Annotated in this window: 61 protein-coding genes and 1 tRNA gene (1 of these 62 only partly in view); 39 read left to right on the forward strand and 23 right to left on the reverse strand. The window is 72.8% G+C overall.

Features of this window, described 5'->3' with window-relative positions; genetic code table 11:
• Nucleotides 1-186: 186 nt before the first annotated feature.
• A complete protein-coding gene (locus tag ACFPK1_RS28005) occupies nucleotides 187-789 on the reverse strand; it encodes a TetR/AcrR family transcriptional regulator (protein WP_378024237.1) in 603 nt (200 codons plus the stop codon).
• Between the two features lie 93 nt (nucleotides 790-882).
• Between ACFPK1_RS28005 and ACFPK1_RS28010 the strand changes: the two genes are divergently transcribed.
• Entirely contained in the window at nucleotides 883-2,433 is a 1,551-nt protein-coding gene (locus tag ACFPK1_RS28010) for an acyl-CoA synthetase (RefSeq protein ID WP_378024238.1), read from the forward strand.
• A gap of 1 nt (nucleotide 2,434) precedes the next feature.
• Here ACFPK1_RS28010 and ACFPK1_RS28015 read toward each other — a convergent pair whose 3' ends face one another.
• Entirely contained in the window at nucleotides 2,435-2,599 is a 165-nt protein-coding gene (locus tag ACFPK1_RS28015; protein WP_378024239.1) for a hypothetical protein, read from the reverse strand.
• A 182-nt stretch (nucleotides 2,600-2,781) separates the two neighbouring features.
• Here ACFPK1_RS28015 and ACFPK1_RS28020 point away from each other — a divergent pair, with 182 nt between their 5' ends.
• Entirely contained in the window at nucleotides 2,782-3,642 is an 861-nt protein-coding gene (locus ACFPK1_RS28020; RefSeq protein WP_378024240.1) for an alpha/beta fold hydrolase, read from the forward strand.
• A 133-nt stretch (nucleotides 3,643-3,775) separates the two neighbouring features.
• On the opposite strand, the gene ACFPK1_RS28025 is transcribed toward ACFPK1_RS28020, so the two are convergent.
• The 5 genes from ACFPK1_RS28025 to ACFPK1_RS28045 form a co-directional block, all read right to left on the reverse strand.
• Nucleotides 3,776-4,147, reverse strand: a complete 372-nt coding sequence (locus ACFPK1_RS28025; RefSeq protein ID WP_378024241.1) for a hypothetical protein — start codon at nucleotides 4,145-4,147, stop codon at nucleotides 3,776-3,778.
• Between the two features lie 371 nt (nucleotides 4,148-4,518).
• Nucleotides 4,519-5,262 carry an ANTAR domain-containing protein gene (locus tag ACFPK1_RS28030; RefSeq protein WP_378024242.1) on the reverse strand — a complete coding sequence of 248 codons (744 nt, stop codon included), beginning with the start codon at nucleotides 5,260-5,262 and terminating at the stop codon, nucleotides 4,519-4,521.
• 338 nt (nucleotides 5,263-5,600) lie between these two features.
• Complete coding sequence (locus ACFPK1_RS28035) at nucleotides 5,601-5,801, reverse strand: ANTAR domain-containing protein (RefSeq protein WP_378024243.1); 201 nt, start codon at nucleotides 5,799-5,801, stop codon at nucleotides 5,601-5,603.
• A gap of 190 nt (nucleotides 5,802-5,991) precedes the next feature.
• Complete coding sequence (locus tag ACFPK1_RS28040; RefSeq protein ID WP_378024244.1) at nucleotides 5,992-7,023, reverse strand: NAD-dependent epimerase/dehydratase family protein; 1,032 nt, start codon at nucleotides 7,021-7,023, stop codon at nucleotides 5,992-5,994.
• Nucleotides 7,024-7,189: 166 nt separating this feature from the next.
• Nucleotides 7,190-7,705: a hypothetical protein gene (locus ACFPK1_RS28045; RefSeq protein WP_378024245.1), complete on the reverse strand. Its 516-nt coding sequence runs from the start codon at nucleotides 7,703-7,705 to the stop codon at nucleotides 7,190-7,192.
• A gap of 170 nt (nucleotides 7,706-7,875) precedes the next feature.
• Here ACFPK1_RS28045 and ACFPK1_RS28050 point away from each other — a divergent pair, with 170 nt between their 5' ends.
• The 3 genes from ACFPK1_RS28050 to ACFPK1_RS28060 are packed head-to-tail and all read left to right on the forward strand — an operon-like array spanning nucleotide 7,876 to nucleotide 8,952.
• Nucleotides 7,876-8,052: a hypothetical protein gene (locus ACFPK1_RS28050; RefSeq protein WP_378024246.1), complete on the forward strand. Its 177-nt coding sequence runs from the start codon at nucleotides 7,876-7,878 to the stop codon at nucleotides 8,050-8,052.
• Nucleotides 8,042-8,524, forward strand: a complete 483-nt coding sequence (locus tag ACFPK1_RS28055; RefSeq protein WP_378024247.1) for a Chromate resistance protein ChrB — start codon at nucleotides 8,042-8,044, stop codon at nucleotides 8,522-8,524. The genes ACFPK1_RS28050 and ACFPK1_RS28055 overlap by 11 nt, the downstream gene beginning before the upstream one ends.
• The gene (locus tag ACFPK1_RS28060) at nucleotides 8,521-8,952 is read left to right on the forward strand and encodes a chromate resistance protein ChrB domain-containing protein (RefSeq protein ID WP_378024248.1); all 432 of its coding nucleotides are present in this window, start codon (nucleotides 8,521-8,523) and stop codon (nucleotides 8,950-8,952) included. The genes ACFPK1_RS28055 and ACFPK1_RS28060 overlap by 4 nt, the downstream gene beginning before the upstream one ends.
• Nucleotides 8,953-9,027: 75 nt before the next feature.
• Here the strand turns inward: ACFPK1_RS28060 and ACFPK1_RS28065 are convergent, their stop codons facing one another.
• The gene (locus tag ACFPK1_RS28065) at nucleotides 9,028-9,576 is read right to left on the reverse strand and encodes an ArsI/CadI family heavy metal resistance metalloenzyme (protein WP_378024249.1); all 549 of its coding nucleotides are present in this window, start codon (nucleotides 9,574-9,576) and stop codon (nucleotides 9,028-9,030) included.
• Nucleotides 9,577-9,666: 90 nt separating this feature from the next.
• Here ACFPK1_RS28065 and ACFPK1_RS28070 point away from each other — a divergent pair, with 90 nt between their 5' ends.
• From ACFPK1_RS28070 to ACFPK1_RS28090, 5 genes are all read left to right on the forward strand, one after another.
• Nucleotides 9,667-10,095 carry an ArsR/SmtB family transcription factor gene (locus ACFPK1_RS28070; RefSeq protein ID WP_378024250.1) on the forward strand — a complete coding sequence of 143 codons (429 nt, stop codon included), beginning with the start codon at nucleotides 9,667-9,669 and terminating at the stop codon, nucleotides 10,093-10,095.
• Between the two features lie 2 nt (nucleotides 10,096-10,097).
• Nucleotides 10,098-11,210 (forward strand): ACR3 family arsenite efflux transporter, encoded by a 1,113-nt coding sequence (gene arsB, locus ACFPK1_RS28075; RefSeq protein ID WP_378024343.1) that lies wholly within the window; start codon nucleotides 10,098-10,100, stop codon nucleotides 11,208-11,210.
• Nucleotides 11,203-11,616 (forward strand): arsenate reductase/protein-tyrosine-phosphatase family protein, encoded by a 414-nt coding sequence (locus ACFPK1_RS28080; RefSeq protein ID WP_378024251.1) that lies wholly within the window; start codon nucleotides 11,203-11,205, stop codon nucleotides 11,614-11,616. The genes arsB and ACFPK1_RS28080 overlap by 8 nt, the downstream gene beginning before the upstream one ends.
• Before the next feature lie 3 nt (nucleotides 11,617-11,619).
• The gene (locus tag ACFPK1_RS28085; protein WP_378024252.1) at nucleotides 11,620-12,780 is read left to right on the forward strand and encodes an MFS transporter; all 1,161 of its coding nucleotides are present in this window, start codon (nucleotides 11,620-11,622) and stop codon (nucleotides 12,778-12,780) included.
• A gap of 286 nt (nucleotides 12,781-13,066) precedes the next feature.
• Nucleotides 13,067-13,498 carry a hypothetical protein gene (locus ACFPK1_RS28090; RefSeq protein WP_378024253.1) on the forward strand — a complete coding sequence of 144 codons (432 nt, stop codon included), beginning with the start codon at nucleotides 13,067-13,069 and terminating at the stop codon, nucleotides 13,496-13,498.
• A gap of 395 nt (nucleotides 13,499-13,893) precedes the next feature.
• Here the strand turns inward: ACFPK1_RS28090 and ACFPK1_RS28095 are convergent, their stop codons facing one another.
• Complete coding sequence (locus tag ACFPK1_RS28095; protein ID WP_378024254.1) at nucleotides 13,894-15,432, reverse strand: long-chain-fatty-acid--CoA ligase; 1,539 nt, start codon at nucleotides 15,430-15,432, stop codon at nucleotides 13,894-13,896.
• A gap of 210 nt (nucleotides 15,433-15,642) precedes the next feature.
• Between ACFPK1_RS28095 and ACFPK1_RS28100 the strand changes: the two genes are divergently transcribed.
• A complete protein-coding gene (locus ACFPK1_RS28100; RefSeq protein ID WP_378024255.1) occupies nucleotides 15,643-16,785 on the forward strand; it encodes an acyl-CoA dehydrogenase family protein in 1,143 nt (380 codons plus the stop codon).
• 5 nt (nucleotides 16,786-16,790) lie between these two features.
• Nucleotides 16,791-17,831: an LLM class F420-dependent oxidoreductase gene (locus ACFPK1_RS28105; RefSeq protein ID WP_378024344.1), complete on the forward strand. Its 1,041-nt coding sequence runs from the start codon at nucleotides 16,791-16,793 to the stop codon at nucleotides 17,829-17,831.
• On the opposite strand, the gene ACFPK1_RS28110 is transcribed toward ACFPK1_RS28105, so the two are convergent.
• From ACFPK1_RS28110 to ACFPK1_RS28125, 4 genes are all read right to left on the reverse strand, one after another.
• Entirely contained in the window at nucleotides 17,828-18,490 is a 663-nt protein-coding gene (locus ACFPK1_RS28110) for a TetR/AcrR family transcriptional regulator (protein ID WP_378024256.1), read from the reverse strand. The genes ACFPK1_RS28105 and ACFPK1_RS28110 overlap by 4 nt on opposite strands.
• A gap of 67 nt (nucleotides 18,491-18,557) precedes the next feature.
• A complete protein-coding gene (locus ACFPK1_RS28115; protein WP_378024257.1) occupies nucleotides 18,558-19,157 on the reverse strand; it encodes a TetR/AcrR family transcriptional regulator in 600 nt (199 codons plus the stop codon).
• Nucleotides 19,154-19,852 carry an acetoacetate decarboxylase family protein gene (locus ACFPK1_RS28120; protein ID WP_378024258.1) on the reverse strand — a complete coding sequence of 233 codons (699 nt, stop codon included), beginning with the start codon at nucleotides 19,850-19,852 and terminating at the stop codon, nucleotides 19,154-19,156. Before ACFPK1_RS28120 ends, ACFPK1_RS28115 begins: the two co-directional genes overlap by 4 nt.
• Complete coding sequence (locus ACFPK1_RS28125; RefSeq protein ID WP_378024259.1) at nucleotides 19,849-21,627, reverse strand: FAD-dependent oxidoreductase; 1,779 nt, start codon at nucleotides 21,625-21,627, stop codon at nucleotides 19,849-19,851. Before ACFPK1_RS28125 ends, ACFPK1_RS28120 begins: the two co-directional genes overlap by 4 nt.
• Nucleotides 21,628-21,782: 155 nt before the next feature.
• Here ACFPK1_RS28125 and ACFPK1_RS28130 point away from each other — a divergent pair, with 155 nt between their 5' ends.
• The 5 genes from ACFPK1_RS28130 to ACFPK1_RS28150 all read left to right on the forward strand — a co-directional run bounded on the left by ACFPK1_RS28130 (nucleotide 21,783) and on the right by ACFPK1_RS28150 (nucleotide 28,560).
• Nucleotides 21,783-22,991 (forward strand): acetyl-CoA C-acetyltransferase, encoded by a 1,209-nt coding sequence (locus ACFPK1_RS28130; RefSeq protein WP_378024260.1) that lies wholly within the window; start codon nucleotides 21,783-21,785, stop codon nucleotides 22,989-22,991.
• Nucleotides 22,992-23,047: 56 nt separating this feature from the next.
• Nucleotides 23,048-25,204, forward strand: a complete 2,157-nt coding sequence (locus ACFPK1_RS28135; RefSeq protein ID WP_378024345.1) for a 3-hydroxyacyl-CoA dehydrogenase NAD-binding domain-containing protein — start codon at nucleotides 23,048-23,050, stop codon at nucleotides 25,202-25,204.
• Between the two features lie 447 nt (nucleotides 25,205-25,651).
• A complete protein-coding gene (locus ACFPK1_RS28140; protein ID WP_378024261.1) occupies nucleotides 25,652-26,803 on the forward strand; it encodes a CaiB/BaiF CoA transferase family protein in 1,152 nt (383 codons plus the stop codon).
• A gap of 43 nt (nucleotides 26,804-26,846) precedes the next feature.
• Nucleotides 26,847-28,196, forward strand: coding sequence for a serine aminopeptidase domain-containing protein (locus ACFPK1_RS28145; RefSeq protein WP_378024262.1), 1,350 nt, complete (start codon nucleotides 26,847-26,849; stop codon nucleotides 28,194-28,196).
• 34 nt (nucleotides 28,197-28,230) lie between these two features.
• Nucleotides 28,231-28,560, forward strand: coding sequence for a helix-turn-helix domain-containing protein (locus ACFPK1_RS28150; protein ID WP_378024263.1), 330 nt, complete (start codon nucleotides 28,231-28,233; stop codon nucleotides 28,558-28,560).
• A gap of 7 nt (nucleotides 28,561-28,567) precedes the next feature.
• On the opposite strand, the gene ACFPK1_RS28155 is transcribed toward ACFPK1_RS28150, so the two are convergent.
• Nucleotides 28,568-28,744: a hypothetical protein gene (locus tag ACFPK1_RS28155; RefSeq protein ID WP_378024264.1), complete on the reverse strand. Its 177-nt coding sequence runs from the start codon at nucleotides 28,742-28,744 to the stop codon at nucleotides 28,568-28,570.
• Between the two features lie 281 nt (nucleotides 28,745-29,025).
• Between ACFPK1_RS28155 and ACFPK1_RS28160 the strand changes: the two genes are divergently transcribed.
• Nucleotides 29,026-30,021 carry an aldo/keto reductase family protein gene (locus tag ACFPK1_RS28160; protein WP_378024265.1) on the forward strand — a complete coding sequence of 332 codons (996 nt, stop codon included), beginning with the start codon at nucleotides 29,026-29,028 and terminating at the stop codon, nucleotides 30,019-30,021.
• Nucleotides 30,022-30,029: 8 nt separating this feature from the next.
• On the opposite strand, the gene ACFPK1_RS28165 is transcribed toward ACFPK1_RS28160, so the two are convergent.
• A complete protein-coding gene (locus tag ACFPK1_RS28165) occupies nucleotides 30,030-30,785 on the reverse strand; it encodes an SDR family NAD(P)-dependent oxidoreductase (RefSeq protein ID WP_378024266.1) in 756 nt (251 codons plus the stop codon).
• 77 nt (nucleotides 30,786-30,862) lie between these two features.
• Between ACFPK1_RS28165 and ACFPK1_RS28170 the strand changes: the two genes are divergently transcribed.
• The 3 genes from ACFPK1_RS28170 to ACFPK1_RS28180 all read left to right on the forward strand — a co-directional run bounded on the left by ACFPK1_RS28170 (nucleotide 30,863) and on the right by ACFPK1_RS28180 (nucleotide 32,992).
• Nucleotides 30,863-31,186 (forward strand): P-II family nitrogen regulator, encoded by a 324-nt coding sequence (locus ACFPK1_RS28170; protein WP_378024267.1) that lies wholly within the window; start codon nucleotides 30,863-30,865, stop codon nucleotides 31,184-31,186.
• A gap of 160 nt (nucleotides 31,187-31,346) precedes the next feature.
• Entirely contained in the window at nucleotides 31,347-32,327 is a 981-nt protein-coding gene (locus tag ACFPK1_RS28175) for an anti-sigma factor RsbA family regulatory protein (protein WP_378024268.1), read from the forward strand.
• A gap of 32 nt (nucleotides 32,328-32,359) precedes the next feature.
• Nucleotides 32,360-32,992, forward strand: coding sequence for a maleylpyruvate isomerase family mycothiol-dependent enzyme (locus tag ACFPK1_RS28180; RefSeq protein WP_378024269.1), 633 nt, complete (start codon nucleotides 32,360-32,362; stop codon nucleotides 32,990-32,992).
• On the opposite strand, the gene ACFPK1_RS28185 is transcribed toward ACFPK1_RS28180, so the two are convergent.
• Nucleotides 32,943-33,461 carry a GNAT family acetyltransferase gene (locus ACFPK1_RS28185; RefSeq protein WP_378024270.1) on the reverse strand — a complete coding sequence of 173 codons (519 nt, stop codon included), beginning with the start codon at nucleotides 33,459-33,461 and terminating at the stop codon, nucleotides 32,943-32,945. The two genes, ACFPK1_RS28180 and ACFPK1_RS28185, sit on opposite strands and share 50 nt — an antisense overlap.
• 77 nt (nucleotides 33,462-33,538) lie before the next feature.
• On the opposite strand from ACFPK1_RS28185, the gene ACFPK1_RS28190 reads away from it, so the two are divergent.
• From ACFPK1_RS28190 to ACFPK1_RS28245, 12 genes are all read left to right on the forward strand, one after another.
• On the forward strand, nucleotides 33,539-33,943 hold the full coding sequence (locus tag ACFPK1_RS28190; protein ID WP_378024271.1) for a VOC family protein: 405 nt from the start codon (nucleotides 33,539-33,541) through the stop codon (nucleotides 33,941-33,943).
• A 517-nt stretch (nucleotides 33,944-34,460) separates the two neighbouring features.
• A complete protein-coding gene (locus ACFPK1_RS28195; protein ID WP_378024272.1) occupies nucleotides 34,461-35,117 on the forward strand; it encodes a PH domain-containing protein in 657 nt (218 codons plus the stop codon).
• 805 nt (nucleotides 35,118-35,922) lie between these two features.
• Nucleotides 35,923-36,861, forward strand: coding sequence for an MvdC/MvdD family ATP grasp protein (locus tag ACFPK1_RS28200; RefSeq protein ID WP_378024273.1), 939 nt, complete (start codon nucleotides 35,923-35,925; stop codon nucleotides 36,859-36,861).
• Nucleotides 36,862-37,783: 922 nt separating this feature from the next.
• Nucleotides 37,784-38,092 (forward strand): putative quinol monooxygenase, encoded by a 309-nt coding sequence (locus ACFPK1_RS28205; protein WP_378024274.1) that lies wholly within the window; start codon nucleotides 37,784-37,786, stop codon nucleotides 38,090-38,092.
• Complete coding sequence (locus tag ACFPK1_RS28210; protein WP_378024275.1) at nucleotides 38,089-39,285, forward strand: helix-turn-helix domain-containing protein; 1,197 nt, start codon at nucleotides 38,089-38,091, stop codon at nucleotides 39,283-39,285. Before ACFPK1_RS28205 ends, ACFPK1_RS28210 begins: the two co-directional genes overlap by 4 nt.
• 105 nt (nucleotides 39,286-39,390) lie before the next feature.
• Nucleotides 39,391-39,903: a hypothetical protein gene (locus ACFPK1_RS28215; protein WP_274229968.1), complete on the forward strand. Its 513-nt coding sequence runs from the start codon at nucleotides 39,391-39,393 to the stop codon at nucleotides 39,901-39,903.
• Nucleotides 39,903-40,160 (forward strand): hypothetical protein, encoded by a 258-nt coding sequence (locus tag ACFPK1_RS28220; RefSeq protein WP_378024276.1) that lies wholly within the window; start codon nucleotides 39,903-39,905, stop codon nucleotides 40,158-40,160. The genes ACFPK1_RS28215 and ACFPK1_RS28220 overlap by 1 nt, the downstream gene beginning before the upstream one ends.
• 273 nt (nucleotides 40,161-40,433) lie before the next feature.
• The gene (locus ACFPK1_RS28225; protein WP_378024277.1) at nucleotides 40,434-40,727 is read left to right on the forward strand and encodes a WhiB family transcriptional regulator; all 294 of its coding nucleotides are present in this window, start codon (nucleotides 40,434-40,436) and stop codon (nucleotides 40,725-40,727) included.
• Between the two features lie 218 nt (nucleotides 40,728-40,945).
• Nucleotides 40,946-42,496 (forward strand): FtsK/SpoIIIE domain-containing protein, encoded by a 1,551-nt coding sequence (locus ACFPK1_RS28230; RefSeq protein ID WP_378024278.1) that lies wholly within the window; start codon nucleotides 40,946-40,948, stop codon nucleotides 42,494-42,496.
• A 182-nt stretch (nucleotides 42,497-42,678) separates the two neighbouring features.
• The gene (locus tag ACFPK1_RS28235) at nucleotides 42,679-44,304 is read left to right on the forward strand and encodes a replication initiator (RefSeq protein ID WP_378024279.1); all 1,626 of its coding nucleotides are present in this window, start codon (nucleotides 42,679-42,681) and stop codon (nucleotides 44,302-44,304) included.
• Nucleotides 44,301-44,510 (forward strand): helix-turn-helix transcriptional regulator, encoded by a 210-nt coding sequence (locus ACFPK1_RS28240; RefSeq protein ID WP_378024280.1) that lies wholly within the window; start codon nucleotides 44,301-44,303, stop codon nucleotides 44,508-44,510. The genes ACFPK1_RS28235 and ACFPK1_RS28240 overlap by 4 nt, the downstream gene beginning before the upstream one ends.
• Nucleotides 44,510-45,892, forward strand: coding sequence for a tyrosine-type recombinase/integrase (locus tag ACFPK1_RS28245; RefSeq protein ID WP_378024281.1), 1,383 nt, complete (start codon nucleotides 44,510-44,512; stop codon nucleotides 45,890-45,892). Before ACFPK1_RS28240 ends, ACFPK1_RS28245 begins: the two co-directional genes overlap by 1 nt.
• A 218-nt stretch (nucleotides 45,893-46,110) precedes the next feature.
• Here the strand turns inward: ACFPK1_RS28245 and ACFPK1_RS28250 are convergent, their stop codons facing one another.
• Nucleotides 46,111-46,269, reverse strand: coding sequence for a hypothetical protein (locus ACFPK1_RS28250; protein ID WP_378024282.1), 159 nt, complete (start codon nucleotides 46,267-46,269; stop codon nucleotides 46,111-46,113).
• A 419-nt stretch (nucleotides 46,270-46,688) separates the two neighbouring features.
• Here ACFPK1_RS28250 and ACFPK1_RS28255 point away from each other — a divergent pair, with 419 nt between their 5' ends.
• The gene (locus tag ACFPK1_RS28255) at nucleotides 46,689-46,820 is read left to right on the forward strand and encodes a hypothetical protein (protein ID WP_378024283.1); all 132 of its coding nucleotides are present in this window, start codon (nucleotides 46,689-46,691) and stop codon (nucleotides 46,818-46,820) included.
• 123 nt (nucleotides 46,821-46,943) lie between these two features.
• Here the strand turns inward: ACFPK1_RS28255 and ACFPK1_RS28260 are convergent.
• A tRNA-Tyr gene (locus ACFPK1_RS28260) sits at nucleotides 46,944-47,027 on the reverse strand.
• A 108-nt stretch (nucleotides 47,028-47,135) separates the two neighbouring features.
• Between ACFPK1_RS28260 and ACFPK1_RS28265 the strand changes: the two genes are divergently transcribed.
• On the forward strand, nucleotides 47,136-47,627 hold the full coding sequence (locus ACFPK1_RS28265) for a YajQ family cyclic di-GMP-binding protein (RefSeq protein WP_378024284.1): 492 nt from the start codon (nucleotides 47,136-47,138) through the stop codon (nucleotides 47,625-47,627).
• Between the two features lie 7 nt (nucleotides 47,628-47,634).
• The gene (locus tag ACFPK1_RS28270; RefSeq protein ID WP_378024285.1) at nucleotides 47,635-48,141 is read left to right on the forward strand and encodes a GNAT family N-acetyltransferase; all 507 of its coding nucleotides are present in this window, start codon (nucleotides 47,635-47,637) and stop codon (nucleotides 48,139-48,141) included.
• Between the two features lies 1 nt (nucleotide 48,142).
• Here ACFPK1_RS28270 and ACFPK1_RS28275 read toward each other — a convergent pair whose 3' ends face one another.
• Nucleotides 48,143-48,868 (reverse strand): excalibur calcium-binding domain-containing protein, encoded by a 726-nt coding sequence (locus ACFPK1_RS28275; protein WP_378024286.1) that lies wholly within the window; start codon nucleotides 48,866-48,868, stop codon nucleotides 48,143-48,145.
• A gap of 237 nt (nucleotides 48,869-49,105) precedes the next feature.
• On the opposite strand from ACFPK1_RS28275, the gene ACFPK1_RS28280 reads away from it, so the two are divergent.
• Nucleotides 49,106-49,318 (forward strand): hypothetical protein, encoded by a 213-nt coding sequence (locus ACFPK1_RS28280; RefSeq protein WP_378024287.1) that lies wholly within the window; start codon nucleotides 49,106-49,108, stop codon nucleotides 49,316-49,318.
• Between the two features lie 41 nt (nucleotides 49,319-49,359).
• A complete protein-coding gene (locus ACFPK1_RS28285; protein WP_378024288.1) occupies nucleotides 49,360-50,718 on the forward strand; it encodes an NAD(P)/FAD-dependent oxidoreductase in 1,359 nt (452 codons plus the stop codon).
• A 140-nt stretch (nucleotides 50,719-50,858) separates the two neighbouring features.
• On the opposite strand, the gene ACFPK1_RS28290 is transcribed toward ACFPK1_RS28285, so the two are convergent.
• From ACFPK1_RS28290 to ACFPK1_RS28305, 4 genes are all read right to left on the reverse strand, one after another.
• Entirely contained in the window at nucleotides 50,859-51,314 is a 456-nt protein-coding gene (locus ACFPK1_RS28290) for a GNAT family N-acetyltransferase (RefSeq protein ID WP_378024289.1), read from the reverse strand.
• Nucleotides 51,307-51,690 (reverse strand): VOC family protein, encoded by a 384-nt coding sequence (locus tag ACFPK1_RS28295; RefSeq protein WP_378024290.1) that lies wholly within the window; start codon nucleotides 51,688-51,690, stop codon nucleotides 51,307-51,309. The genes ACFPK1_RS28290 and ACFPK1_RS28295 overlap by 8 nt, the downstream gene beginning before the upstream one ends.
• Nucleotides 51,691-51,789: 99 nt before the next feature.
• Nucleotides 51,790-52,623, reverse strand: a complete 834-nt coding sequence (gene htpX / locus ACFPK1_RS28300; protein ID WP_378024291.1) for a zinc metalloprotease HtpX — start codon at nucleotides 52,621-52,623, stop codon at nucleotides 51,790-51,792.
• Between the two features lie 68 nt (nucleotides 52,624-52,691).
• Entirely contained in the window at nucleotides 52,692-53,276 is a 585-nt protein-coding gene (locus tag ACFPK1_RS28305) for a PaaI family thioesterase (RefSeq protein ID WP_378024292.1), read from the reverse strand.
• Nucleotides 53,277-53,328: 52 nt separating this feature from the next.
• Between ACFPK1_RS28305 and ACFPK1_RS28310 the strand changes: the two genes are divergently transcribed.
• Nucleotides 53,329-54,105, forward strand: the 5' portion of a protein-coding gene (locus ACFPK1_RS28310) for an enoyl-CoA hydratase-related protein (RefSeq protein ID WP_378024293.1). Its footprint extends 18 nt past the window's final position; only the first 777 of its 795 coding nucleotides appear in the window; it begins with the start codon at nucleotides 53,329-53,331; the stop codon falls past the right edge of the window.

Here is a 54,105-nt window from a genome sequence, read left to right on the forward strand (position 1 = left end):
TCGGCAACCGCCTCGTGGGCATACTGCACGGCTGCCTCAAGACCCGAACTCCCTACGACGAGACCACCGCATGGGCCCACCGTCAGGCATCTGCAGCTTGACCCTGGAGCCCATGGGATGCCTGAGGCTCGGGGAGTCTCAGCCTGGCGGCCACGCTGACGTTCAACGAGAGGAAAGCCCCCACGATCAACGGTCCTCGCGCGCGTCCACGCGCCACGGATCGACGGCCCGCTCCGAGGACTCCCAGGCGGCGTCGGCGTATCTCTGCACGGCCACCTCGAACTCGTCGAGCAGCGCCGAGAGCTCCACGTCGACGACGCCCGCGATCTGCTGGTGCCCCGCGAGCACCGCGATGCCCAGCGCGGCGAGGCGCTCGCGGGCCCGGGCGTCGGTGACGACGGGGGCGAGCACGTCGGCGAGCGCGTGCACCCGGCCCCGGTCGACCGCGCGCTGGGCCGCCTCGACCGTCGGGTCGACGGTGGCCCACGCACGGATCGCCGTCTCGGCCTCGTGCGGGATCGTCAGCGCGAGGTGCTTCATCAGCGTCACGCGCTCGACGGGGTCGTCGCCGGCGTTGACCAGCTCGACGATCCGGCCGACCTCCTCGCGCTCCCAGTGCTCGAGCAGCGCGGCGACGAAGCCCTCCCAGCTGCCGAAGTGGTGGTAGAAGGACCCGCTGGTGACGCCCACGGCCGCGCACAGCCTGCCGATGCGCAGGCCGTTGCGGCCCTCGCGCGCGAGAAGGCGCAGCGCCTGGTCGAAGTAGGCCTGCCGGGTCGCGGTCGGCATCGGCGTCGTCCTCCCGCGGAGGTCGGTTCCGCTCGAACAGAACATAATCTACTCTACGGCGGCCGATCCGACGTGATCTCCGAGGAGACGACGATGTATCCCGGGACGTTCGCCGCCACCCATCCCGACCGCCCCGCGGTGATCATGGCCGAGACCGGGGAGGGCCTGACCTACCGCGAGCTCGAGGACGGCTCGGTGCGCCTGGCGCGCACCCTGCACGAGCACGGCCTGCGCCGCGGCGACGTCGTCGCCCTGCTCTCGGACAACCACCCGCGGGTCTTCGAGGTCTACTGGGCCGCCCAGCGCGCCGGCCTGCTCGTCACGGCGGTCAACCACCACCTCTCCGCCGACGAGGCCGCCTACATCGTCGCCGACTGCGGCGCCCGCGCCCTCGTCGTCTCGGCCGCCAAGGCCGACCTGGCCACCGCGATCGCCGACGCCACCCCGGACGTCACCCTGCGCCTCGCCTTCGGCGGGCCGGTCGAGGGCCACCGCGACTACGACGAGGTCGTCGGCGCGCAGAGCGCCGAGCCGATGGCCGACCAGCCGCGCGGCGGCGACATGCTCTACAGCTCCGGCACCACCGGTCGACCCAAGGGGATCAAGCCGAACCTGCCCGAGCGCCAGATCGACGAGCCGGGCGACCTCTACATCGCGGTGTTCAAGCCGATGTACGGCTTCGGCGAGGACACCGTCTACCTCTCGCCGGCGCCGGTGTACCACGCCGCGCCGCTGCGCTTCGGCGCGACGATCCAGTCGACCGGCGGCACCGTCGTGATGATGCACCGCTTCGATCCGGAGCAGGCCCTGGCCGCGATCGAGCGCTACCGCGTGACCCACAGCCAGTGGGTGCCGACGATGTTCGTGCGGATGCTCAAGCTGCCCGAGGAGACGAAGGCCCGATACGACGTCTCCAGGCTGCGCGTCGCGATCCACGCCGCGGCGCCGTGCCCGGTCGAGGTGAAGCGGGCCATGATCGACTGGTGGGGCCCGGTGCTCCACGAGTACTACAGCTCGAGCGAGGCCAACGGGATCACGTTCATCAACTCCCAGCAGTGGCTCGAGCGCCCCGGCTCGGTGGGGCTCGCAGGGCTGGGCACGATCCACATCTGCGACGACGAGGGCCGCGAGCTCGCCCCGGGCGAGGTCGGCACCGTCTACTTCGAGCGCGACACCGTGCCGTTCCGCTACCACAACGACCCCGAGAAGACCCGGGGCAGCCAGCACCCCGGGCACGAGACGTGGACGACCACCGGCGACCTCGGTTACCTCGACGGCGACGGCTTCCTCTACCTCACCGACCGCAAGAGTTTCATGATCATTTCGGGCGGGGTGAACATCTACCCGCAGGAGATCGAGGACGTCCTCACCCTGCACGACGCGGTGTACGACGTCGCGGTCATCGGGGTGCCCGACGACGAGATGGGCGAGTCGGTGTTCGCCGTCGTGGCGCCGGCGCCGGGCCACGAGCCGTCGGACGCGCTGGCCGAGGAGCTGCTCGAGCACGTCCGCGGGCGCATCGCGCGGTACAAGACGCCCCGCCGCCTCGTGTTCACCGACGACCTGCCCCGCACGCCGACCGGCAAGCTCGTCAAGCACCGGCTCCGCGAGCGCTACGCGGCCGGGGAGTTCGCGGTCGTCTAGGTCAGAACAGCGACCGGAAGAACTGGGCGATCGAGGACAGCGCGTCCCCGATGATCGCCAGGATCGACCGGACGACGTCGGCCGCGCCCTCGGGCGAGGAGATGACGAAGAAGAGCAGCACGGCCACGACGACGAAGATCAGGAACCGCTTCAACCCTTTGGACATGCGCTCGCGCCGCTCCCGTCGTCCCGGCCCCCGCGCCGCGTCCGTGGGTGGACGCGGTGCGCACCGACCGTAACGCCACCCTCCCCTGCGGGGTGGCCACTTCGACGGAGTGTCGCGCTCCCGGCCGGATTCGGTACGCAACAAGATCGACGCAACGGGCGGCGGCGCGGCACGATCGGGCCGTGGACTCCTACACCCGAGGCGCGCTGCGCTTCGACGTCTCCGAGTACGGCGGCTCCGGTTCGGGGCCGGGCCACGGCGAGCCCGTGCTGCTGCTGCACGGCTTCCCGCAGACGGCCGCGAGCTGGGAGCCCGTCGCCCGCCGTCTCGCCGACGCGGGGTACCGGGTGCTCGCGCCCGACCAGCGCGGCTACTCCCCCGGCGCGCGGCCGCAGGGCCGGCGGGCCTACCGCGTCGAGGAGCTGGTCGACGACGTCGTCGCCCTCGCCGACGCGGCGGGCGCCGAGACCGTGCACGTGGTCGGCCACGACTGGGGCGCGGTCGTCGCCTGGGCCCTCGCCGCGCTGCACCCCGAGCGGGTCCGCACGCTGACCGCGGTCTCCGTGCCCCACCCGGCCGCGTTCGTCCGGGCGATGGCGACGAGCCGGCAGGGCGCGCTGTCCTGGTACATGTACTTCTTCCAGCTCCCGGGGGCCCCGGAGCGGCTGCTCGGCCGTCCGGGCGGGCTCGCGGCGGCTCTGCGCCGGGCCGGGCAGGGCCGCGAGCGGGCACGGCGCGACGAGGCGGCCCTGGCGGCCAAGGGCGGACTGCGGTCCGCGCTGACCGGGGCGGTCAACTGGTACCGGGCGATGCCGTTCTGGGAGCACAAGGGCCTGCAGCTGACGGTCGGCGTCCCGACGCTGCTGGTGTGGAGCGACGGCGACGTCGCCATCTCGCGGGCGGCCGTCGACGGGACGCCGCGGTGGGTGACCGGGCCCTACCGGCTGGAGGTGCTGAGCGGGGTGAGCCACTGGATCCCGGACGAGACGCCGGAACGGCTCGCGGACCTCGTGCTCGAGCAGCTGGCCACGACCGCCGCCTGAAGTTTGGGGGTTCCGGGAGCGCGGGGGGATGCGCTCCCGGAACCATGGTCGGCCGAGGGGGGCGCGGCCGACACAAGTCATGTTACGGGCGAGTTGTGGTGCCCGCGTTGCGATTCACGCCATAACGCGATGTCTATCCCGCAACCGCCACCGGTGTGATACCCCCGGGCGGTTCGTCGGCGATGACCCGGGGGATCGGCCGGTCACCGCCGTCACGAGGGGGGTGTCCGCCCCGCCCGTGCCGCAGCAGCGAGTTGCGGTGCGCCACGATGGCGGTCGCCAGCGCCTGCGCGTGCGATTCGGCGCCGGACGCCTGTTCGCCGGAGACGTGCTCCACCGCATGACCGAGGGTCTCCGCCAGCCGGGCGAGCTCGTCGAGCACGTCCGCGGACCAGGTGAAATGGTCGACGCCGTCCGGCCGGAGCGTGCGTCCTTCGGCGTCGAGACGCCGGAGGGCTTCCATCGCCTGCCGGGCGAGCGCGACGCCTGTGTTCTCAACCGTCACGGGAACGTTGTACCCGCCCGCCCGGCGGGTGACGCCATCGGTCGCACACGATCGAATGCGCTGGCCCGATCGGGTCCACCCTCGAGAGGAGGACCGGGATGTGGGTCAGGCCCCGCTCCTGGCTGCTCCCCAGCGCCAGGAGCGGGGCCGACCTCCGGATGGCCGACCATCGAGCCCCCGAAGCCCGACGCGGCCTGTCGACACCAGCGTGCCCCAGCCCTGAGCAGGGAAAACAGGGCAGCTCCACTTGGATCGGTTCAGGACCCCGAATCCGGGCGCGGTCCGGTTCAGGTCGCGGGGAGGTGGGCAACCTCCCGGGCTTTGACGCCGGAGGCCGTCGCACGGCGTCCGGCGGCCGTGGCTACCGGACGCTAGGCGCTGCGCAGGAGCCCACGCGCCTGGCCCTCGCCGCCGGTCGCGGCCCGCTCCTCGTCGACCCACCGGGCCACGTCGACGAGCTTCATGTTGGTCTCCTGGGACGCCTCGCGGAGCATCGCGAAGGCCCCGTTCTGGTCGAGGTCGAACCGCTCCATGAGGACGCCCTTGGCGCGGCCGATGACGTCGCGGCTGTCGAGGGCCTTCTGCAGCTGCTCGGCGTTCTCGGCCGCGAGCAGGAGCATGCCGGCGGTGAGCCCGAGGACGCCGGCCGCGCGCCGGGCGTACGCGTCGAAGGTGTCGGGCCCGGTGCCGTAGAGGTTGAGCGCGGCGCGCGGGCCGCCGTCGACCTCGAGCAGGACCGAGATCATCGATCGGTGGCCGGCGTCGACGGCGTGCGCGGCGAACGTCGGCCAGCGTTCGGCGTCCTCACCGGCGAGGTCGTCGGCCGTCGCGATGCCGTCCTCCGGGCACGCGTTCAGCACCACCGAGGCCGGGCCCTCGTCCAGCTCGCGCTGCAGGGTGTCGAGCTTGCCGACCACGGCGATGTCCGTGGCCCGCACGAAGTCGAGGTAGCGGTCGTCGGCCACCGTGAGCCCGGCGGCGCAGGCGCCCGGGACGGTGGCGACGGCGCTGTAGATGACGCGCTCGAGGGCCTCGAGGTGGTCGCGGACGCCCGCACGGTCGTTGAGCTCGCGGGTGGTGCGGCGCAGGTGCGCGATCAGGGGGTCTGCGGTCATGCCGACCGCCTCCGTCCGCTGGGAAGCCGTGGCCACGCGATCCGGCACCGCATGCCCACGCACCGTCGGGCGGCGCTCGAGGACGCACCTGGAGGACGATCCCGTGGAGGTCGCGGTCCCAGCAGGCCGCGCCTCACCGAGCGATCAGGACTGTCGACGAGCGACTTGTACACCCGACGACGTGGTCCCCACGGTCCTCGGTGATGACTGCGGGGTCAAGTCGGGCGACCCACCGTGAGCGACCCCCGGGGTCGGCGAGGAGAGCCGGGCGGCCGCCTGCACTGCTGAACCGGCCGACCGGCGCCCGGGCGTTCGTCGCCACCGCCCACGCGGTTCGCCTAGACGGCGGGTGGCGTGTCCGCCGCGTCCTTGAGCAGCCACGCGACGACGTCGGTGAGCCCGACGCCGGTCCGCAGCGACCAGTCGATGAGGAACTCGGTGGCGGCGTCCTCGGAGCAGTCGTAGCGCGCCATGAGGATGGTGGTGGCACTGGCGATCGCGTCGGGCGGGAGTGCTCGCCCCTCGGCGGTGTCGGACACGGGCGACCTCCCGGCGACCCGGGACGCACCGCCGCCGGGACCGCTGTTCGCGCTGCTCATCACCCGGCCGTCTGGTCGACCGCCGTCCCGGGCTCGGGACAGTGAGTTCGTTCGCTGTCTCGAGCAGCGTGACAGAGCCCGGACGGCGTCGCCGGACGGGCCACCCCGCCGGCGGCCGTCCCCGATCACCTCACGGGACCGCCCGGCCGCCGTGCCCCGACGGGACCGCCCCGCTCCCCCCGGGTTCCGGCGGCGGACCGCTGCGCCGGTCGCGGTGCCAGGCCAGCGTGCGGGTGAGCCCGGCGCGCAGCGGGGTGGTCGCACGCCATCCCAGGTAGTAGCTCGCCGGTGCCGGGTCGGCGACGTGGGCGACGTCGTGGCGGCGGTCGCCGGCCTCGCCGAAGCCCAGGGGCCCGGTGTAGCCGGCGATGTCGGCGAGGGCGCGCACCACCTCGGCGATGGTGGCCGTGCGGCCCGAGCCGATGTCGAGGACGCGGCCGGCGGCGTCGGGTCCGGTCGCGGCGCGGACGAAGGCGTCGCACACGTCCTCGACGTAGACCCAGTCGACCGGGCGGGTGCCGCTGCTCAGCGCCGGCGTCGTGCCGTCGAGCAGGCAGGAGCACACGTAGGGCACCAGCTTGCGCTCGTCGGGCTGGTCGGGGCCGTAGACCATGGCGACGCGCAGCACCGTGACCGGCAGGTCCCACTGGGTGTGGAACAGCCGCGCGTAGCCGGTGGCGGCGCCCTTGGCCGCGGCGTAGGGCGAGACCGGGGCCTGGTCGCCGCGGGGCTCCTCGATCGAGCCGGCGAGCACCACCCGGCAGCCGGGCACGCCGTGGGCCGCGGTCATGACGGCGACCGCGGCGCGGGTGTTGGCGTCGAGCATGGGCAGCGCGAGCGCGCTCTCTCGGTGGCCCCGCACGAGGCTGGCCAGGTGGAAGATCGCGGCGGGGCGGACCTGCTGGACGACCTCGCTGAACCCGCCGGCCTCGACCATGTCGCCGCGGTGCCACGTCAGCCCCGGCGTCGTGACGAGGTGCGACCCGGTGGAGCGGGAGAGAGCGTGCACCTCGGCGCCGAGGTCGAGCAGGCGCCGGCAGAGGTGTCGGCCGACGAAGCCGGTGGCGCCGGTGACGAGGACCGGCCGTCCGCGCAAGCGGCTGAGCTGGTCGTCGTCACCCTGCGGAGTGGGCGACGGGATGGACAGGGAAGGGGCGACCACGGGGGTCACCGATCGGCGTGGGAGAGGTGTGGCCATGGTCGGTGCGCCTCAGGGGGGAGCGTGGCCCGTCACGGGCCCGGTGGACGAGGTCAGCGCAGGCGGGTGCACCGGGACCTGTCCGCGCCGTGCGGCGGACGGCGGCCCGAGACGTGCTCGGGTCGCGAGGTCAGGCGGTGAGCCCGACCGGGTACGGGGGACCGCGCCGGGGCCGGCACCGCGTCAGGCCGTCACCGACGGCCGGCGCCCGGGCCTGCTCGGGGCCCGCCGGGACCGACGCCGGCCTGTTCGTCTCGGCCACGGGGAGGCGGGCGACGCCGGCCGCGACGGCGAGCACGGTCGAGGCCACGAACGCCACGATCGGCTCGCTGCCGGCCACGACCACCACCAGCAGCGCCACCGCGAGCTGGAGGGCGATCCCGGAGAGCTCGTCGGGGACCACGTGGTCGTGCGGGAGCATCTCGGCGGTCGCCCGGGTCACCTTGCCCATGCCGTGGGCGACGGGCTGCACGATCATGGCGATGTTGACCAGGAAGAACATCCCGCGCAGCCGGCCGCGCAGCAGCCATCGCAGGGCTCCGACGGCGGCAGCGACCAGGACCAGGCTCAGGGTGTTCTCCGGTCGCTCCTCGGCGAGGAGGTCGAACGCGCCGGCGACCGCGACGACCGCGAGCGAGGAGGTCACGAGCGCCAGGGACCGCACCCGATGCCGGCGTGCTGCTGCGCTGCGTGCGCACCCGGCCGTCACGCACGCGACGATATCAGCCCGTTCGTGTGATCTGTCACGGACCGTGACGACGGGGAACGTCGAGGCGAAGGCTGGCGCCACCGCGATTGCTGTGCAACCGTGGTTACATGCTCCTCCGGAGTCGACCCGCGCTCGGGCTCCTCGTCCTGGGCCTGCTGCTGCTCGTGGCGCCGCTCGCCGTCCAGGCCTTCGCGGTGGTGACCCTGCTCGGGGCCCTCGCCGCCTGGCGGCTCAGCGACCGGCTGGCCCGCCGCCTGCCCGAGGAGGACGGGCGTGGGTGGTGACGGCGCCGGGACGTGGGTGCTGCTGACCTACCGCATCCCGCGCGAGCCCTCGACGGCGCGGGTGGCCGTGTGGCGCAAGCTCAAGCGCCTGGGGGTCGCGCAGCTCGCCGACGGCGTGGTCGCCCTGCCCGCCGACGCCCGCACCCGCGAGCACCTGGAGTGGCTCGCCGACGAGGTCGTCGAGCACGGCGGGAGCGCCACCGTGTGGGAGGCCGTCCCGGGCGACCGCAGGGCCGAGCGCGAGCTGGCCGAGGGCATGAGCCGGGCGAGAGCGGCCGAGTACCGCGCGGTGGCGGAGCGGGCACGCGCCGCGTCCCGCGACGGCGGCGGGCCCACCGCGCTCCGGCGGTTGCGCAGCGAGCTGCGCACGATCGGCCGCCGCGACCACTTCCCGCCCCCGGAACGGGCGGAGGCGCGCCGCGCGGTCGACGCCCTCGCCACCGCCCACGACACCGAGGAGGCGGCCCCGTGAGGTGGGCGACCCGCGCACACATGCACATCGACCGGGTGGCCTGCGCGTGGCTCATCCGCCGCGCGGTCGACCCCGACGCCGAGTTCGTGTTCGTCACCGACCCCGCCGACGTGCCCGCCGACGCCACCGCCTTCGACATGCGCGGGTTCGAGCTCTCCCACCACGGCGGCGACTGCAGCTTCGAGACGATCCTCCGCCGCCACGAGATCACCGACCCCGTGCTCTGGCGCATCGCCGAGATCGTCCACGAGGCCGACCTCGACGACGAACGCTTCGACGCCCCCGAGGCCCCCGGCGTCGACGTCGTCGTCCGCGCGCTGGGCATGGTCTGCGACGACCCCACCCTGCTCGGCCACACCGACCCGCTGTTCGACGGCCTCTACGAGTACTACCGCCGCGCCACCCTGCTGGGCCACGAACCGGCCTGACCACGTCCGCGGCGGGTCGCGGCCACCGGCGTCACCCCGGTGCCGACGATCGGTCCGGCCGTGGCCCGGCGCCGGTCAGGCGACGCACCCGCAACCGGCGGCGGTCTTGGCCTCGGTGACGGTCACGCCGGGCTCGGTGGCCTGCTCGTCGTGCGAGCAGCAGGCGGTGACCCCGCAGCAGGCGGTCCGGCCGGTGGCGGCACCGGCGGCCGCGTCGTCGGGCATCGTGCTGATGATCCCGTCGGTGCCGTAGACCGGGGAGTCCTCCTTGACGGTGTAGACCTCCCACGGCTCGTGCCCGGGCCCTTGCACCCACACCTTGTCCTGGCGGGCGTAGCAGCAGGTGGTGTCGTCCTCGACCTGGGTGAACAGCCCCAGCTCCGAGAGGCGCGCGGTGGCCTCGTGGACCTCGTCGGTCGACTCGACCTCGACCCCGAGGTGATCCATCACCGTGGGACGGTCGGGCTCGCCTTCGAGCAGCACGAGCTTCAGCGGCGGCTCGGCCACGGCGAAGTTGGCGTAGCCGGTCCGGCGCTTGGCCGGCTCCACGCCGAAGAGACGGCTGTAGAAGCGGATCGAGCCCTCCAGGTCGGAGACCCGCAGGGCGAGCTGCACTCGGGACATGGTGGTCCTCCTTCGACTCCTCCGACGTCTGTTTTGACGTCCGTCGAATCAGACGTTGCACCCTGGTTAGACGAATGTCAAGGTAGACGTATGTCGAAGCAGGATGGGGCGCAGGAGCGGGTGCTGGCCCAGCTCGCCGCGGTCGTGGGGTGCTGCGAGCCGCTGGCCCGTGAGCCGCTGACCGCCGATCAGTCGGTCGAGCTGGCGCGGGTGTTCAAGGCGATGGGTGACCCGGTGCGGCTGCGGCTGCTCTCGCTGATCGCCTCCCACGCCGGCGGCGAGGCCTGCGTCTGCGATCTGACCGACGTGTTCGACCTGTCCGGCCCGACGATCAGCCATCACCTCAAGGTGCTGCGCGAGGCCGGGCTGATCACGGGCGAGCGCCGCGGCACCTGGGTGTACTACCGGGTGCGCCCCGACCTGCTCGCCCAGGTCTCCGCGGTCCTCGTGCCCGCCGCCCCCGACGGCCCCGCCGCGATGCCCGCCAGCCGCGAGGCGCTGCCGGTGGTCGAGGCGTGAGCATCCCTGAGGCCACCGACACCGCGACCGATCAGACCGAGGCCGGTGTCGTCGCGAAGCTCTCCACCCTCGACCGGTGGCTCCCGGTCTGGATTCTCGCCGCGATGGCCGTCGGCCTGCTGGCCGGGCGCCTGGTCCCCGGGCTCGGCGAAGCCCTCGGCGCGGTCGCCATCGACGGCGTCTCGCTGCCGATCGCGCTCGGGCTGCTGGTGATGATGTATCCCGTGCTGGCGAAGGTCCGCTACGACCGCCTCGACACCGTCACCGGCGACCGGCGGCTGCTGGTGTCGTCGCTGGTGCTGAACTGGTTGATCGGGCCGGCACTGATGTTCGCGCTGGCCTGGCTGCTGCTGCCGGACCTGCCCGAGTACCGCACCGGGCTGATCGTGGTCGGGCTCGCCCGCTGCATCGCCATGGTCGTCATCTGGAACGACCTCGCCTGCGGCGACCGCGAAGCCGCCGCGGTCCTGGTCGCCCTCAACTCGGTGTTCCAGGTGATCGCCTTCGGCGCCCTCGGGTGGTTCTACCTCGCGGTCCTGCCCGGCTGGCTCGGCCTGCCCACCACCGGCCTCGACGTCTCCCCGTGGGCCATCGTCCGCTCAGTGCTGATCTTCCTGGGCATCCCGCTGCTGGCCGGCTACCTCACCCGCCGGCTCGGGGAACGCGCCCGCGGCCGCGACTGGTACGAGACCCGCGTCCTGCCCCGCCTCGGGCCGTTCGCGCTCTACGGGCTGCTGTTCACCATCGTGATCCTCTTCGCCCTCCAGGGCGACGCGATCACCTCCCAGCCCCTCGACGTCGTCCGGATCGCGCTGCCGCTGCTGATCTACTTCGCGGTGATGTGGGCCGGGTCCTACGCCCTGGGCCGCGCGGTCGGCCTGGGCTACGGGCGCACCACCACGCTGGCGTTCACCGCCGCGGGCAACAACTTCGAGCTCGCCATCGCCGTCGCCATCGCCACCTGGGGCGCCACCAGCGGTCAGGCCCTCGCCGGGGTCGTCGGACCGCTGATCGAGGTTCCCGTCCTGGTCGCCCTGGTCTACGTGTCCCTGTGGCTGCGGCGCCGGCTGTTCGCCCCATCCGACCCCGCGCTCGAGGAGACCCGCCGTGCCTGACGTGCCCGAGGTTCTGTTCGTCTGCGTGCACAACGCCGGTCGCTCGCAGATGGCCGCCGCGCTGCTCGCCCACCACGCAGCCGGGAAGGTCGCGGTCCGCTCCGCGGGCTCCGCCCCCGCCGACGAGGTCAACCCCTCCGTACGCCAGGTGATGGACGAGCTCGGCATCGACCTCTCCCACGAAGTCCCCACCAAGCTCACCACCGACGATGTCGACGCCGCCGAGGTCGTGATCACCATGGGCTGCGGCGACGCCTGCCCGGTCTTCCCCGGCAAGCGCTATCTCGACTGGCAGCTCGACGACCCCGCCGGCAAGGGCGTCGACGACGTCCGCCCCATCCGCGACGACATCGACCGCCGCGTCCGCGAGCTGCTGACCGAGCTGGTCCCCGCCGCCACCATGTGACCCGTGGCCGACACCGACGCCGCAACGGCCAGCAAGGGACGCGCCCTCACCGGCGCCGTCCTGCTCGACCTCGCGGTCAGCCCCCTGTTCGCCTGGGACGTGTTCACCGGGTCCCTGGGCCGGGACCTGCGCGCCGGCCACGCGCTGCTGGCCGGCGTGTTCTCGGTCGGGCTGCTCGCCTTCATGCTCGGGGTCCTGGCCGGCGGACGCGCCGCCGACACCACCTCGCCCCGCCGGCTCGCGCTCGTCGCCCTCGCCGGCGTGGTGGCCGGTCTGCTCGGCAGCGCCGCCGCGCCCTCCGCGCTCGTGCTGTTCCTGACCTTCGGCGTCCTCGTCGGCGGCTCCACCGGACTCGGCTACGCCACCGCCGTCCGCGTCGCCGGCACCGTCGCCACCCGCCGCGGCCTCGCGCTCGGCCTCGTCGTCAGCGCCTACGCCGCCGGCACCGCCGTCCTCGCCCCGATCGCCGCGGCGCTCCTGGAAGCGTTCGGCCGCAGCGCGACCTTCGGCGTGCTGGCCGCCGCCCTCGGGGTCCTGCTCGCCGTCGCCGCCGCACTCGTCCCCGGTGAGCGCCCGGCGTCGAGCCGCCCCGACCCCGAGCCCCGACGACGCTCACGCCCGGCCGCACCGGTCGTGGCGCTCTGGCTCGCCTTCGGGCTCGGCAGCGCCCCCGCCCTCGCCGCCTTCGCCCAGGCCGGCAACCTCGCCGGGGACCTCGCCGCGGTGCCCCTGGCCGTCGCGCTGCTCAACGTCGGCAACTTCGCCGGCCGGCTCGTCGCCGGACCCCTGTCCGACCGCGTCGGGCGCCGCGCGGCCCTGCACGCGAACTCCGCGCTGCTGGTGCTCGCGTGCCTGCCGCTCGCGCTCGGCGCGACCGGCGTGGTCGCGCTGGTCGCCCTGCTGCTGCTCGGCACCCAGTACGGGGCGCTCTCGACCCTCACCCCGGCCGCCACCTCCGACGTCGTCCCGCCGGAACGGTTCGGGACCACCTACGGGCTGGTGTTCACCGGGTGGGGGATCGCCGGTCTGGTGGCGCCCGTCGCCGCCGCCGCCCTCGCCACCGTCGTCGGGTACGGCGCGGTCTACGGCGCGTTCCTCGTCCTCGCCGCCGTGGCCTGGGTCTGCGCCACGGCCTACGGCCGGCTCGCGAGCCGCCAGGCGTGAGGTGCCCCGCGCAGGCCTCAGCCGATCTGGCGACCCTCGGTGTTCTCCCGGTAGGGCTTGCGGAGGTCCCTCTCGAGTGCCTGACGGTGATCTTCGGAGGGCACCTCTCACCTGGGACAGGCGTCGCCCGGAGTGCTCGAACCCGAGCTGTTCCGTGGTGGTTCCGCGTGTTGTCCCGGACAGGGCCGGAGACCACCTGCAACCAGCGGACTCTCGGGGACCAGGTCTTGGCGCGGCCGACCAGGAGCGTCGCGCCAGGGAGCCACCACAGCGCACACTTCCCGTCATGGACGACGACAGGGCGTGGCAGCCCGACAGCGCCGGCTCCGGCAGCGATCAGTCGTCCGGACTCCGCCGCGACCCGCTGCACCTGGTGTGCGAGAGCCTCAACTTCACCCATTCCCTGCTGCACGAGGCTCAGCGGTTGCGTCGTCGAGTGCTCGACGTGCTCGTCGACCTCAGCGCCGGCTGGGAGCAAGCAGCCGACAGGCTCGAGCGCACCGCAGCGGATGCCCGGTCGAGCGCAGCGCAGGAGCGGCTACTGACCGCGGCGTCACGAGCACGCACCAACGTCGCGGCTACTCGCCGCCAGTGGCGACGACTTGCGGCCGTCGACGTCGGGGAACCGCCTCCGACCGGGCGCGAGGCCGGGTCCGGACGTCTGGTCCTCCACCCCTCGACACCCCCCATTGAACCCTCGGCGGGCGACGACGTCTGACGCGAGACCTTCAGGTTTGCTCAGACCGTGGAGGGCCGGCTGGAGGTCGTTCCTATCCGGCCGACCGAATCAGGAGCCGCCGCAGGGTCTCGACCGGCGGGACGACACCCAGGGCGCTCGGCTGCTCCACGGGTGTGTCGACAGGCTCGGCCGTGCGCGCCACTGAGCGCCCCAGACGGAGATGGAGGCGGGCCTCGACCACCGATGAGAGCTGCACCGTCTCGAGTCGCAGCTGCGCCCCTCGCGCCCGTACCTGCGCATGGATGGCGACTTCGACCGCGCGCTCCGCGCAGGGGCCGGGCACGGCCGGCGCGCCGGCGCCGGCCCCGACAGTGGCGGATTACTCACAACGACTTCACATCGGACACGAGCGTTCGCACCGGTCAGGGCACGTCTCAGCCGATCTGGCGGCCCTCGGCGTTCTCCCAGTAGGGCTTGCGGAGGTCCTTCTTGAGGATCTTGCCGGACGGGTTGCGCGGGAGGGCGTCGACGACGTCGATCGACCGCGGGCGCTTGAAGCCCGCGATCCGCTCCTTGCACCACTCGAGCAGCGCGTCGGTGTCGATCTCGGTGCCCTCGTTCGCGACGACGACGGCCTTGACCGTCTCGCCCCACCGCTCGTCCGGGACGCCGATGACGGCGACGTCGGCGATGTCGGGGTGGCCGGACAGGACGTTCTCGACCTCGATGGGGTACACGTTCTCGGCCCCGGTGACGATCATGTCCTTGATCCGGTCGGTGAGGAACAGGTAGCCCTCCTCGTCGAGGTAGCCCGCGTCCCCGGTGTGGAACCAGCCGTCGGAGAGCGCCTTCGCGGTCTCCTCCGGGCGGGCCCAGTAGCCCGGCGTGACCTGCGAGGACCGGATCCAGATCTCGCCGACCGTGTTCGGGGGGACGTCCTCGCCGGTGGCCGGGTCGACGGCCTTGAGCTCCACCCACGGGTAGGCCTTGCCCGCCGAGCGCATGAGGTGCGCACGGGGGCCGTCGGGGTCGTGATCGTCGGGGTCGAGCTGGCTGATCGCGCCGGTGGTCTCGGTCGACCCGTAGACCTGGAACAGCGGGGCGCGGAACGTGGTGAGCACGCGGTTGAGCACGGTGCTCGTGATCGGCGAGGCGCCGTAGGCGATGGCGCGCAGTTTCGACCAGTCCTTGTCGGCCGCCCCCGGCACGCCGGTGAGGAACTGCAGCACCGCGGGCACGAGGAAGGCGTTGGTGACGCCCTCGTCGGCCATCGTCGCGAGCAGCTGGTCGGGGACGATGTCGGCGATCAGCACGCAACGCGCCCCGAACGACAGGCAGACCAGCGCGAAGCCCGAGCCCCCGATGTGGAACAGCGGCATCGCGACGAGGCCGACCGACTCGGTGTCGAAGCTCCAGTGGTCGCCGACCGAGAGCAGCGCGGCGAACTGGACGTGGGTGAGCACGACGCCTTTGGGCAGCCCGGTGGTGCCCGAGGTGTACAGCTGCAGGACACAGTCGTCGTCCTGCGCGTCGGCCGGCGGGTCGAGCACCTCGTCGGACGCGGTGAGCCAGCCCTCGTAGTCCTCCCCCACCACGAGCACGCGGCGCACGGCGTCCAGCGCCTCGACGCGCCCGCGCAGGTCGGCGAAGTCGGGTCCGAGCACGACCAGCGGCGCCGCGGAGTCCTCGATGATCGCGATCAGCTCGTCGTGGGTGAGCCGGTTGTTCAGCGGCGCCGTGCCCGCCCGCACGCGCGGGGCGCCGAAGAGCAGGTCGAAGAACTCGGGGCGGTTCTTCCCCAGCCACACCACCCGGTGGCCGACCCCCACACCGTCGGCGGCCATCGCGCGGGCGGCGAGCCCACCGCGCCGGTCCATCTCGGCGTAGGTGGTGTTCTCGCCCTCGAACGTCATCGCCACGAGGTCGGTGTCGTCGACGTACTGACGCACGACGTCGGTCAGGCGGAACGGCACGGGAGACCTCCACGAGGAAGCGGACGACACGGGGCAGTGGTGACGCCGACCACAGGGCAGGCGCGACCGTAACTGCTCATACGGAACGACGGAAGAGTCAGGGTTGACTGTTACCCGCCGGTGCAGCCACGCTGAGCCGCACCGGCACGGTCACCGGGACGCCCCGGGACCGCGACGCCGTCCGAACGTCCCCACAGTGGAGGCCACCCGGTGGAGCGCACGATCTTCTCCGACGAGCACAACGACTTCCGGCAGATGGTCCGGGACTTCCTGGAGAAGGAGGCCGTCCCGCACCACCCCGAGTGGGAGAAGCAGGGCCACGTCAGCCGTGAGATCTGGCAGGCCGCGGGGAGTACCGGCCTGCTGGGCATGGACGTCCCCGAGTCCTACGGCGGCGGCGGCTCGCCCGACCTGCGGTTCCAGTGGATCGTCACCGAGGAGGTCGCCCGGGCCGGCACGAGCGGGCTCGGCTTCACCCTCCACAACGACGTCATCGCGCCCTACCTCATCGAGCTGGCGGACGACGAGCAGAAGCAGCGCTGGCTGCCGCGCTTCTGCAGCGGCGAGATGATCACGGCGATCGCGATGACCGAGCCGGGCACCGGCTCCGACCTGCAGGGCATCCAGACCCGCGCCGTCCGCGACGGGGACGAGTGGGTGATCAACGGTCAGAAGACGTTCATCACCAACGGCATCATGTCCGACCTCGTGATCGTCGTCTGCAAGACCGACGCCGACGCCGGCGCGCACGGCTTCAGCCTCATCGTCGTCGAGCGCGACACCCCCGGCTTCGAGCGGGGCCGCAACCTCGAGAAGATCGGCATGTCCGCGCAGGACACCGCCGAGCTGTCCTTCACCGACGTGCGCGTGCCCGCGTCGAACCTCCTCGGCGAGGAGGGCAAGGGCTTCATCTACCTGATGCAGAACCTGCCCCGCGAGCGGCTCTCGATCGCCGTCGGCGCCACCGCGGGCGCGGAGCGGGTGCTCGAGGACACGATCACCTACGTCAAGGAGCGCACCGCGTTCGGCAAGCCGCTCGCGAAGCTCCAGACGGTCCGGTTCACCACCGCCGAGCTGGCCACGAAGCTCGCCGTCACGCGGACGTTCGTCGACCGCTGCATCACCGAGCTGAACGAGGGCAAGCTCGGCCCGGCCGACGCCTCGATGGCCAAGTACTGGGCCAGCGAGTCGGCCAAGGAGGTCATCGACTCCTGCCTGCAGCTGCACGGCGGCTACGGCTACATGAAGGAGTACCCGGTGGCGAAGGCCTACCTCGACACCCGCGTCCAGACGATCTACGGCGGCACCACCGAGATCATGAAGGAGATCATCGGACGGGTGGTGCTCGGATGAGCGCCATGAAGGTCGGGATGGGGATCGCGTACGCCCGGGGTGGTTTCCGCGAGACCGTCGAGAAGCTCGTCGAGCTCGAGGAGATCGGGCTCGACGCGGTGAGCGTCGCGGAGCTGTACAGCTTCGACGCGGTCAGCCAGCTCGGCTACATCGCGGCGCGCACGTCGCGGGTGCACATCGAGTCCGGGATCGTCCAGATCTACACGCGGACCCCGTCGCTGACGGCCATGACCGCGGCGGGCCTCGACTACGTCTCCGACGGGCGCTTCGTGCTCGGCATGGGCGCCTCGGGGCCCCAGGTCATCGAGGGCTTCCACGGGATCAAGTACGACGCCCCCGTGGGCCGCACGCGCGAGATCGTCGAGATCTGCCGGCAGGTGTGGCGCCGCGAGAAGGTGGAGTACTCCGGCAAGCACTACACGGTGCCGCTGCCCCCGGAGCAGGGCACCGGGCTCGGCAAGCCCCTCAAGCTGATCAACCACCCGGTGCGGGCGCAGATCCCGGTGATGCTCGCGGCGCTCGGGCCGAAGAACGTCGAGCTGGCCGCCGAGCTCGCCGAGGTGTGGGAGCCGATCTGGTTCCACCCGGGCCGCGCGCACGAGGTGTGGGGCGCCTCGCTGGAGGCCGGCAAGGCGAAGCGCGACCCGTCGCTGGGCGAGCTGCGGACCTCGGTCAACGTGCCGTTCGCCGTCGGACCGGGCGCGGGCAAGCTGCGCGAGCACGTACGTCCCCAGCTCGCGCTCTACGTGGGCGGGATGGGCGCGAAGGGCAAGAACTTCTACAACGACCTCGCCGCCCGGTACGGCTTCGCCGACGAGGCGGCCGAGATCCAGGACCTCTACCTGTCCGGGCAGAAGGACGCCGCGGCGGAGAAGGTGCCCGAGGAGCTCGTCCACGCGGTGTCGCTGATCGGCACCGAGGACGAGGTCGCCGAGCAGGTCCGCGAGTTCGCCGCCGCCGGCGTCACGCAGCTCAACATCCAGCCCCTCGAGCCCGACCACGACACCGTCAAGTCGTCGCTCGAGACGCTGAAGAGCCTGCTCTAGCTCGTCGCCACCGGACCCGGCCCGCCCTCGGGCAGCAGCAGCATCCGCGCGAGCTGCTTCCACTGCTCGAGGTGCGGGTCGGTCTGCGGGTCGCGGGGGTCGAAGCCGTAGGTCAGCGCAACCCCGCGCATGCTGGTCAGCAGGGTCTCGCGCAGCAGCGCGGCGCGGGCCGGGTCGGCGTAGTCCTCGAAGAACGCGTCGACGGTCTGGCGGATCGCCGCGCCGAGGCGCCGCTCGGCCGGCAGCAGCGCGGCGGCGAGCGACGGGTCGGTGCGCGCCGCGGTCCACAGCTCGACCGAGGCCCAGAAGTAGGCCTGCTGGTAGGTGAACCACATGACGTCGACGGCGCGGTCGAGGCGCGCGGAGGCGTCGACGTCGGCGGCGGGCAGGTCGGCGCGTGCGAGCCCGTCCTCGGCGAACCGGCTGGTCGCCAGGTGCTGCGCGGCGGCGACGAGCAGGTTCTCCTTCGACGGGAAGTGGTGCAGCAGGCGCCCGCGGGACACCCCGGCGCGGTTCTGGATGGTCAGCGTGGTGGTGCCGGCGTAGCCCGACTCCACGAGGCAGGCCACGGCCGCGTCGAGGATGCGTGTGCGGCTGTCGGACGTCCGCTGCTCGCGGGACCGCCGCTCCGGCTCGGCAGCGGCGCGGCTGCTCACCATCTCGACTCCCCCGTCTGCTCGCCGGTCACGTGTTCGCCGACGATCGTGCCGCCGAGATCGCGAACGGTCAAACCTGACTGTCCGAGTGGCCGGGGCGGATCAGGACGGCGAGCAGGACGTCGACGAGGAGCGCCCGGGTGCCGGCGCGGTCGAGCGTGCCGCGCACCAGCCATTCCCGCGACGCCGAGCGGACCAGGCCGAAGAACGAGCGCACCCGCGCCCGGTACGGGTCGTCGGGCGCGTCGGGGGCCAGCGCGGCGAGCACGCGGTCGGCGGCGATCTCGTCGGCCTCGGCGAGGATCGCGTCGACGTCGATGTCGCCGGCCGCACTAGTGCCGACCGAGAGCCAGAGGCCCCGGTGGCGTTCCACGGCGTCGAGGAACCAGTCCACGGCCGCGCCGGTGCGGACCTCGACCGTGCCCGGCGGCAGCTCGGCGACCGCGACCTCGGGGATCGTCGTCAGGCGCCGGACGACCTCGAGGTAGAGGTCGCGCTTGGTGCCGAAGTAGTGGTTGATGAGCCCGCGGGCGACGCCGGCCTCGCGGGCGAGGTCGGTGGTGGAGACCGCGGCGTAGGGGTGCGCGGAGAACAGGCGCAGGGCCCCGGCGACGATCTCCTCGCGGCGCGCGTCGGGGTCGAGGCGCCGGCCGCGGACCGGGGTGCTCATCGGCGTGTCGCGGAACCGAGCGTGTGGCGATCCCGGCGTGTGGCGCCAGCAACGCCGCATCGCTCGCGGTCGGTCGGCGTCATCCCGAAGAGCATGGCGAAGTCGTGGAGGGTCGCCGAGACGACGGGGCGCCTGCCGGCGAGGAACCGCAGCGGGCCCTCGAGGTCGAAGCGCCAGTCGGCGCGCAGCGTGCCGAGCGTGGCGCGGCTCGTCACGGGGCTCTCCCACCGGCGCCCGTGCCCGTCCTGGGCGAGGGTGAACCCGACGGGCGGGCGCCCGGGCAGGCGCGGGCCGTGGCGCAGGACCGCCTGCGCGGCGGGGCGCGCCGCGCCCTCGAGGGTCATCGCCGGCGTGCCGTCCTCGAACCCGCTGAAGCTCGCGAGGCCCTTGGGGATGCCCCAGAGCTCGCGCCCGCCGTCGCGGGAGGCGGGGCTGTCCACCCAGATCGCGACGATGTGCGGGCGGATCCGCGGGCCGACGCGCCCGGCCACGGCGACCAGCAGCTCGCGGTAGCTCATTGCCCCGCCGGGCGCGTACCGGACCCACGCCGCCCCGACCGGCGTGCGCCCGCCGATCGCCAGGGGGTTCCAGCGGTCGGGCCAGGTCGCGGTGGGCAGCGTGTCGGTCGGCACGAGGAAGGTCGACACGTCCATGCGGCCGACGAGCGTCCAGGGCTCGGGCGGATAGGTCGTCATGCGTGCACTCCGAAGGTCGGGTTCGGCAGGTCCGTGCGCAGGGCGCCGGGCGCGCCGGCGGGCACGGCGGGGTGGTCGGGCGCGACCGGCGCGACGCGGCGGTAGGGCGCGCCGGGTTCCGGGCGGGGGTCGGGCCCGCCGCGGTTGGGCCACAGCGACATCGCCCGCTCGGCCAGCGCGGTGATCGTCAGCGACGGGTTCACGCCGAGGTTCGCGGGCACCGTCGACCCGTCGACGACGTGGACGCCGGGGTGCCCGTGCAGCCGGTGGTACGGGTCGACGACGCCGGAGGCCGGCGACTCGGAGATCACCGCGCCACCGAGGAAGTGGCCGGTGACCGGCAGGTTCACCAGCGTCGAGCTCGCGCCGACGGGGAAGCCGCCCATGCGCCGCGCCACGCGCCGGGCGACCTCGTGGCCCGCGGGGATCCAGGCCGGGTTCGGCGTCCCGTCGCCCGGGCGCGACCGCAGCCCGCCGAGGAACCGCCGGGGCTTCAGCGTCAGCGAGTTGTCCAGCGTCTGCATCACCAGCAGCACGATCGACTGCTCGGCCCAGCGCCGCGGGCGGTGCAGCGCGCGCAGGGTGCGCCGCGAGCGCACCAGCTCGCCGGCGATCCGCCGCCACGACGGCCCCCGCTCGCCCAGCGACGCGTCGTGCGCCGCGGACGTCCCGTCGACCAGCACCGCCGAGAGCAGCGCGAGCAGGTTCGAGCCGCGCCCGTAGCGCACCGGCTCGACGTGGGTGTGCTCGTCGGGGTGGATCGAGGAGGTGATCGAGACCCCGCGGGTGAAGTCGGCGGCCTCGCTGGGGGTCCGGGCGGCGAGGATGGCCTCGGAGTTGGTGCGCGAGAGCTCGCCGAGCCGCGCCGAGATCCGGGGCAGGTCGCCGCGGCGGCGCAGGCGGTGCAGCAGCCGCTGGGTGCCGAGCGCGGAGGCGGCGACGACGACCTGGTCGGCCCGCAGGGTCCGCCGGCCGCCGGGCCGCCCGGTGGGGCGCACGTCGACCTCGTAGCCCGACGCCCCCGACAGGTCCCCGCCGCACGGCCGGATCGCGGTCGCCGTGGTCATCGGGTGCACCCGCGCCCCGGCCGCCTCGGCGAGGTAGAGGTAGTTCTTGACCAGCGTGTTCTTGGCGTCGTGCCGGCAGCCGGTCATGCACTCGCCGCAGTGGAGGCACCCGTGCCGCGACGGGCCCGCGCCGCCGAAGTACGGGTCGGGCACCTGTTCGCCGGGCTCCGATCCCTCAGCGCCGAAGAAGACGCCCACGTCGGCGGCCCGGTAGGTGTGGCCGACGCCCATCTCCTGCGCGACGTCGCGCATCACGGCGTCCGAGGGCGAGACGCGCGGGTAGGTGGTGACGCCGAGCATGCGGGCGGCCTGGTCGTAGGCGGGGTCGAGCTCGTCGGCCCAGTCGGTGACGCCGGCCCACTGGGGGTCGTCGTAGAAGGCGCGCGGCGGGCGGTAGAGCGTGTTGGCGTAGACCAGCGAGCCCCCGCCCACGCCGGCGCCGGAGAGCACGAGGACGTCGCGCAGCGGGGTCGCCCGGAAGATGCCGAAGCAGCGGGCCCACGGCGCCCACAGGTAGTCGCGCAGACGCCAGGACGTCGCGGGGAACTCGTGGTCGGCGAAGCGGCGGCCGGCCTCGAGCACCCCGACGCGGTACCCCTTCTCGGTCAGGCGCAGCGCGGTCACCGAGCCGCCGAAGCCGGACCCGACGACGATGACGTCGTAGTCGGGCTCGCGGTCGGTGTCGTCGGCGCAGCGCAGGTCAGCCACGCCGACCAGCCTCGCGAGCCGTTGGCAGCGTGTCAACGAGAGCCGGGCGACCCTACTGGGCGGTAACAGCGGCCTCCCGCACGTTGACACGAGCACGAAACAGTCCATCATGACTGTTGAGAGCAGTCGGCTCGCATCTGCGAAGGGACCCACCCGTGACCGAGGCATTCATCTACGACGCCCTCCGCACCCCGCGGGGCCGGGGCAAGGCCACCGGTTCGCTGCACGCGACCAAGCCGGTGTCGCTGGTCGTCGGCCTGATCGACGAACTGCGCAAGCGCAACCCGGAGCTCGACCCCGACAAGATCGAGGACGTCGTCCTCGGCTGCGTGTCGCCGATCGGCGACCAGGGCGGCGACATCGCCAAGACCGCGGCCATCGCCGCCGGTCTGCCCGACCACGTCGGCGGCGTCCAGCTCAACCGTTTCTGCGCGTCCGGCCTCGAGGCCGTCAACCAGGCCGGCCAGCGCGTCCGCTCCGGCTTCGAGGACCTCATCGTCGCCGGCGGCGTCGAGTCCATGTCCCGCGTCCCGATGGCCTCCGACGGCGGCGCCTGGGCGATGGACCCGGAGACCAACTTCAAGACCTCCTTCGTGCCCCAGGGCATCGGCGCCGACCTCATCGCCACCCTGGAGGGCTTCAGCCGCGAGGACGTCGACGCCTACGCGCTCGAGTCGCAGACCCGCGCCGCGAAGTCGTGGGCCGACGGCGCCTTCGAGCGCTCGATCGTCCCCGTCGTCGACCGCAACGGCCTCGTCGTGCTCGACCACGACGAGCACGTCCGCGAGACGACGATGGAGGGGCTCTCGGGCCTCAAGCCGTCGTTCGCCGGCATCGGCGACATGGGCGGCTTCGACGCGGTGGCGCTGCAGAAGTACCACTGGGTCGAGGCGATCAACCACGTCCACCACCCCGGCAACAGCTCGGGCATCGTCGACGGCGCCGCGCTGGTGCTGCTGGGCACCGAGGAGGCCGGCAAGCAGAACGGCCTCACCCCGCGCGCCCGCATCGTCGCCACCGCCGTCTCCGGCGCCGACCCGACGATCATGCTGACCGGCCCCACGCCGGCCTGCGAGAAGGTCCTGGCCAAGGCCGGCATGACCGTCGACGACATCGACCTCCTCGAGATCAACGAGGCGTTCGCCGCCGTGCCGATGAAGCTGATGCGCGACCTCGGCTTCCCGCACGAGCGCACCAACGTCGCCGGCGGCGCCATCGCGCTGGGCCACCCGCTGGGCGCCACCGGCGCCATGCTCGTCGGGACCATGGTCGACGAGCTCGAGCGCCGCGACCTGCGCCGCGCCATCGTCACGCTCTGCATCGGCGGCGGCATGGGTGTCGCCACCATCATCGAGCGGGTCTGACCCCTTCCCCGGAACCGCAACGACCGACAGGAGCGATCACAGCAGTGTCCGAGAACATGTTCCGGTGGGAGGCCGACGGGGACGGCATCGTCACGCTGACGATGGACGACCCGACCGCTTCGGCCAACACGATGGGCGCCAAGTGGGGCGAGGACTTCGCCGAGACGCTGAAGCGCCTCGAGGCGGAGAAGGACTCGATCACCGGCGTCGTGCTGACCTCGGCGAAGAAGACCTTCTTCGCCGGCGGCAACCTCGACGACCTCGTCAAGTACACGAAGGCCGACGCCCAGAAGGTCTACGACCAGTCCCAGCAGATCAAGGGCCTGCTGCGACGCCTCGAGACCCTGGGCAAGCCGGTCGTCGCGGCCATCAACGGCGCGGCGCTCGGCGGCGGCCTGGAGATCGCGCTGGCCTGCCACCACCGCATCGCCCTCGACGCCAAGGGCTCGAAGATCGGGCTGCCCGAGGTCACGCTCGGCCTGCTGCCCGGCGGCGGCGGGGTCGTGCGCGTCGTGCGCCTGCTCGGCCTCGCCGACGGCCTCATGAACGTGCTGCTGCAGGGCCAGCAGCGCGCCCCTCGCGCGGCCCTGGAGGCCGGCCTCGTGCACGAGGTCGTCGACAGCCCCGAGGAGCTGCTGTCGAAGGCCAAGGAGTGGATCCGGGCCAACCCCGACGCCGTGCAGCCGTGGGACGTCAAGGGCTACAAGATCCCCGGCGGCACGCCGTCGACGCCGAAGTTCGCCGCGAACCTCCCGGCGTTCCCGGCCAACCTGCGCAAGCAGCTCAAGAACGCTCCGATGCCCGCGCCGTACCTGATCATGGACGCGGCGGTCGAGGGCTCGCAGGTCGACATCGACAACGCCGGCAAGATCGAGTCGCGGTACTTCGCCGAGCTCGCCTGCGGCCAGGTGTCGACGAACATGACCCGCGCGTTCTTCTTCGACCTGCAGGCCATCAACAAGGGCGCCTCGCGCCCCGACGGCTACGAGAAGCACACGGCGCGCAAGGTGGTCGTGCTCGGTGCCGGGATGATGGGCGCGGGCATCGCGTACTCGTGCGCGATATCGGGCCTGGAGGTCGTCCTCAAGGACGTCAGCCAGGAGAACGCCGAGAAGGGCAAGGCCTACTCGAAGAAGATCCTCGACAAGGCCGTCTCGCGCGGGAAGTCGACGCAGGAGAAGGCCGACGAGGTGCTCGCGCGCATCACGCCGACCGCCGACGCGTCGGCCGCCGCGGGCGCCGACCTCGTCATCGAGGCCGTCTTCGAGAGCCCGGACCTCAAGAAGCAGGTCTTCGCCGAGATCCTCCCGCACCTGGCGCCCGACGCCGTGCTGGGCTCGAACACCTCGACCCTGCCCATCACCGGGCTGGCCGAGGGCGTCGACCGCCCCGAGGACTTCGTGGGCCTGCACTTCTTCTCGCCGGTCGACAAGATGCCGCTCCTGGAGATCATCAAGGGCGAGAAGACCAGCGACGCCACGCTGGCCAAGGCGATCGACGTCGCGCTGCAGATCAAGAAGACCCCGATCGTCGTCTCCGACAGCCGCGGGTTCTTCACCAGCCGCGTCATCGGCACGTTCATCAACGAGGCCGTGGCGATGCTGGGCGAGGGCGCGGCGCCGTCGTCGATCGAGCAGGCGGGCTCGCAGGCCGGCTACCCGGCCCCGCCGCTGCAGCTGATGGACGAGCTGACCCTGACGCTGCCGCAGAAGATCCGCCAGGAGACCCGGCGCGGCGTCGAGGAGGCCGGGGGCACCTGGAACGAGCACCCCTCCGAGGCGATCATCGACCGGATGGTCGAGCTGGGCCGCAAGGGCCGCTCGTCGGGCGCCGGGTTCTACGAGTACGACGAGTCGGGCAAGCGCACGCGGCTGTGGCCGGGCCTGTCCGAGGAGTTCGGCGCCGCCCAGGGCGACCTGCCGTTCGAGGACATGCAGGAGCGCATGCTCTTCGCCGAGGCCCTCGAGACCGTGAAGTGCTTCGACGAGGGCGTCCTGCACACCATCGCCGACGCCAACATCGGCTCGATCATGGGCATCGGCTTCCCGGCCTGGACCGGCGGCGTGGCGCAGTACATCGACGGCTACCCCGGCGGCCTGCCCGGGTTCGTCGAGCGCGCCCGCATCCTGGCCAAGGCCTACGGCGACCGCTTCAACCCGCCGGCCTCGCTCGTCGAGAAGGCGGAGAAGGGCCAGTCCCTGCGCGGGGAGTGACCCTCTGCGCATAGCCGGTGCGTCCGGCTGCGCGCGTAGTTCGTGAACGAACGGCGCCCTCGCTGCTTCCGAAGCAGCGAGGGCGCCGCTCGTTTTTTCGGGGACGGATGCCGGTCGGCGAGGTGGCGGCGAGCTACGGGAAGATCACGAGCGCCCTCACGCACCCGATCGGCGCGCCGAGGTGGACCACGCCGCCCCTGATCACCATCGGGGGGCGACGCACCACCGCGAGCGGCACCCTGCGCATGATCGAGAGGGCTGCCGCCCTGCGCAACGTGCCTCTCGCCCGCAGGCGGCGCCCCGAACGTTCCGGCGAACGGCGCCCCTCGCCCGTCTATGCGACCGATGGTGCCCTTCGCTCAGAACCGGCGCCGACCCATACCGTCAGCGCTGACTGTCTCGTAGGCTCGCCCCGACCCCGCGAACCACGAGGAGGACGAGGGCCCCATGGGTGTGCTGGACGGCGTCAAGGTCATCGAGGTCGCCGGGATCGGGCCGGGCCCGTTCGCGGCGATGATGCTCGCGGACATGGGCGCCGACGTGCTGCGCGTCGACCGGCCGGCCGGGGGGCGCGGGCTCTCGCTCGGCAACACCGACAAGGACGTGCTCGCGCGCGGGCGGCGGTCGGTGGCCCTGGACCTCAAGGCGCCCGAGGGCCTCGAGGTGCTCATGGACCTCGTCGAGACCGCCGACGTCCTGCTCGAGGGCTACCGCCCCGGCGTGGCCGAGCGCCTCGGGTTCGGGCCCGACGACTGCCATGCCCGCAACGGGCGCCTCGTGTACGGACGCATGACCGGCTGGGGCCAGGACGGACCCCAGGCCTCGCGCGCCGGGCACGACCTCACCTACCTCTCGACCGCCGGCGTGGTCGCGCACATGCAGGGCCGCGACGGGGCCCCGGCGATCCCGATCAACCTCGTCGGCGACTTCGGCGGCGGCGGGATGCTGCTGGTGGTCGGCGTCCTCGGCGCGCTGGTGGAGCGGAGCATCTCGGGGCGTGGGCAGGTGGTCGACGCCGCGATCGTCGACGGCGCCGCCCTGCAGATGGCGATGGTCTACGGGATGCGCGCGGGCGGGCTGTGGCCCAACGCTCGGGGCGGCAACATCCTCGACGGTGGCGCGCCCTTCTACGACCACTACCGCTGCAGCGACGGCGGGTACGTCGCCGTCGGGGCCCTGGAGCCGCAGTTCTACGCCGAGCTGATGACGGGCCTCGGGCTGGAGGGCGAGGAGATCGCCACCGGCCAGTGGGACATGGCGCGCTGGCCCGAGTGGCGCGCGCGGATCGGCGAGGTCTTCGCGACCCGCACCCGCGACGAGTGGGCCGCCGACCTCGAGGCCACCGACGCCTGCGTGGCCGCGGTGCTCGAGATGGAGGAGTCCGTCGAGCACCCGCACAACAAGGCGCGCGGGCTGCACATCGAGGCCTTCGGCGTCACCCAGCCGGCCCCGGCCCCCCGGTTCAGCCGCACGCCCAGCGGCACGCCGACGCCCCCGGCCACGCCGGGCCAGCACTCCGCGGAGGCGCTCGCCGACTGGGGCGTCGACCGCGACCGGATCGCGAAGCTGCAGGAGGCGGGGGTCGTCCACCAGACCTAGGCTCGTCTCTTCGGCCGTCCGACCCGTCGCCCGAGGAGGCACCGTGATCCTGACCCCGGCCGGGGCGTGGCGCGCCGTGGGCAACATGCGCTCGCGCGTGCTCGAGGGGCCGCTGGCCGACCTCCGCCGCATGCCCCGCACCGCCTTCGACACCGGCCCGGGCGACGCGGGCGCCGACGGGGTCGGGCGGGCGCACGGGCTGGCGCGCGCCGGGTCGGTGAGCACCTACCGGTACGCCGTGCACCCGACCGCGCGGCTGCGGGGCTCGCCGGTGGTGCTGGTGTCGCCGCTGGGCGCCTGCGGGGTCGCGTTCGACCTGCGGCGCGGCAACAGCCTCGTCGAGCACCTCGTCGGCGAGGGCCGGCCGGTGTACCAGATCGACGACGAGGACCTCGTCGGCTACGGCGGGTCGATCGCCCCGGGGCTCGCGGACCTCGAGCGCTGGGTCGACGAGATCCTCCCCCACGTCGTGCGGACGGTCAGCGCCGCGCACCAGGGCGCGCCGGTGCACCTCGTCGGCTGGTCGATCGGCGGGCTGCACGCCGTGCTCGCCGCGGCCGGCCACCCCGACCTGCCGCTGGCGTCGGTCACCGCGGTGGCCACCCCGTTCACGCTCGACGAGGTGCCGCCGGTGGTCGGGGCGCGGCCGCTGGCGATCGCCGCGGGCGGGCCCGTGCTCGCCACCCTGCAGACGCTGCTCGCGCTCATGCCGCTGCCCCGCCTGCTCCGCGCGCTGGGGCTCGGTTCGCTCGACGAGCTGCTCACCGCGCCGCTGACCATGATCGCCCGCCTCGACGACCGCGAGTTCCTCGCCCAGATCGAGGCCGTGGACGATCTGCGGGCCATCATCGGCGACCAGGCCCGGTTCATCGGCACCTACTTCCGCGCGATGGTGGCGCCCGAGGACCTCGAGGCCGGCCGCGTCCCCGTCGGCCACCGCGTCGTCGACCTCGCCGACCTGCACCGGCCGGTGCTGCTCGTCGCCGGCGAGACCGACCAGGTGGTGCCGCCCCGCGCCGTCCGTGCCGGCGCCCGGCGCATCACGGGCACGGATACCCGGCTGACGACGGCCCCGGGAGGCCACCTCGGCGTGCTCGCCGGCCGCGCCGCCAAGAACACCACCTGGGCGCGGCTGTGCGCGTTCCTCGACCGGCATGACGCCCCGGTCACCGTCGAGGGCGGCAGCCCGACCGGGCGTCGCGTCCTGCGTCCGGCGCAGTCCCGGCCCCGCGCGGCGGTCGAACCGCTGCGCCCGACCCCCGCACCCGCCCCCGCCGCCGAGGGCGCATCGGCCGAGGCCGCCGGCACCGAGCCCCCGTCGCGGGCGCCGGCGCGTCGCTCCTCGCGGCTGCCGGCGCCCAAGCGGGCGTCGCGGTCGCCGCGTCGGAGCTGACGTCCGGGTCGGCCATGTCGTCTACTGTGATGACGTGGTTTCGTTGCGTGACGCCCGCCGGGACCGAGGCTGGTCGCAGACCACGGCCGTGGCGAGGCTGCGCGAGCTGGCCGAGCGCGGCGAGGTCGACGTCGCCAGCGCCGCCAGCCTGAAGACGCAGCTGTCGCGCTGGGAGAACGGCACCGTCCCCGACGAGCCGTACCGCACCTTGCTCGCCGAGCTCTACGAGCGTGAGCTCGGCGATCTGGGCATCGACGTCACCCCGCACTGGGAGCGCAGCCACGAGATCCCCGAGCTGCTCACCGAGATCCGCGACGAGCTGCGCACGCTGAACGGCCTGCTGCGCGAGCGCGGCGCGTCCTGACGACCCGTCAGGCCTGCGGCGGCCGCCCGACGACCCTCAGGTGACGACGCTCCTCGGGCGACTCCACCCGCGCGAGCACCAGCCCGAGGGCGGTGACCGACACGGTGCCCACGGCGGCCACGGCCTCCGCGGTCAGGTCCAGGACATCGGCCAGAGGGCGCAACGGCGCCAGCAACACGTTCACGAATCCCCTACGGCGTTCGGCGGTCGGAGGACCGGGGCGAGGACCCTCACGACGTCGCGGCATCGGTGCCGCGAGACGTCGGAGCCACTCGCGAGCTCGTGCACTCCATCGTGCCAGTCGCGCCGTGGGGCGGGACCCGCTGTCGCGGGAATTCACACGTCGGCCACAGTGGGCTGCGTCGACCGGTCGATGTAGTGCGCCGATCGGCCCTGCCCTTCCGGTGACCAGCAGTACCGATCTCTGCGCAGGCCGCGACGCGGCACGGCTCCTACGGTGCGTGTGTGCGCCATCGACAGCTCGGTTCGAGCGACCTGCAGGTGTCCGAGATCTCCCTCGGCTCGTGGCTGACCTACTCGGGCGGGGTCGAGGCCGACGCGACGGCCGCGTGCACGCGCGCCGCGTTCGACGCCGGCATCACGTTCTTCGACACCGCCAACGTCTACGGCCGCGGCGCCGCGGAGGAGGCGTGGGGCGAGATCCTCGCCGACTACCGGCGCGAGGACTACGTGCTCGCCACCAAGGTCTACTTCCCGATGTCGGACACCGACCGCGGCCTGTCGCCCGAGCAGATCCACAAGCAGATCGACGCCTCCCTGCGCCGGCTGCGCACCGACCACGTCGACCTCTACCAGTGCCACCGCTTCGACGCCGAGGTGCCGATCGAGGACACGATGGAGGCGCTCGCCGAGGTCGTCCGCGCCGGCAAGGCCCGCTACCTCGGCGTCAGCGAGTGGACGCCCGACCAGATCCGCGCGGGGGTCGAGGTCTGCCCGGACGACGTGCGGATCGTGTCGTCGCAGCCGCAGTACTCGATGCTGTGGCGCGCCCCGGAGGCCGAGGTCTTCCCGACGACCGCGGAGCACGGCATCTCCAACATCGTCTGGTCGCCGATGGCCGAGGGCGTGCTCACCGGCAAGTACAAGCCGGGCGAGCCGGTGCCCGTCGACTCCCGCGCCGCGAGCGACGAGATGAACGGCTTCATCCGCCAGAAGCTCACCGACCGCACGCTCGAGGCCGTGCAGCGCCTGGCCCCGATCGCCGAGGGCGCCGGGCTGTCGATGGCCGAGATGGCGCTGGCGTGGGTGCTGCGCCGCCCCGAGCTCGCGTCGGCCATCGTCGGCGCCTCGCGGCCCGAGCAGGTGCACGCCAACGCCGCGGCGGCCGGCATCGAGCTCTCGGCGGACACGCTGGCCGCGATCGACGAGGCCCTCGGCGACGTCCCCGTCACGGGCCAGCAGCTCGGCCCCGGCGCGTCGCCCGAGATCACGAGGCGCTGAGCCGGGCCTCACCGCGGCAGGCGCCGCCAGGCCCAGCGGGGCAGCAGGCGCATCGCGGTGAAGAGCACGCGCAGCGCACCCGGCACCCAGACGACGTCACGCCCGGCCGTCAGCGCGTCGGCGGTGGCGTCGGCGACCTGGCCCGGCGTCGACGACAGCGGCGCCGGGTCCAGCCCGCTGTCGGCCGTCATGCGCCCGATGACGAACCCGGGGCGCACGAGCGTGAGGTGCACGCCGCTGCCGTGCAGGGCGTCGGCGAGGCCCGAGGCGAACCCGTCGAGCCCGGCCTTGGCGCTGCCGTAGACGTAGTTGGCCCGCCGGACCCGCACCCCCGCCACCGACGAGAACACGACGATCTCGCCGCGGCCCCGGGCCCGCAGCCGCGCGGCGACCTCGGTGAGCACGGCCACCTGGGCGACGTAGTCGGTGTGCACGACGGCGGCGGCGTGCGCGGCGTCGCGCTCCGCGCGCGCCTGGTCGCCGAGCACCCCGAACGCGACGACGACGGTGTCGGGCACCCCGTGCGCGGCCTCGACCTCGTCGAGCACCGCCGCCTGGGCGGCGAGGTCGTCGGCGTCGAACTCGACGGTCGCGACGTGCACGCCGGTGCTGCGGACCGCCGCGACCTCCGCGGTGAGCTCGCCCGCGCGGCGGGCGGCCAGCACCACCGTCCCGGCGCGCCCGGTCGTGGCGAGGCGGCACGCGAGCGCCACCCCGATCTCGCTGCGGCCACCGAGGACCAGGACGACCGGCTGTGCGGGCACGGCCGCAGCGTAGGCGGCCCCTCGCCCGATCACGTCCGGACCCGTAGCGTCTCGGCGACCGGACGGGAGGACGCGCGGTGAAGACGGTGCACGCGATGATCCCGCCCCACGCGCTCGACGCCGCGCGCCGGGCTCTCGAGCGGCACGCGGTGCTGGGGATGACGGTGTCCGAGGTCCTCGGCCCGAGCCCGAACGGCCAGCGGACGATCCAGCGGGGCCAGGTCGTCCAGGACAGCTTCACGCCGTGCCTGCGGCTCGAGGCGATCGTGCACGACGAGCTCGTCGACCGCGTCGTCGACGAGATCGCCGCCGCGGTGCACCCCGAGGGCCGGCTCTGGGTCACGCCCCTGGACGTCGTCCTGCGGGTGCGGACCGGGGAGCGCGGCGAGGACGCGGTGTGACCTCGGTGTGACGTCGGGGTGACCCGGCACGCCCAGCCGTGACGACCGTCTGCCGCAGCGCCCGACCCGCCCGGCGGAACTCGCTGTTGCGGTCGCGCGTGATCCGGCGAGGATCGACACTGCTCGGGGGACATCGCCATCGGACGGGTGATGGTGGGGGGTGAGGACGGCGGACGACACCGGACGGCATCGCCGCGGCTCCGACACCGCCGGGTTCGAGCACGTGGCCCTCTTCTACGACGACGACGCGCACCTCGTCGCGCGCGTCGTCGACCACGTGCGCGAGGGGCTCGAGGCCGAGGACGCCGTGGTGATCGCGCTGCCCGGGGAGCAGCTCGGCCCGATCCGCGAGGCGCTCGGCGCGGACGCGCGGGCGGTCGTGCTCCAGGACGTGCGCCGGCTGGGGCCCAACCCGGCGCGGCTTGTCCCGGCGCTGCACCAGTTCGCCGACGAGCACCCCGACCGCCGCGTGCGGGCCGTCGGCGCCGGGCTCTGGCCGGACCGGCCCGCCGACGAGCGCGCCGCCTACCTGCAGCACGACGCGCTCACCAACATCGCGTTCGACGGGCGACCCGTCACCATGCTCTGCCCGTACGACACCCGCACGCTCGACGCGGACACCGCCGCCGACGTCCGCGCCGCGCACCCCCTGCTCGTCGAGGGCGGCGTGCCCGTGCCCAACGCGACGTACGGCGACCCCGCCAAGCTCGCCGAGGCCGTGCTCGGCCCCCTCCCCGAGCCCCCGGACCTCGGCGAGACGCTGGTCTTCACCGCCCCGCACGGGCCCCGCGCCGTCCGCCGAGCCGTCGCCGACCACGCCACGGGGGCCGGGCTGTCCGCCGACCGCGTCGCCGACCTCTGCCTGGCCGTGCACGAGGTCGCGGTCAACACGGTCGTGCACACCGAGGGCCCGGGCATCCTCTCGCTCTGGCACACCGAGGACCGCGTGGTCGCGGAGATCCAGGACTCGGGCCACATCGCCGACCCGCTCGTGGGCCGGTACCCGCCCGCCGCCTCCGACGGACGCGGCTACGGCCTGTTCCTCACCCACCGCCTCTGCGATCTCGTCCGGCTGCACAGCGCCCAGGACGGCGGGACCACCGTGCGCATGACCATGTACCTGGACGGACGGCCCCGCTAGGTTCGGCCTCTCGCGACACCGAGGGGCCCGCCGTGGACGACGCCGAGCTGCACACCGCCATCGAGTCCGAGCGGCTCCGGCTGGCCGACGTCCTCGACGAGCTCGCGCCCGAGGAGTGGGACGACGAGTCGCTCTGCACCGGCTGGACCGTGAAGACGCTGGTCGCGCACCTGACGCTGACCTCGCGGATCACGCGCCTGGAGGCGCTGCGCGGCGTGGTCGCCGCCCGCTTCGACATCAACGCCTTCATCGACCGCGCCGCCCGCGCCCGCGCCGCGCAGTACTCCGTCCCGGAGCTCGTCAGCCAGTTCCGCGAGTCGGCGGGGTGGACGAAGCGCCCGATGGGCGCGAAGCCGCTCGACCCCTTCGTGGACATCCAGGTCCACGGCCAGGACCTGACGCGGCCGCTGCGCCGGACGCTGCCGATGGCGCCGGAGCACGCGGTGCCCGCGCTCGGGTTCGTGCTGTCGACCTCGTTCTACGGCGCGCCGAAGCGGCTCGCGGGCCTGCACCTCGTCGCGACCGACACCGACTGGTCGCACGGCGAGGGCGACCGCGAGCTCCGCGGCCCGGCGGGCGACCTGCTCCTCGTGGCCACCGGACGCGCCACCGGCCTCACCGCCCTCCACGGCGAGGGCGTCGCGGACCTCGTGGGGCGCCTGTAGATGTCAGCGGTGGGCCATCGCTGACGTCCGGTGTCCGTGGCGCCACACGCTCGACGCCGCCCTCGGTGTCGAGACGCCGCCCGAGCACGGTCGTGTCCTGGCGCGCGTAGCCCAGCCGCTCGTAGAACGCGACGGCGGCGGCGTTGTCGTCGCGCACCATGAGCTGGACCTTCGGCACGCGCGCGCCGAGCCATCTCTCGGCGGCCGCGACGAGCGCGCGCCCGACGCCGCGCCGGCGGTGCTCCTCGGCGACCGCGAGGTAGTAGAGCCACCCGCGGTGCCCGTCGTGCCCGACCATCACCGTCCCGACGAGCCGCTCCCCGGCCGTCGCGGCCAGCACCGTCGACGACGGCCCGTCGAGCGCGCGCCCGAGGTCGGCGTCCGGGTCGTTCCAGGGGCGGGTCAGTCCCGCGGCGTGCCACAACGCCACCGCCTCGGCGCACCGCTCGCGGGGCAGAGTGGTGATCATCGACGTGACCGTAGACCCGGACCGGACCTGTCCGCCCCGCGCGTTGCACTGGGGAGACCGAAGCGCGAGGAGGAACCGTGCTGTCCCGTTTCCCGCTGAACCCCGTCCTGCCCGCGTCCGACGGCGACCGTGCCCGCGCGTTCTACCGCGACGTGCTCGGGATGACCCTGGTGTCCGGGCCCGCCGACGACCCGATGATGTTCACCGCCGCCGAGGGCACCCGGATCGTCCTCACCGAGATCCCGGACCGCCGGCCCGTTCCTTATCCCGTCGTGTCGTTCCTCGTCGTCGGCCTCCACGACGTCGTCGACCAGCTGCTCGCGCGCGGTGTCGTGTTCCACGACCCGGGCAGCGACCGCGGCTCGTTCGCGGGGCGGGCCGGGCGCGCCGAGGGCGTGGTCACCGACTACGGCCCGGTGCGGTCGGCCTGGCTCCACGACTCGGAGGGCAACGTCCTGGCGCTCAACGAGATCGTCGGCTGAGCGTGACCTTCACCCGCTCCGAGGGCATACGTCAGGACGAGCGCGGCATCCGGACCGCGCCGGGCGGCGTGCGGATCGCGTGGCTGCCGACATGAGAAAGCCCCCGACCGGACTGGCTGGTCAGGGGCTCGGTGGCGGGTGAAGGATTCGAACCTTCGAAGCTTTCGCGACGGATTTACAGTGCGCACCCGTTGTGCGTCTGACCAGCGGCGACGTCAGCGATCTTCGCTCTCGCCCGTGAACAGTCCGCACCGGACACTGGACCGGTCCCGGTGGTGATCTCCTCGCGGCGCGGGTCCTCCCCGGCCGGGCCGTGGGTCCGGAGTGCCAGGTACTCCTTCCCGCCTGGCGCGGAGCGGCCCGCGGTCTGGCTGGCCTTTGGCGCGCCGCGAGGAGGTCGCCGCCGCCCTTGCCCTCACCCTGATCTCTGAGCGGTGTCGGGTCCGGGCGGAGCCCGTCCTTCCTTGATCCGGTGCCCTGACGAAGGGCGGTCACTGCTCATGGGATCGTGCCGAGCATGAGTGAGGACATGCGCGCCGACATCGCTGCGGCGTGGGGGAACCTGTCCAACAAGGTCGGCAAGAAGCGGGACGTACGGAAGCTGCCCGAGTACCTCAACGGCGGCGAGGTCGTCCTGACCATGACCGGGGGCCTCGTCGCCGGGAAGAACGGCCTGCTCGTTGCGACCGATCGTCGGGCATTGTTCGTCGCTGAGGGCGTGATGAACCACAGCTTCGAAGATTTCCCGTACGACCGGATCACCACCGTCACGTCCTCGCGCGGCCTGGTCTTCGGGAAGATCGTGATCGGCACTGCGGGCGCTTCCCGCGTCGTGGACCAGGTGGAGAAGGGCGAGGCAGAGGCCGTCGCCGCCGTCCTGCGTGAGCGCGTCGAGGCGACGACGCGTGAGCGGTACGCACCTCCAGCTCCGCCGCCATACCGGCAGCACTACGCGCCGCCTGGACATGCGGCTCCTCCCCAGAACTACGGACCGCCGCCGATGCATGCGGCGCCAGGCCAGCATCACGTCGCGCCGGCTGCAGCTGCGCCGGGGCCTCCTCCGGGCGGCTTCAGCATCGCAGCGGAACTGCGCGAGTTGGCTGAACTGCGAGACCAGGGCGTGCTGACGAACGAAGAGTTCGAGAGCCAGAAGGCGCGGCTGCTTCGTCGGTAGCGCACCGAATGTCGACCGCGGTTGGAGGCTCGTGCGGAGTCAGCGGCGGCGCGGCACCGGCCGTGAGCTGCGGTCCGGCGAGGCGGGGAAGCCCGACCGGCGGCAGAGCCGAGCACGGCGCCAGCCGCGCGCAAGGCGCTGACGCCGGCCGAGGCGATGCCGACTCGGCCGGCCCGCGTGCCCAGGCCGCGACACGCGCCGCCGCAGGCGGCGCCTTGATCCCCTAGAGCCGAATTCGGCAGGTTCTGAGGTTGAGTGCAACCGAGGTTCTGGAACCTGGTCTACCCGTCGCCCTAGGCCCGGGATGTCGGTCCACCGTGAGATGCTCGGTAACTACCGGACTGATGGGCGACGCGAGGGAGCCAGCTCCATGGCACGACAGGAGGCGGACAGCCGTTCGTCATCGGACCGCGGCGTAGAGCGCCCCAACCCGGTAGCGAGTGAGGCACGCGGCGAGACGGCTGACACGTCTCGAGCACGCGGGGACCAGTCATCTGATTCGCCCAGGGCAATCACTGCGTCGCGAGGAGAAGTCGTCGATGGCTGACAGCATCGGACGTAACTACGATCAGTCGGACCCCGAGAGCGATGAAGACCAAGGGGACCGTGAGTATGAAACGAAAGTACGTGGCGAGCGCACGGATACCCTATATGCGGGTCACGTAGTATCGCTCGCGCGGACAGAGACGGTCTTGGGCGCGCTGGCAGCCAGGCAGCAGGGCTCCGGTGGTGGCTCCGGTAGTGGCTCCGGTGGTGGCTCCGGTAGTGGCTCCGGACCGAGAACGGCTGTTCGTCGCGAGAAGTCGTGACGGCGCGACGCGTGCTTCTGGTCGCTCCCACGGACGACGCTCACGCGTTAGCTGTGCGCGACTCACTGGACGCAATAGGAACAGCAAGCACGTACCTATCGCCCTCAGCTTTCCCGCGTGTTGAGTTCTCTACTGGCTCGCTAGTTATTGATGAGGTCGAGTGCTGGAACCCGGAGAAGGACTTGCTGCCGTGCGTGTGGTGGCGCCGACTTCGCAGGGCGGCACCATCGGATATCAGAAATTCGCCGGAGCGAGATCTTGCGGCCGATGAGACCGCTTCCCTGATCCGCGGAGTTTCCAGCGTCATCGACTGCTGTGTAGACACGCCGAATATCGTTGCCCGCGCCGAAGAGAAGCCGTATGGACTCCACCTCGCCCGTAAGCTCGGCTTCCAGACACCACAATCGCTCGTCACAAACAACGAGGATAGGGCTCGTGAATTTCTTCGCGCAGGCAGAACTATCGCCAAACCCCTAAGCTCTGGTGTTGGTCTTGCGCCATACGTTGACCTAATTGACGACGATCTACTATCTCTTGTTCCTGCAGCTCCGGTCCTCCTGCAACACCTAGTGGAGGCAGATTCCGACATACGAATTGTTACCGTTGGTGAGTACGGGACGGCCTGGAAGCGGGCACGAGGTGCTGACGTTGTTGATTGGCGCGCGACGGACCCGGCGGGCGAAGAATTCGTTCGATGGGAAGGCGAGGCCAGTCGTGAGGCATGCGCGAATGCGGTCCGCCTCTGCCGAGCGTTCGGCCTAACTGTAAGTGTTCAGGATTGGCTCAAGCGCAGCGAGGGCGAATTGGTCTTCCTGGAAATCAATCCGCAGGGACAGTGGCTGTTCCTACCGGGGGCCAAAGAGGTCGTAGCTCCCGAGTTTGCGAAACGTCTCACCGCGCATAGGACTCCGGACCAGGGTCGAAAAGATGACTGAAGGCTCGTCTGGGCGGGAGTGGCAGCAATTATACTCGAATATCGGCGCCTCCGCGGAACACAACTCAACCTCGCCGCGCTGGCCGACCACATGGCAATCATTTGTTTGGGACCTGGGTCCCGAGGCAGCGGCGCCAGAGAACGACGGAGTAATTCCGCCAAACAGCTCCCCGAACGAAGAAGGGTCGAAGAAAGTCGAAGATGGCGCGCTGGATGATGCGCTCGAGATAGCACGGACTTCTCACGAAAGGGCGATGGCAGCCGTAAACACCTCAGAGTCAAAGGCGTCAAGACTGCTCACCCCCGCCGTCACTCTAGCCGTTGCCAGTGCAACTCTGACTGGACTCATTATTCGGTGGTCAAGCACTACAGCCGAGAACGCCGCGAGCCTATTTCTCGCCGTTCCGCCGATCTTCGCGACAATCGCTTTCGTGGTTGCCGCATTGAAAGCCGCCGATGCGGACCTGCGCATCGGAATCTACGGTCGGACTGACCTCCGTACCGCCATGAACACAGCGCAGGTTAAAGCCAACGAAGTTGACTCAGTCTCGTTGAAACGCGCAGCAGTAGATTCATTTGTGAGATCCGAGAAACTTATCAACTGGAGCCAGCAGCACAAGGCCACCGGCTTAATGTCAGCCCGCGCATGGCTGACTAGGGCGGTTCTGATGTTGCTGATATCGGCAGCTATTGGTGGAGCGACCTTGCTTGGACCTGCGCGCGACCCGACGGGGGTCCAGCCTCCGCTTCAGCCTGTCCCTGCTGGTCCGCCACCACCGACGCCGCCCGCGGTCCCGCGATAGTGGTAGCTGCTGCTCGGGCGTAATCGTGCTCCGAGCACTGTGGGACGTGGCGGCTGGCGATAGGCACGAACCAGGGGAACCAGTACCTTTGGTGTGGCACCACACTGGAGGTACGTACGCATGTTTGGGTTAGTCGTCCGCTTCGACCTCACTGACGAGGGCGCGGCTCAAGGGTTCGACCAGCTCGTGGAGGAGACCGCTCCCGGTATCCGGGAGCGAGAGCCCGGCACGCTCCTCTATGCGGTGCACACCGTCGAGGACGCCCCACTGGCCCGGGTCTTCTACGAGATGTATGCGGATCGTGAAGCGTTCGAGGCGCATGAGAGCCAGCCGCACACGAAGCGCTTCCTCAGCGAGCGTGACCAGTACATCGCCGACACCCGGGTGGAGTTCCTGACGCCCACGGGCGGCAAGAACCTGCCGCAGTGAGCGCCCCCGGCGAGCAGCGCGCCTTCGGCCAGCGGGTCGCGTTCCTGCGGAAGAAGCTCGGCCTCTCGCAGGCAGAGTTCGCCAGCCGGCTTGACCGATCCGAGACGTGGCTCAGCCAGGTTGAGCGTGGCGCTCGGCGGATTGACCGCATGAGCGTGCTCGAACGACTAGCGGACGCGCTCGGCGTACCCGTCGCGGAGCTGGCGCCGGAGCAGAAGGTCGTCCAGGCCGACGTCGAGCCCGCAGCGAGCGCCCTGAGCCTCGCGCTCTCCTCCAGTGACGCGCTCCATGCGGTGCTCGCCGGGACCCGGCCGTTCGACGTCCGAGACCTCGACCGGCAAGCGGTGAAGGCGTGGGAGTACGCCCACGGCTCGCAGTACGACGAGCTGGCGACGCTCCTGACGGACCTGCTCCCCGAGCTGGAGCGCTCCGCGCGGAACGCCACCGGCGACGACGAGATCGTCGTCAACGTCGCGAAGGCGCGGTCGTACCTCGCGGTGGCCGGCGTGCTCTCCAAGCTCGGCGAGACCGGCGCGGCCTGGGTCGCCGTCGACCGCGCGATCACCGCGGCGGAGAAGGCCGGCGACCCGCTGTTGATGGCCGAGGGCGCGTTCCGTCTCGCGATCGTCTTCCAGGTCGCGCGACGCTTCGATCTGGCGATCCGCGCCGCGGAGTCGGCAGCACACGCGCTCGACGAGCGGGCCGCCGACGGCGACTCCCCCGCCATCGCTGTGCGCGGTGCCCTGAAACTCCAGCTCGCGGTGGCCTCGGCTCGGCTTAACGATGCGCGCATGGCGTACCTCTACCTCGACGAGGCCCGGGCGGCGGCCGACGAGCTGGGCGAGGACCGGAACGACTACGAGACCGAGTTCGGGCCGACGAATGTGCTTCTCCACGACGTGGCGGTGGCGGTCGAGCTGGGCGACGCCGGTCGCGCGCTCCGGGTCGCCGAGACCGTCGACGCCTCCGGACTCTCCCCGGAGAGGCAAGGCCGGCTCCTCATCGACGTCGCCCGTGCGCAGGCCCAGCTCCGCCAGACCGACGCCGTCGTGGCGACCTTGCGCCAGGGCCTCGACCTCGCTCCGCAGCAGTTCGAGAGCCATGCCCGTGTCCGCGAGCTGGTCGCCGACCTCGTCCAGAGCGACCGCACGGGCTCGCAGGAGCTTCGCGATCTGGCACAGCGAGTGACATGACAAGACCACCCGAATAGACCCGCACAATTAGTGCGGCACCCGCACTTTAAGTGCGTACGCTCCTCGGTACCTGGGCACGCGTGCCCCTTTGACGAGGAGATGGTGATGGCAGTCCCTTACGGGCAGAGGTTCCCGGTCGAGTTCGAGACGGTGTTCCCGCAGGGCGGGTTGATGATGGGCGAGGTCTCGGCGGTGACCGAGTACCAGTCGCGCGAGGACCGGGCGAAGGGCCGGCCCGTGCGTCAGCAGGTCGACGAGGAGACCGGCAAGCGGATGTGGCGCGTGACGGTCTCGGACCCGTCGGCGACGCGCGAGGCCGACAAGTCGGTCTCGGTGACGGTGCTGGCCGAGCACCAGCCGGTGCCTCCGGACGGCATCGAGGTCGCGCCGGGCATCGTCGTCCGGCCGATCGAGTTCGAGGGCATGACCGCTGCCCCGAAGTTGGAAGGCCAGGGCGAGTACAAGCGCCTCGGCTACACGTTGCGCGCGACCGGCATGCGGACCCCGGCGGGCCAGGGTGCGCCGGCTCCCCGCTCGTCGTCCCGCGGTTCCGGAGGGTCGGGCGCGAGCGCGACGCCCTCCAGCGGCCAGGACCCGACCGACGGGAAGGCCGCGTGATGGCCGGCGTCGAGTCGTCCGAGCCCGGGATCACGATGACGGTCGGCGTGCATGTCCGGCCCGACGCGCGGATGGGGTTCACCGTTCACGCCGGCGAGGACCGCGTCACGCTCGACGTCGAGGAACGCACCGGGAGCCGGCTGACGCTGTTCCTGCACTCCGGCGAGCTGGTCCGCCTGTCCGAGTGCTTCGCCGCCGCCGTCGCGGAACTGCTCGCGGCTCAGCACGCCGTCCGCGGAGCCTGCGGCTCCGTCTGACTCGGCGCCGGGGCGGGTCCTGGCGACCAACCTCTCCCCGTTCCGGCGCCTTCGCCCCTCCGCACACGTCGGTGCTGGAGCGCGCCCCCACGGTAGTGACCGCGGGTCCCGCCGTCCCGGTCCGTCGTGTGCCTCCCGACCTCGGAAGGCACGACGATGAGTTCCCCATCCCACACCCGCCGACCGGTCCACACGCCCGAACCGGTCCTCTCCCGTCTGCGACGCGACGTCGGCCCGGGTCGCGAGTTCCACAACCCGGCGACGGTCCGACTCGTGCTGCGCCGGGTCCTGTTCGACGGCGACGGACCGCCGTCCTGGCGACAGCACGCCAGCTGCGCCGGCCTCGACGAGCTGTTCTTCCCCGAGCCCTCCGATCCGGAAGCGGTCGCTGCCTGCCGGGCCGTGTGCGAGTTCTGCCCTGTCCAGGCGGCGTGCCTGGAGGACGTCATGAGCTGGGAGCGCTCCGGGCGATGTCACGGGGTCGTCGCCGGCTTGACGCCCGTCGAGCGGACCCGGCTGGCCCGTGAGCAGCGCGGCGAGCCCGACCCGGGAGGTGCGGTCGCATGAGCACTCCGAAGGCGGAACCGGTCGTGTCCGACCGCTGCGAGGTCTGCCGGGCACGGATCGAACGACGCCGCAACGCACCTCGCCGTTGCCCTGACCACCTCGACCAGACCGCGCTGTTCGACGCCGCTCCCTTGCGTCGTCGTGCGGCCACCCGCCGGGCGGTGCTCGGCACCGCTCGTTCCCCGCGGACCCGTCGATCGTCCCCACAGGAGCCGTAGATGTTCACGCACCAGCCCTTCCGCGGCTCGACGATCCGACGTCGCGCCGACGTCCAGCGCACGGCGATCGTGCGGGAGCCCGACACCCTCTCCAGCCGTTTCGGACTCGCCGCCGGGCGTGGTCTGTTCCGCCTGGCTCTGCTGGCGGTGTGGGCCGCCGTGATGACGATCTGGCTGCTGGCCTACGTACCGATCCTCGGGGCCGTCGTCGCCCTGGCGGTGCTCCTCGGCGCCATGCAGGGCATCGCCGGCTTCCTGGCGGTCCTGGCGGTGGCGCTGGCTGCCGGCGTCACGTGGTGGTGGTCGCACGGTGCGTCGTTCGATCGCCTGATCGCCTCGCGGGTGTTCCGGTTCGGCCGGCGCATCCGGTACCGGAGCGGCTTCGCCGACCTCATGGCCTCGGCCGGCCTCCAGGCACGCGACGCCTCAGCCCGTCTCGTCGTGCCCCGGCTGCTGTGGTGCCGTCTCGGCCTGCACGCCGATCTGCTGACCGTCCAGCTCTGCCCCGGCGTCACGCGCGAGGACCTCGAGGAGCGGACCGACGAGCTGCGCTCCGAATTCCGGGCCCTCGACGTCCGGGTGCTTGCCCACCGGCGACGCGGCTGGGTGTGGCTGCGCGTGATCTGCGCGGACACGCTGATGGAGCCCACCGCGCCCCCGAGCTCGGCGCACGCCGTCGACCTCGAAGCGCTCCCGCTCGGGCGCCGGGAGGACGGTTCGCCGTGGCGGCTGCGGCTGCTCGGGCGGCACGTGCTGATGGCCGGCGCCTCCGGCTCGGGCAAGTCGTCGATGGTCGCCGGCCTGCTGGTCGCGCTCGCCCCGGCGATCCGCGAGGGCCTGGTGCGCGTCATCGGGATCGACCCGAAGGGCGGCATGGAGTTCGGCATGTACGCCGAGCTGTTCCACCTCCTGGCCGCCGACAGCGACGAACACCTCGTCGTGGGTCTGGAGGCCGCGGCCGCGCTCACTGCGCAGCGCACTCGCGAACTGCGCTCCCGGACCCGGCAGCACGTGCCGACGACCGCCGAGCCGTTCTACGTCGTCCTCGTCGACGAGGTGGCCTCCCTGACCACCTACATCGCCGATCGCGGGCTGCGCAGCCGTGCTCAGGCCGCGCTCGGGCAGCTGCTCACCAAGGGCCGCGCCCCGGGCGTCTCGGTCGTCGGGTGCGTGCAGGACCCGCGCAAGGAGGTCGTCGACCTGCGCGGGCTGTTCACCACGCGCGTCGGGCTGCGGATGACGGAGAAGACCGAGGTCGCGATGGTGCTCGGGGACGGTGCCCGTGATCGCGGTGCGCGTTGCGACCAGATCAGCGCGCTGACCCCGGGCATCGGCTACGTGGTCGACGACGAGGACCAGACCCTGACCAAGGTGCGGTCGGTCTACGTGGACGACGAGCAGATGCGCTGGCTCGCCCGCACGTACCCGAGCCCGACCCGCGAGGACATCGGGGCGGTGATCCCGGTCCAACGTGACGAGCCCACCCCGCGGAGGAAGGCGAAAACGGGCGCGGCGAAAGAGGCCAGCGAGTCGAAGGAGGACTCGTCATGAGTGAGATGAGGGGCGGCCTCGCCGCACACCGGCGGGACGGCAAGAACGGCGAGACCTGGCCCGCGAGCACGTTGGGTGAACCAACGGACGTGACAACGGGCTTGCCCGTCGCCGACGGAGGCGCAAACGTCGGTGAGCAGCAGGACGAACGCCGGACGCGTCAGGAGCGTGCGGTGCTCCCGATGGCCGCCGACGTGGCCCGGGCGATGGCCGCTGAGCACGGCGTCTGCGTTCGGCCGGTGGCGCTGCGCCGGATCGACATCGAGACCGGGCGCACCGAAGTCGTGCCCGTGGCGTGCGGGTCGACGCGGGAGGACGTCTGCGGCCCGTGCGCAGTGAAGGCCCGGACCCTGCGGATGGCTCAGTGCCGCGAGGGCTGGCACCTCGACGAGGAGCCCGACCTGTCCCCGCGCGAGCCGACCGACGAGGAGAAGAAGATCGTCGGCGCTCGGGCCGACCTCGTGGTGGCCTACCGCGCGGCCCGGGAACGCGGCGACGACGAGACGGCCGAGGAGCTGGCCGAGCAGGTCGACGACCTCGACGAGCAGTTGCGGGCGCTCGGCGTCCGCGGCCGGCTGGCTGCCCTCGATCCGCCGGAGCGGGCACCCCGCAAGCGGTCCACCCGGCGACGTCAGGACGCCCCGAACCTTCCTCGGCGGCCGGTGGAGGACCGCACCGTCGGTCAGACCTTCGGCGTCGGGCGCTACCGGCCCTCGACGTTCGTCACGTGGACGCTGGGCAGCTACGGCCGGGTCCGCGAGGACGGGACGCCGGTCGATCCGGCGAGCTACGACTACCAGCGCGCGGCCCGCGACGCGGTGCACTTCGCGGCCCTGCTCGACCGGCTGTGGCAGAACACCCGACGCTGTGTGGGGTGGGAGGTCCAGTACTTCGGCACCGTCGAGCCGCAGCGCCGGGGCGCTCCGCACTTCCACGCCGCTGTCCGGGGCTCGATCTCCCGCGCCGACCTGCGGGCGATCACCGCGGCGACCTATCACCAGGTGTGGTGGCCCGCGCACGACCAGGCGGTCTACACCGCCGATCGCCCGCCGGAGTGGGACGCGGTCCGGCGGGTGTTCACCGACCCCGACACGGGGACGGCCCTGCCCTCCTGGGACGACGCCTGCGACGCCGTCACCGAGCCCGCACACGTTGTGCGGTTCGGGGAGCAGGTGCACGTGAAGGGCATCCTGGGTGGCACCGAGGACGCCGGTCGCCACATCGGCTACCTGACCAAGTACTTGACGAAGAGTGTCAGCCACGCCGCCGGGCTCTCGGCCGCCGCCAAGGGCGAGGAGCAGGACGAGCAGGCGCGGCCGGTGAGTGATCGTCAGCGCGCCCACGCCCGCCGGCTGCACGCCGAGCTGTCCATGACGCCGTGCTCCCCGCGCTGCGCGGTGTGGCTGCTGTACGGCGTGACACCGAGGGGCGCCGGCTTCCGCACGACGCCCGGCATCTGTCGCGGCAAGGCGCACCGCGCGGAGACGCTGGGGCTCGGCGGGCGTCGGGTCCTGGTCTCGCGGAAGTGGTCGGGCAAGACGCTGGACGACCACCGCGCCGACCGGACCGCGTTCGTTCGGCAACTGCTCGCCGACGTCGGGATCACCCCGACGACCCGGACCACCACCGGCGACCCGGCGGTGCGTTGGGAGCCGACCCGGCCGAACGATCCGGACGTACCGCAGCGTCCGGTGCTGCTCCTGGCCGCGATCGCTGAACGCCAGCGATGGCGCACGGAGTACACCGCGGCCCAGCTCGCCGCGTCGGGAGACCTGCCGTGTTCGGCAACCGACGGAGCGGCGGCGTGAGCGCCCGGGTCCCGGCACCGCGCCGACCGGTGGAGAAGCTGACCGTCGAGCAGGTCTGCGACGAGCTGCAGATCGCGCGCTCGACCTTCTACCAGTGGCGCCAGCTCGGGAAGGCGCCGAAGTGCATCCGGCTCCCGAACGGCGCGATCCGCATCCGGCGCGCCGATCTCGACGCCTGGCTGGACGGCTGCGAGGTCCCGGCCTGATGGCACCAAAACGAGAGACCACGCTGGACGTCCGGGTGTGGGGCGTGAAGAAGCGCGAGGGTGCCCGCGGCACGACGTACCGGGTGCGGTGGATCGTGGCCGGTCAGGAGTGGCACGACTCGTTCCGGCACCCCAGGCAGGCCGACGGGTTCCGCTCCGAGCTGGTGAGCGCGATCCGGCGCGGGGAGCCGTTCGACCTGGCGACCGGCCGGCCCGTGTCATCGGCGCCCGAGGTCGCCGCGGTCACGTGGTTCGAGCTGGCGTGCGACTACGTCGACATGAAGTGGCCGCGGCAGGCCGGCAAGAGCCGGCGCGGCATCGCGGAGTCGCTGACCACGACGACGGCAGCTCTCCTGACCACCGACCGCGGCCGGCCGGACGACGACGTCCTCCGCGCCACGCTCTACGCCTGGGCCTTCAACGCGCCGGTGCGCGCTGCCGGCCCGCCCGCCGACGACGACATGGCCGCGGCGGCACGCTGGCTGGCTCAGCACACGGTGCCGGTCTCGGCGCTGGCCGATACCGTGCTCGTGCGTGCCGTGCTGGACCGCTTCACGCTGCGCCTGGACGGCGCACCGGCCAGCGCGAGCACCGTGACCCGCAAGCGCGCCACGTTCTTCAACATCGTCGAGTACGCGGTGGAACGGGAGCTGCTGCCGTCCAACCCGCTGCGCACGATCCGCTGGAGCGCACCCAAACTGGCCGACACGGTCAACCCGCGGGCGGTGGTCAACCCGGCGCAGGCACGCTCGCTGCTCGAGGCGGTGAGAGTGCAGGGCAAGGCCGGGCCGGCCCTGGTCGCATTCTTCGCCGCGATCTACTACGCCGCCCTCCGCCCGGCCGAGGCCGTAGAGCTCCGCCGCGACGCCCTGACGCTGCCTGACGACGGGTGGGGCGAGCTGTACCTCACCGGCTCCGCCCCGGAGACCGGGCGCGCGTGGACCGGCCTCGCTACCCGCCGGGAGCCGCGCGGGCTCAAGCACCGGGGGCGTCAGGACGTGCGGATCGTGCCCGCTCCCCCGCCGCTGGTCCGGCTGCTACGCGACCACCTCGACAGCTTCGGCGTCGACCGGCAGGGCCGGCTGTTCCGCGGCGCCCGCGGCGGCCCGCTGGCCGGCAGCGTCTACCAGCGTGTGTGGCGCGACGCCCGCGAGAAGGCCCTGACGGCCTCCGAGGTCACCTCACCCCTCGCGCGCCGGCCCTACGACCTCCGGCACGCCGCCGTGTCGACCTGGCTCAACTCCGGCGTTCCGGCACCGCAGGTCGCCGAGTGGGCCGGCCACAGCGTGAACGTGCTCCTGCGCGTCTACGCCAAGTGCATCGTCGGCCAGGAGGACGAGGCGCGGCGGCGGATCACCGAGGCGCTGGGCGAGGACCCGTGAGCGAATCTTGTCTCTTGCCCGTGAAAGGGCGCGTGACGGTCACGGGCGAGCCGGCCGGCTGTCACCGTTGGGTTCGCGTTCGGGTAGCGAGGAGACCGCACGCGGGAAGGTCCGCGATGGCCTGAAGGCGGTGTCCATCAGGGAGACGGAGGAGATGAGCACGGCACCGACTCCCTCGCCGACGAGATCGAGAAGGTCGGCCGTGACGCTTCGGCGACTCAAGGTGACCACGCGTCGGGGCCGTCGGGACGGACTTGCTGGCAGGTCTGAACGATGGTGTTCCACAGTCGGCGGGCCTCGGGATCGTGCGCGAGCCACTCATCGATCTGTGAAGACGCGGCGGTGTCGCCGTGGGCGGCGAGGACCTGCAGGTCCACGAGTCGGTCGATCCAGGCTCGGTCGACGTGGTCGGAGAGGGTCGGTTCGGGAACGGGAGAAGTAGTGATGGCGTTGCAGCCTTCCCTGTGGTGGGGCCCGGTCGTGCCCGCCACCGGCCCCCCCCCCGCGGGCGGTGGGGACACGACCGGCCCGAGACCCGCGGTATCGGCCGCGGACTCGGGGAGCCGTCGCGACGCGCCGAGGAGCAACGTCGTGACGGCGAATGGAGCGCATGACTCAGCGCCAGGAGTGGTGGCGGAGCCGGATGCGGGGTGTGCTGGTCGCTTCCTAGGAGTGCCCAAGCCCCTGAGTGGGTCCTGCACTGAAGCCGAGGGTCCCTACAACCGGCGGCGGCGTTCCAGCTGCACAGGACTGTCCTCCGTGAAGGCCTCGGTAAGCAAGCGGGGAGGCACAGGACTTGTCGCAGGTCGCCGAATGGGCCGGCCACAGCGTGAACGTGCTCCTGCGCGTCGACGCCAAGTGCATCGTCGGCCGGGAGGACGAGGCGCGGCGCCGGATCACCGAGGCGCTGGGCGAGGACCCGTCATGATCGATCTGTCCGTGCATCGTCCGTGGACACCGGCGCACGACCGGTCACAGCCGGACGGAGCCGAACATGACCCTGATCATGAATCAGCCCCGTCGTCGCTGGTCAGCGAGGCAACGGGGCTGGTGGTGGCGGGTGAAGGATTCGAACCTTCGAAGCTTTCGCGACGGATTTACAGTCCGCTCCCATTGGCCGCTCGGGCAACCCGCCAGGGTGTGCCACCCCGGAGGATGACGTCGTAGAGACTACAGACACGGGTGCGCCGCCGGTGCAGGCGGGGCCCGTCGAGCGCCACCCGACCCGTCAGGAAGGACGATCATGGCGAACCCCTCGTTCGACGTCGTGAGCAAGGTCGACCGCCAGGAGGTCGACAACGCGCTCAACCAGGCGAGCAAGGAGCTCTCGCAGCGGTTCGACTTCCGCGGGACGGGGGCCGGGGTGTCGTGGGCCGGCGAGGAGGCGATCACCATCAGCGCCGAGACCGAGGAGCGCTGCACCGCGGCCATCGACGTCTTCAAGGAGAAGCTGATCAAGCGCGGCATCTCGCTGAAGGCCTTCGACGTCGGCGAGCCCGCGATCTCGGGCAAGACCTACAAGGTCACCGGCTCGCTGGTGCAGGGCATCAGCAAGGACAAGGGCAAGGAGATCTCCAAGGTCATCCGGGACGAGGGCCCCAAGGGCATCCAGGCCCAGATGCAGGACGACCAGCTCCGCGTCACCGGCAAGAAGAAGGACGACCTGCAGGCCGTCATCTCCCTGCTCAAGGAGCGCGACTTCGAGATCGCGCTGCAGTTCACGAACTACCGCTGAGCCCCCGGTGGCCGCGGTGCGCGACCGCCGGCCCGCGGACCTCGAGGCCCTCGCGGCGGCGCTGGTCGAGGTCCACCTGGTCGACGGCTATCCCGTCGAGGGCGTCGCCGACCCGCGCGCCTGGCTGACCCCGCCCGGCACCCTGCACGCCTGGGTCGCGACCCTCGACGACGCCGTCGTCGGGCACGCCCTGGCGATGACGGCGCAGCCGGAGATCGCCGCCGTCGACGCGTGGGTGCAGCGGGGCGGGGACATCGCCACCACGATCGTCGGCGCGCGCCTGTTCGTCGCCCCCGCCGGCCGCGGCCGGCGCCTGGGCACGACGCTCGCCCGCACGCTCACCGACTGGGCGGTGCACCACGCCCTCGACATCGTCGGCGACGTCATGGCCAAGGACACCGCCGCGATCGCGATCTACGAGCGCCTCGGCTGGCACCGGATGGGCGCCGCGATGCACGACACCGGCCGCGGCACGCAGGTCCCCGCGTACCTGTACGCGAGCCGGGAGCCGTAGCTCACGCCCGGCGGTGCCGCCCGGGGCGGGCGTGCCGGACCGCGACGGCACCGGCGACCGCGGCGGAACCCATGAGGGCGTAGGCGAGGGCGTCGGAGCCGTCGGACGGGGCGGAGCCGTCCCCGGCCTCGACGCCGCCGACGGGGTAGCGGTGGGCCGGAGCCGAGGTGTCGGTCGCGGCGGCGGGCCGGACGTCGACGTCGCTGCTGTCGTCGCGGTCGTCGTCACTGCCGTCGTCGCCGTAGTCGTACGACTCGCAGGCGATCCCGTCGTCGTCGGCGTCGAGGCGCTCGGGGTCGCTCGGGTCGTCGTCGAGGACGGCCTGGGCCTCGGCCCGCGAGGAGAAGTCCGCGCAGTCGCGGTCCTGCGTCGGCCAGGTCCACGTCGACGACGAGTTCGACGTCCCGTGCGTGGTGGACGACGTGGAGCCCGAGGACGACGTCGAGTCGTCGGTGAGGCCGAGCTCCTCGCTCGCGGAGCCGCGGCTCGGCAGGCTCTCGCACGCCACGCCGTCGTCGTTGCGGTCGAGGTCGTGCGGGTCCCCCGCGGTGGTGTCGAAGAAGTCCTGCGCGTCCTCCTGGTACGTGAAGTCGTCGCAGTTCTTGTCGCCGGCACCGGCGGCCAGCGCCATCCCCGCTCCGGGCCCGAACACGCCGAGCAACGTCAGCGTCCCGAGGGTGGCGGCGCGGGTGCGGCGGGTCCGGCGGACGGCACGGTGAGCAGGCACGGAAGGTCCCCTCGAGTGGTGTGGTGGAGCGCGACGTCGCGCTCAGCACCACCGTCGCCGCGGCGATCGCGATCGTTAGGACGATCCGCGAGGACCACACGAGCGGGGTCGATACGGACGATCGGCGCAACCCCGCCCGGCCCCGGGGCGTCTCTGTCCTGATGCGCACCCGACTTCGGGGGCGGTCTCGGGGTCTTCCCGGAGCCGGCGGGCCTCGGCGCCGAGCAGAGTCGGGTCATGGCTCCCGCACGGTCGTGGCTCGTGGACGCCGCGCTGCTCGTCACCCTGCCGTTCGGCGCGGGCCACGGGACACCGCCCCCGGCGGGCAGCCCGGGCCCCGAGCTCGTCACCGGGACCGTGGGCGAGCACGGCGAACCCCGCGTCGTCCCCGCGCACGATCCCCCCGCGCCGGCCCCCGCGCCCGACCTCGAACGTGGCGTCGTCCCCTGACACCCGCCGCGCGCCGGCGCCGCGTGGGGTAGGCAGAGCGCATGAGCGAGCGGATCGTCGTCGTCGGGGGCGGCTTCGCGGGGTCGGGCGTGGCGCGGCGGCTGGAACGGCTCGCGCCGGACGCCGACATCCGGCTCGTCTGCCCCGACGACTACATGCTCTACCTGCCGCTGCTGCCGCAGGTCGCGGCCGGGGTCCTGCCCGCGCCGGCCGCGGTGGTGTCGCTGTCGCGCCGGTTACGACGCACCGTGGTCGTGCCGGGCCGCGCGACGGGCATCGACCTCGACGCGCGCCGCGTGCTCGTGCGCAGCATCACCGGCAACCCCGAGGTCCTGGGCTACGACCGGCTGGTGCTCGCCCCCGGCAGCGTCACCAAGGTCATGGACGTCCCCGGCCTGCGCGAGTACGGGCGGGGCTGCAAGACGCTCGCCGAGGCTGCCTACCTGCGCGACCACGTGCTGGGCCAGCTCGAGGTCGCGAACACCTCCGACGACCCCGACGAGCGGGCCCGGCGCTGCCGCTTCGTCGTCGTCGGCGGGGGCTACGCGGGCGTCGAGACGGCGGCCAACCTGCAGCTGATGACCACCGCGCTGGCGCGCCGCTTTCCCCGCCTCGACCCGGGGCTGGTGCAGTGGCACGTGGTGCAGCACCACGACGGGCTCATGCCCGGCCTCGGCGACCGGCTCGGCGAGGACACGCGCCGGGTGCTCGAGTCCCGCGGCATCCACGTCGACCTCGGGGTGAGCCTCGCCGCGGTCGACGACGAGTCGGCGACGCTGTCGGACGGCCGCCGCCTGCCGACGCAGACGCTGATCTGGACGGCGGGCGTCTCCCCCAGCCCGTTGATGGGCCACCTGGACGCGGCCACCGACCACGGCCGGCTCGTGGTGGGCGCGGACCTGTCGGTGCCCGGGCACCCGGAGGTGCTCGCGATCGGGGACGCGGCGGCGGTGCCCGACCTCGCCACCGGCGGCGGCGCGGTGTGCCCGCCGACGGCGCAGCACGCCTCGCGGCAGGCGCCCGTGGCCGCGGACAACGTCGTCGCCGGTCTCGCCGGGGCGCCGACGCGGGAGTACCGCCACCGGGACCTGGGCATGGTCGTCGACCTCGGCGGCACCGACGCCGTCGCCAAGCCGTTCGGGGTCGACCTGAGCGGCGCCGTCGCGGCCGGGGTGACGCGGGCCTATCACCTGTGGGCGATGCGGGCGCCGGCCGCGATGGCGCGGGTGGCCTCGGCCTGGACGCTGAGCGCGCTGCACGGCGCGAGCGCGGTCCGTCTGGGGTTCCTGACCGGGGCGAGCGGGCGGCTCGCCGAGTTCGAGCACACCGACGACTACCTCGACCCCGCCGCCACCCGCGCGGCGATCGAGGGGCTCAGGCCTCGCGTCCCTCGAGGCTGACGAGCCGGCGGTCGATCTGCCCGAGCGCGTCGACGATGCGCTCGAGACGGGGCGGGACGAGGGCGGCGATCGTCATGTCGACCGTCCCGCCCCGGCACGCCCACCACCTCAGGGTCCGCCCCCGGTCCGTCCCGGGGTCGTCACCACTCCTTGGCGTAGTAGTAGCTCGGCTCCGTCGCGCCGGGCTCGATGAACACGTAGCCGTGCGCGGCGTAGAAGCGGCGGGCGTCGACGTCCTCGCCGTCGACGTTGACCTCGACGATCCGCCCGCCGCGCTCGGCGGCCAGGGCCTCGACGGCGGTGAGGAGCGCGTGCCCGATCCGCCGGCCCCGCCGGTCCGGGCGCACGTAGAGCTCGTCGAGCAGCGCGACGGGCCCGTCGAACCAGACGTTGGGGCGGAACGAGACGACGGCGAGCCCGTCGGGCGGGTCACCGTGGACCAGCGCGACGAGGTCGTCGGTTCCCAGACGGTGCTCGAGTCGAGCCGTCAGCACCGCGACACCCGGCGTCGGGGTGTCGAACTCGGTGTTGAAGTCGTCGAGCAGGGTCGCGACGGTCGCGGCGTCGTCGGGACCGGCCCGCCGGACCTCACCCACCGGACCCGTACCGGCGGGTGATGACCTCGAAGTGGTGCCCGCCGGGGTCGTCGAAGTACAGGCCGCGGCCGCCGTCGTTGGTGTTGTACTGCCCGACCCAGCGCTGCCGGGGATCGGCCCAGTACGTGATCGCGCGGTGCTGCAGCGTCGCGAGGACGACGTCGAACTCGTCCTCGCCGACGAGGAACGCGACGTGCTGGCCGGGCCACTCGCCGGGTGGGGTGGCGTAGTCGATGGTGAACGTCTCGTCGACGTCGACGGCGATGAACGGCCCCCACGGGTGGGGGTCGGGCAGGCCGAGGACGTCGGCGAGGAACTGGGCGGACGCGCGCGGGTCGTGGGCGGCGAGCGAGAGGTGATCGATGCGAACGGCCATGGGGTGGGTCACTCCAGGGCCCCGGCGCCTCCATCCGCCGGTCTGGCACCGGCCCGGACGCGACGCTGCGGGGATCTGATCGCGGGGTCCCGCAGGGCGTCAAGAGCCGTTGCGGGCCATCGCCTCGAGCCGGGCGATGCGGTCCTCCAGCGGCGGGTGGGTCGAGAACATGCGCGAGAGGCCCTCGCCCGGGCGGAACGGGTTGGCGATCATCAGGTGCGACTGGCTGACCAGCTGCGGGTTCGGCGGCAGCGGTGCGACGGCCGTGCCGTACTGCAGCTTGCGCAGCGCCGAGGCCAGGGCCAGCGGGTCGTGGGTGAGCTGCGCGCCGCTGGCGTCGGCCTGGTACTCCCGCGACCGGCTGATCGACATCTGGATGATCGCCGCCGCGACCGGGCCGACGATCGCGACGGCCAGGGTGGCGAGGACGTTGCGGCTGCCGCCGAAGAGCTGGGCGGCGAGCACGAGGTAGGACACGACGCTCGACAGCGCGCCGGCGACCGACGAGATGAGGATGTCGCGGTTGTAGACGTGCGAGAGCTCGTGGCCCAGCACGCCGCGCAGCTCGCGCTCGTCGAGCAGCGCCAGGATGCCGGTGGTGGCGCAGACCGCCGCGTGGCGCGGGTTGCGGCCGGTCGCGAAGGCGTTGGGCGCGTCGGTGGGGCTGACGTAGAGCCGGGGCATCGGCTGGTGGGCGTCGGTCGCGAGCTCGCGGACGATCCGGTACATCACCGGCTGCTCGGCCTCGCCGACCGGGCGGGCGTGCATCGCGCGCAGCGCGAGACGGTCGGAGAAGAAGTACGAGTAGCCGTTGACGCCGAGCGCGACGACGAGCGCGACCAGCAGCCCGGTGCGGCCGAACAGCGAGCCGATGATCAGCACGATCGCGCTCATCAGACCGAGCAGCGCGGCCGTCTTCAGCCCGTTGCGCACCGGTACCTCCCCTCGGACGGACCCTTCGCCCGGGACAACGCGGCCGGTGCTCCGCCCGTTCCCGCTCGTCAGCGGGCCGCGCGTGCCGCCTCGATCACCTCGCGGCTCGCCCCGAGCGCCTCGAGGTCCTCGGGGCGCCCGTGGCGCAGGAAGTGCTCGACGCCCACCTTGAGGAAGAGCGCCCGCGCGGTGCCGGCGACCTCGCCGTCGAGCCCGCCGAGGCGCGCGTCCCCGGAGACGTAGATCTTGCGGCCCACGACGGCGTCGACGCGCGAGCGCAGCCACACCGTGGTGCCGACGGGCACCGGGCGCCGGAAGTCGGTCTCCAGGCGCGCGGTCACCGCGGACCGGGTGACCTGCGTGTAGGCGGTCCCGAGGGAGTCGTCGAACGCGGTCATGAGCATGCCGCCGTGCAGCAGGCCCGGCGCGCCCTGGTGCTCGTCGAGGACGTCGAAGCGGCTGACGACGGAGATGCCGTCGTCGGCGACCCACGACCGGATGCGCAGGCTGCCGGGCACGTCGCCGCAGCCGCGGCAGCCCTCGAAGTGCGAGGTGGTGCGCTCGCCGGGCGGGGGCGCCTTGGGGTTGCGCTGCGGCGCCGCGGCGTCCGCCGGCGGGTCGATCGAGATCGGCACGGCCAGCACGTTACCCATGGCAACGACTCCCGGGCCGCGAGCCGCGTCACGGTGACGGCATGCTGGGCCCATGACCTCCCCGGACGTCCGCCTGGACCGCCTCGACGGTGTCGCCCTGCTCACGGTCAGCGACCCCAGGCGGCGCAACGCGATGACCGGCGCGCTCTCCGAGCGCCTGGTGGCCGTGCTCGGCGAGATCGCGGCCGACGAGTCGGTGCGCGCCGTCGTCGTCACCGGCGACGACGACCCCAAGCCGGCGTTCTGCGCCGGCGGCGACCTCGACGAGCTCGCGGCCGCCGGCGAGGCCGGGCCGGACGCCCTGGAGCACATCTACGCCGGGTTCCTCGCGCTGGCCGAGTGCCCGTTGCCGACGTTCGCCGCGGTCGACGGTCCCGCCGTCGGCGCCGGGCTCAACCTCGCGCTCGCCGCCGACGTGCGCATCGCCGGCGACACCGCGCGCTTCGAGCCGGGCTTCCTGCGCCTGGGCGTGCACCCCGGCGGCGGCATGACGTGGATGGCGCAGCGCCTGGTCGGCCCGCAGGTGACGACGGCGATGCTGCTGGGCGGCGAGGGCCTCGACGCCGCCCGCGCCGCCGAGCTGGGCCTCGTGCTGCGGGTCGCGACCGGCGAGGGCACCGACGGCCGGTCGGCGGCGGTGACCGAGGCCCTGCGCATGGCGGCGGTCGCGGCGGCGGCGCCGCGCGAGCTCGTGCTGGCCACCAAGGCCACGCTGCGCACGACCGCGCAGCTCGACCGGCACCGCGACGCGGTCGCCGTCGAGGTCGGCCCGCAGCTGGAGTCGCTGCGCTCCGAGGGGTTCCGCGAGGGCCTCGCCCGGGTGCGCGCG

The sequence above is a fragment of the Actinomycetospora rhizophila genome (assembly GCF_042657905.1).
GTDB classification, from domain to species: domain Bacteria; phylum Actinomycetota; class Actinomycetes; order Mycobacteriales; family Pseudonocardiaceae; genus Actinomycetospora; species Actinomycetospora rhizophila.

What these genes read in the sequence shown, in the direction of transcription:
- ACFPK1_RS28005 (WP_378024237.1), bottom strand. Translation starts at nt 789, where the DNA reads ATGCCGACCGCGACCCGGCAGGCCTACTTCGACCAGGCGCTGCGCCTT.
- ACFPK1_RS28010 (WP_378024238.1), top strand. Translation starts at nt 883, where the DNA reads ATGTATCCCGGGACGTTCGCCGCCACCCATCCCGACCGCCCCGCGGTG.
- ACFPK1_RS28015 (WP_378024239.1), bottom strand. Translation starts at nt 2,599, where the DNA reads ATGTCCAAAGGGTTGAAGCGGTTCCTGATCTTCGTCGTCGTGGCCGTG.
- ACFPK1_RS28030 (WP_378024242.1), bottom strand. Translation starts at nt 5,262, where the DNA reads ATGACCGCAGACCCCCTGATCGCGCACCTGCGCCGCACCACCCGCGAG.
- ACFPK1_RS28050 (WP_378024246.1), top strand. Translation starts at nt 7,876, where the DNA reads ATGCTCCTCCGGAGTCGACCCGCGCTCGGGCTCCTCGTCCTGGGCCTG.
- ACFPK1_RS28065 (WP_378024249.1), bottom strand. Translation starts at nt 9,576, where the DNA reads ATGTCCCGAGTGCAGCTCGCCCTGCGGGTCTCCGACCTGGAGGGCTCG.
- ACFPK1_RS28070 (WP_378024250.1), top strand. Translation starts at nt 9,667, where the DNA reads ATGTCGAAGCAGGATGGGGCGCAGGAGCGGGTGCTGGCCCAGCTCGCC.
- ACFPK1_RS28090 (WP_378024253.1), top strand. Translation starts at nt 13,067, where the DNA reads ATGGACGACGACAGGGCGTGGCAGCCCGACAGCGCCGGCTCCGGCAGC.
- ACFPK1_RS28105 (WP_378024344.1), top strand. Translation starts at nt 16,791, where the DNA reads ATGAAGGTCGGGATGGGGATCGCGTACGCCCGGGGTGGTTTCCGCGAG.
- ACFPK1_RS28110 (WP_378024256.1), bottom strand. Translation starts at nt 18,490, where the DNA reads ATGGTGAGCAGCCGCGCCGCTGCCGAGCCGGAGCGGCGGTCCCGCGAG.
- ACFPK1_RS28115 (WP_378024257.1), bottom strand. Translation starts at nt 19,157, where the DNA reads ATGAGCACCCCGGTCCGCGGCCGGCGCCTCGACCCCGACGCGCGCCGC.
- ACFPK1_RS28120 (WP_378024258.1), bottom strand. Translation starts at nt 19,852, where the DNA reads ATGACGACCTATCCGCCCGAGCCCTGGACGCTCGTCGGCCGCATGGAC.
- ACFPK1_RS28135 (WP_378024345.1), top strand. Translation starts at nt 23,048, where the DNA reads ATGTTCCGGTGGGAGGCCGACGGGGACGGCATCGTCACGCTGACGATG.
- ACFPK1_RS28140 (WP_378024261.1), top strand. Translation starts at nt 25,652, where the DNA reads ATGGGTGTGCTGGACGGCGTCAAGGTCATCGAGGTCGCCGGGATCGGG.
- ACFPK1_RS28185 (WP_378024270.1), bottom strand. Translation starts at nt 33,461, where the DNA reads ATGATCACCACTCTGCCCCGCGAGCGGTGCGCCGAGGCGGTGGCGTTG.
- ACFPK1_RS28195 (WP_378024272.1), top strand. Translation starts at nt 34,461, where the DNA reads ATGAGTGAGGACATGCGCGCCGACATCGCTGCGGCGTGGGGGAACCTG.
- ACFPK1_RS28205 (WP_378024274.1), top strand. Translation starts at nt 37,784, where the DNA reads ATGTTTGGGTTAGTCGTCCGCTTCGACCTCACTGACGAGGGCGCGGCT.
- ACFPK1_RS28215 (WP_274229968.1), top strand. Translation starts at nt 39,391, where the DNA reads ATGGCAGTCCCTTACGGGCAGAGGTTCCCGGTCGAGTTCGAGACGGTG.
- ACFPK1_RS28220 (WP_378024276.1), top strand. Translation starts at nt 39,903, where the DNA reads ATGGCCGGCGTCGAGTCGTCCGAGCCCGGGATCACGATGACGGTCGGC.
- ACFPK1_RS28230 (WP_378024278.1), top strand. Translation starts at nt 40,946, where the DNA reads ATGTTCACGCACCAGCCCTTCCGCGGCTCGACGATCCGACGTCGCGCC.
- ACFPK1_RS28235 (WP_378024279.1), top strand. Translation starts at nt 42,679, where the DNA reads ATGGCCGCCGACGTGGCCCGGGCGATGGCCGCTGAGCACGGCGTCTGC.
- ACFPK1_RS28245 (WP_378024281.1), top strand. Translation starts at nt 44,510, where the DNA reads ATGGCACCAAAACGAGAGACCACGCTGGACGTCCGGGTGTGGGGCGTG.
- ACFPK1_RS28265 (WP_378024284.1), top strand. Translation starts at nt 47,136, where the DNA reads ATGGCGAACCCCTCGTTCGACGTCGTGAGCAAGGTCGACCGCCAGGAG.
- ACFPK1_RS28280 (WP_378024287.1), top strand. Translation starts at nt 49,106, where the DNA reads ATGGCTCCCGCACGGTCGTGGCTCGTGGACGCCGCGCTGCTCGTCACC.
- ACFPK1_RS28285 (WP_378024288.1), top strand. Translation starts at nt 49,360, where the DNA reads ATGAGCGAGCGGATCGTCGTCGTCGGGGGCGGCTTCGCGGGGTCGGGC.
- ACFPK1_RS28295 (WP_378024290.1), bottom strand. Translation starts at nt 51,690, where the DNA reads ATGGCCGTTCGCATCGATCACCTCTCGCTCGCCGCCCACGACCCGCGC.
- ACFPK1_RS28305 (WP_378024292.1), bottom strand. Translation starts at nt 53,276, where the DNA reads ATGGGTAACGTGCTGGCCGTGCCGATCTCGATCGACCCGCCGGCGGAC.